This window comes from Litoribaculum gwangyangense, from assembly GCF_039543505.1.
GTDB classification, from domain to species: domain Bacteria; phylum Bacteroidota; class Bacteroidia; order Flavobacteriales; family Flavobacteriaceae; genus Litoribaculum; species Litoribaculum gwangyangense.
The window spans coordinates 173015-230685 of sequence record NZ_BAABJW010000001.1 but is presented as its reverse complement, the minus strand read 5'-3'; the positions used below and the strand labels follow the sequence as shown (position 1 = coordinate 230685).

Below are 57671 nucleotides of genomic sequence, written 5' to 3'. Positions count from 1 at the left end.
CAAAAGAACCAGTTATTGACGCCCCTGATATTAATCCTGATGATTTGCCTCCAATAGACGAGCCAGATGAAGAGGTAAATATTCCTGTAAATTTTATCCAAAATGTACCCATTTATCCTGGTTGTGAAAAAGAGAAAAACAATACGGACAGAAAAAAGTGCATGTCCGATAAAATTTCAAAACTCATCCAAAGAAAGTTTGATGGAAGTAATATCGCTTCAGAATATGGTTTATCCGGAAAACAAAAAATTGATGTACAATTCACTATTGATAAAACAGGAAAAGTGACTAGTGTAAAAACCAGAGCTCCACATCCTAAATTACAGGATGAAGCTAAGCGTGTTATTAATATGATTCCAGAAATGACACCTGGTAAGCAAAACAACAAAAATGTTGGGGTTATTTATACATTGCCTATTATATTTCAAGTACAGTAAAAGAATTATAATTTCAAACTTTTAAAACCGTTATCAATAGAGATAGCGGTTTTTTTAATGCCCATTATTAAAAATATACTATCTTTCAGTGTTAAATAAATTCCCATATAAAAATGAAGCAATTCATTGTAGCCCTACTACTTTTGATTCAATTTAAGACGTATTCCCAAGATGTTTTTTTAGCTGAAATGCCACCTGTTTTTCCAAACTGTGAAGGCGTTTCTTTGGATTCACTACAAACCTGTTTTGATAAACAGGTGTTTCAACACATTTACAATAATTTTAAAGTTCCAGAGGTTGCATTAAAAGAGAATTTTAAAGGCCAAGTTAGTGTCCTTTTTGAAGTGGACACACTTGGGCAGTTCAAGACTATTTATATTGATGCTATATACAATGAGTTAAAAGACGAGGCAAAACGCGTTTTTTCCAATTTCCCAAAGGTGAAACCTGCAACCTACAATGGCAGAAAAACCTTTAAGCAATATAGTGTCCCCATTAGAATTCCATTGTTAGATCCGAATGCTATTCAAAAAGAAGCGGAAAAAACAAAAGAAATACAAACCATAGAAAACGCAGTAAAAGGGGAATATGATGCGTTAAATAATAGTATAAGTGCCTATGAAGATAATAGGCTTTCAAGTCAGTTAAATATTCAGTTCACGCATAGCGATTATGCCAGATTTGATAGGAATTTGAACTTGGTAGGAACAAACAGTCATACCGCTTCAAAACCTTTCCTGTATGAAGATGTTTCAAACTACTATGATTTTAAGGCAGAAAAGGAAAAATTAAACAAGGAAACCGAAACTTGGGCAGGTAAAAAATTGTGGAACGAACATTTGGTGCAATTACAAAGTGATGATTATTGGTTTACCATAGACCCTATTTTCGATTTGCAAGTGGGAAAAGATACCGAAGCGGATTTTAGTTCAACTTATAATAACACTAGAGGATTTTTGGTTCAAGGTGGTTTGGGTAAAAAATTTAATTTTTACGCTTCGGTGTTTGAAAGTCAGGGGCGGTTTGCGCAATATGTAAACGATTATGGTGAAAGTTTAAGAGCCTTTGGTCCAGATCCAGCGATTATTCCTGGACGAGGTATAGCCAAAAGATTTAAGACAGATTCCTACGATTATCCAGTTGCAGAGGCCTATTTATCATACTCACCTGCAAAGTTTTTAAATATTCAATTTGGTCATGGTAAAAATTTTATCGGAGATGGATATCGTTCCTTGTTATTGAGCGATGTGGCGAGTCCGCACCCGTTTTTAAAATTGAACACCAAATTCTGGAAAATAAAATACACCAACACCTGGATGTGGTTAAAAGATGTAAGACCAGAAGTAACCCAAGATGGTGCGTTTTTAACCAAGTATATGGCAAACCATTATTTAAGTTGGAACGTATCTAAACGTTTTAACTTAGGTTTATTTGAATCGGTCATTTGGACAAATACTAACAATCGTGGGTTTGATGTCAATTATTTAAACCCCATTATTTTTTATCGGGCCATTGAATTTGAAACAGGTCAAGCATCGGGCAATGCGATTTTGGGAGCTTCGGGAAAATATAAGTTTTCTGATGATATAAATATGTATAGCCAATTTATTCTGGATGAGTTTTCTTTAAGTGATGTAAAAGCAGGTGAAAAAAGTTGGAAGAACAAGTTTGGTTATCAACTGGGAGTTAAATATTACAATGCATTTAAGGTTGATAATTTGTTATTGCAATTGGAGTATAACAGAATTCGTCCTTATACCTATTCACACAATACGATAGCTACTAACTATGGGCACAACAACCAACCTATGGCGCATTTATGGGGAGCTAATTTAAGTGAATTGATTCTAATTGGGCGCTACCGTTACAAACGTTGGTTTGCCGATGCGAAAGTCATTTTAGGAACTCGCGGACTTGATTTTAACGATGGCACCGATAATTTTAGTTATGGTGGCGATGTGTATAAAAATTACAACGATAGGCCTTTTGATGTTGGGGTTGAAGTTGGTCAGGGTATCCAAACCAATGTATTTAATGGCAATTTACAAGCTGGCTATTTAATAAATCCCGCATCTAACCTAAAGATTTTCACAGATATTACCGTTAGAAATTTTAATCCAGATGCGATAACAGCTAATACCTTTAAAAGCAACACCGTTTGGTTTAATTTTGGTTTAAGAACCGATTTGTTTAATTGGTATTTTGATTTTTAATTTCTAGGAGCACTAAAATCATTTTACTTGTAAAAACCATTGCTCAAGATGCAATTATAAAGTATCTTTGCACTCGCAAAACAAAGGCGAATAAGGTAAACACACATTGAGCAACGCAAAATCTTCATTAGCAATACCTTCGGTGATTTCAGATTTCAAAGAAATCACCAAAATGCGATTAGCATTAAGTGTGGTTTTTTCATCGCTTGCGGGCTATTTATTGGGTGTAGATGCGGTCGATTTTAAAACTTTAATTCTTTTAGCTTTTGGCGGCTATTTTATGGTAGGAGCATCCAATGCTTTCAATCAAATTATTGAAAAAGATTTAGACGCCTTAATGGATAGAACCAAAAATAGGCCTATTCCCGCAGGGCGTATGTCAGTCTCAACAGCATTTATTATTGCCTCTATATTTACGCTTTTAGGAATTATTATTTTATATACCATCAATAAGCAAACGGCTATGTTTGGTGCCATTTCCATATTTTTATATACCTGTGTTTACACACCTTTAAAAACTAAAACACCCTTGGCGGTTTTTGTTGGGGCCATTCCAGGAGCTATTCCATTCATGTTGGGTTGGGTGGCAGCTACCGATGATTTTGGTATTGAACCAGGTACTCTGTTTGCATTACAGTTCTTTTGGCAATTTCCTCACTTTTGGGCCATAGGTTGGTTTTTGTTTGATGATTACAAAAAAGGAGGATTTTATATGCTACCAACAGGAAAACAAGATAGAGGGACCGCTGTACAAACCATCATGTATACTATCTGGACAATAATTATTTCCATCATACCAGTTTTTGGTTTTACAGGAAGATTACAATTATCAATATTTGCTGCAATTATGGTGTTTGGTATTGGGTTGTGGATGTTGTATTATGCTATAAGATTGTTTAAGAAAATGACTGAAAATGCAGCCAAACAATTAATGTTGGTAAGTGTATCGTACATTACACTGGTTCAAATTGTTTACGTTATAGATAAATTTATCAGATAATCATGGATTTAACACAAGGTACATTAGAAGAAAAAAATGGTAGAGCCAAAAAAATGATGCTTTGGTTTGGTATCATCTCGCTTATTATGTCTTTTGCAGGGTGGACAAGTGCTTTTGTAGTAAGTAGCTCAAGACCCGATTGGTTAAAGGATTTTGTTTTACCAAATGCTTTTATAATTAGCACCTTAGTTATTATAATAAGCAGTTTTACATTTATTTTAGCAAAAAATTCTTTAAAAAGAGGGAATAACTCGTTAACTACTTTATGGTTACTTGCCACCTTAATTCTAGGATTGGTTTTTATTTTCAACCAATTTTCAGGCTTTCAACAAATCATAGATTTAGGTTATAATTTTACTGGACCAACTAGTAATGTGACCATGTCTTATATTTATTTAATAGCTATGGTGCATATTTTGCACGTTGTTGTTGGGTTAATTTGTTTAATAGTAGTAATTTATAATCATTTTAAACAAAAGTATAATCCAACTAAAATGCTTGGTTTTGAACTTGCAGTAACTTTTTGGCACTTCATAGATATACTATGGGTGTATCTCTTTTTGTTTTTATATTTTATTAGATAAATAAATTGATTATTTTTGTGCAACTTTATAAATAACAACCTTTATATATGAGTACAGTAGTAGCAGAAGGTAAAACTTGGGGTGGCGGAAACAAACCACTAAATGCTAGTTATGGTAAAATGATGATGTGGTTTTTCATCGTTTCAGATGCTTTAACATTCTCAGGGTTTTTAGCAGCCTACGGATTTTCAAGATTCAAATTTATTGATGCATGGCCAATTGCCGATGAGGTATTTACCCACGTACCTTTTTTACACGGGCAAGAACTTCCTATGATTTATGTGGCTTTCATGACATTTATCCTTATCATGTCTTCGGTCACCATGGTTTTGGCGGTAGATGCTGGCCATCACATGAACAAAGCCAAAGTAACCATTTACATGTTTTTAACCATCATAGGTGGTTTAATATTCGTTGGTTCACAAGCTTGGGAATGGGCAACCTTTATCAAAGGTGATTATGGTGCTATCCAAACAAAAGGCGGAAATATTTTACAATTTGTAAATACTGATGGAGAGCGTGTAGCTCTAAATGACTTTGTGGTTGCTGAACATAAAGAAAGAACAGCTCATAAGCGCAAAAACGGATTATGGTTTGTTAGTGAAGGGACACTACCAACCTACACCGTTGAGGAAGTAATTCATGGTTTGGAGTCTCATGAAAATGTTTTGGTAAGAACCCAATTACTTGATGAGCATGGTCATAAAACTGTGCTTTCAAGAGAAGAATCATTAAAGCAAGTTAAAACAAATGGGAAAGCGGTTGTTGAAGGTGCAAACCTGCGTGTAAACGAATATGGTTCGCCATTGTTTGCAGACTTCTTTTTCTTTATAACAGGATTCCACGGATTTCACGTATTTTCAGGAGTTGTTATCAATATCATCATTTTCTTTAATGTGATTTTAGGAACTTATGAAAGACGCAAGAGTTACGAAATGGTCGAAAAAGTTGGTTTATATTGGCACTTTGTAGATTTAGTTTGGGTATTTGTATTCACATTCTTCTACCTAGTTTAATTTTATTACATAAAAAATGGCACACGCACATAAATTAGAAATATTTAGAGGGTTAATAAAATTCAAATCAAACACCCAGAAAATTTGGGGTGTTTTAATCTTCTTAAGTATCGTTACCGCAATAGAGGTTGTTTTGGGTATTTATAAACCAGAATCTTTAATGACTAAGTTTTTAGGAATGAAAATTTTGAACTGGATTTTCATCATTTTAACCATTGTTAAAGCCTATTACATTACTTGGGATTTCATGCACATGCGCGACGAATTAAGCAGTTTAAAGCGCATGGTGGTATGGACTGCTGTATTTTTGATTATATATTTAATCTTTATATTGCTACAAGAAGGAGGCTATGTTTTTGAGGTTTATAAAGATGGATTTATCAAAAGAGATTTTTAATAATATTAAGTTAAATAGATACAATTAAGGCGGTTTTTAAACCGCCTTTTTTTATTTTTGCACTGTGAAAAATCACTCCCAATTACATGGATAAAAAGAAAGTTAGCAGATATGTTGTTTTAGGAATTTTATTCTTTCTTCCGGTAATATTTTTATTGTTTCTATATCCAGCCACTCACAATTACACGCCATTGGATATTGTAGGTGAAAATGTTTCAGATTTAGATGATTTCACTTCCCTTTCAGAAGAAAAAATTATTTTAAAGGATCACATAACAGTTTTAGGTTTTTTGGGACAAACCCCTCTAAAAAAAATTATAACAGCATCCAACTTAAAAGAATTGGTGTATGATAAATTCAAAGGGTTTAAAAAATTTCAAATAGTTATTGTAATGCCTAAAGGTACCGAGCAGGAAGTTGAAAAACTCAAAGCAGAAATCAGTTCCTACGAAGATTTAAGGTTTTGGCATTTTGTTTTTGGTGAACCTAATAGAATTCAAAATGTTTTCAATAGTTTAAAAAGCAACACAAAAATTAGTGAGGATTTATCCACTAATCATGTTTTTATCGTTGATAAAGATTTAAACCAACGAGGTCGTTTAGATGATAGAGAAGAAAGAGAGATTGAGAATAATAAACCATTGCATCGTTTATACACCTACGATTGTATTGAAGTAGCTGAGATTAAAAATAAAATGAGCGACGACTTGCGTGTGCTATTTACCGAATACCGCCAAAAGCGAAAAGGGGAATTTAACTCTGATACCCGAAGAGCCGACGATTTAAAACCTGAAAATAATGAATAAAAAAACTAATTATTCTTACATAGGCATTGCTTTCATTATTCTCGTTTTTGGAATTCTTTTCATTCCTAAAATTGTTGATAGGATTTCAAACGGCGATGTTATTCGAAACGAAAGTAGAAGCGATTATGCCAACGATAAAAAGGCAACAGTTTCAGATTTGGTTTTTATTGAAAACAATGGTGAAAACAGAAAAGTACCTAATTTTAGTTTTACCAATCAAGATGGGAATACCATCACAAACAACGATTATTTAGGGAAGGTTTACATAGTCGAATTCTTTTTTACAACCTGTCCGACTATATGCCCAAGGATGAATTTGAATTTAGTTCAAATTCAAGATACCTTTAAGAATTTTGAAAATTTTGGAGTTGCCTCTTTTACCATAAACCCAGAATATGATACGCCAGAAGTGCTTAAAGAATATGCTGAAAAATATGGGATAACAAACCCCAATTGGCATTTACTCACTGGAGATAAAAGAACTATTTATGATTTAGCGAACGCAGGTTTTTATATTTACGCTGCAGAAAACGAAGATGTTTTAGGAGGTTTTGAACATTCAGGAAACTTTGCATTAATAGACAAAAACGGATTTATACGCTCCAGAAAAGATGAATTTGGCAATCCAATTATTTATTATAAAGGGATTATAACCGAAGATGAAAAAGTAAACGACGAAGGGGAAACACAAGAAATAAGCATATTAAAAGAAGATATAGCAAAACTTTTAAAAGAATAAACCATTAATTTTCCCTTTTAAATTTAGGGTTAAATAGAATATGAATAACGAACAAAATATTTTAAACGAGAAAAAGTATAATAAGCTAATTGTAGCATTATCTATAGTAATTCCCATTGTAGTTGCAGTTCTGTTTGGAGTTAAAATTGATTTAGAGCTCCCTGTTTTTTTGCCCCCAATTTACGCTACCATAAATGCTATTACGGCATTGGTTTTAATACTTGCTGTTTTTCAAATTAAAAAAGGAAACAGAAAAGCCCATGAGCGGCTTATGAAATTGGCAATTCTACTCTCTGTATTGTTCTTGGTTATGTATGTACTGTATCATATGACAAGTGTCTCCACAAAATTTGGGGGCGAAGGGCCAATAAAATATTTGTACTATTTCATTTTATTAAGCCATATTCTATTGTCTATAGCAGTTATTCCCTTTGTTTTAATCACCTATGTTCGGGCCATAACCAATAATATAGAAAAACATAAAAAAATTGCAAAAATAACATTTCCTTTATGGCTTTATGTTGCAATAACTGGAGTAATTGTTTATATTATGATTTCGCCATATTACAGTTAGAAATGAAACGAAAAATAATCTTTTTTCTCCTTTATTTTCTCTTTTTTATACAGAGTAATGCCCAATGCGCTATGTGTCGGGCGGTTTTAGAAAGTGAAGAGGGGCAATCTGCTGCTGAAGGTATAAACGATGGTATCGTTTATTTAATGGCTATTCCTTACCTACTAATAGGTGGGTTAGGAATCTTTATGTACAGAAAATATAGTCACTTAAAAAAGTGATGTAACCATTAATTTATTTTGTAACATTCGTTTGTTATGTTAGTCTAATTGTAAGGCTTTTAGTCTTGCTAAAAAATATAAAAATGCTTAAAATAAATAAGCTTCATAAATCCTATCCGATAGGAGATTCCAGTTTGCATGTGTTGAAAGGCATTGACCTTTCAGTTGAAGAAGGAGAAATGGTAGCTATTATGGGGTCTTCAGGTTCGGGGAAATCTACATTACTTAATATAATTGGGATGTTGGATGAAGCCGATTCAGGTGATTATATTTTAGATGGGTTGCTTATTAAGAATTTAACTGAAAAAAAAGCAGCAGTTTATAGAAATAAATTTTTAGGGTTCATTTTTCAATCTTTTAATCTCATTAATTATAAAACAGCTCTTGAAAATGTGGCGCTTCCATTGTATTATCAAGGGATGAAACGTAAAGAAAGACAAGAATTAGCGTTATTTCATTTAGAAAAAGTTGGTTTAAGAGATTGGGCTAAACATTTACCTAAAGAACTTTCGGGAGGTCAAAACCAACGCGTTGCCATAGCAAGAGCTCTGGCAGCAAATCCAAAATTATTGTTAGCCGATGAGCCAACAGGAGCGTTAGATACCACTACATCCTACGAAATAATGGCTTTTATTCAGCAATTGAATGACGAAGGGAAAACTATTTTGATGGTAACACATGAGGAAGATATTGCCAATATGTGTAAGCGTATTGTAAGATTACGCGATGGAATCATCTTAGAAGATACCAAGATAAACCAAGTAAGGGCAGAACAATATGTTTGATTTAGACCTTTGGAGAGAGATATTCCAAAGTATTAATAAAAATAAAACAAGAGCATTGCTCTCTGGTTTTACCGTGGCATTTGCTATCATGTTGTTTACTATTCTTTTTGGTATCGCCAACGGTCTAGAGAACACATTTGAGAAGTTCTTTATTAGAACAGCCGAAAATGCGATTACTGTAAGATTCGGTACCACATCAAAGCCTTATAAAGGGCTTAAAATTGGAAGACAAGTAAGACCTTCAAATAAGGATTTAGATTATTTAGAAAAAGAATTTGGTGAGGATATACAATATATGTCGCCAAAAATATCAAGAAACTATCAAGTTAGTTACAAAAAACAAAAAGGAGGTTATACAGTTACTGGTGTGGCTCCAGACTATCAATATATTGAAAAAGCAGAGATTAAAAATGGTCGCTTTCTAAGCTTAAAAGATGTAAATAATAAGGAAAAAATTTGTGTTATTGGTCGTCTTGTTGAGGAAGACTTATACTTAAAAGAATCAGCAGTAGGCAAATATATTGATTTAGAAGGTGTTCAGTATAAGGTGGTAGGGGTTTACTCAGATGGAGGGGGAGATAGTCAAGAACGTGTTATATATTTACCATATACAACAATTCAAAGGCTTTATCTAGGAAAAGATGATATTGGAGATATTTCTTTAACCTATAACCCTAATTTAACTGTAGATCAAGCTTTAGCTTTGGTAGAGGAAATGACTATTAAATTGAAAAATAGATTTGATGTAGCGCCGAATGATCAACGCGGTGTAAGAATTGGCAATCAGGTTCTTACGGCAAAGAAAAGGCTTGATAATATATCGTCTGGTTTAGGGGCACTTATACCTATTATAGGCTTTGGTACACTAATCGCTGGTATTTTAGGGATAAGTAATATTATGATTTTTATTGTAAAAGAGCGCACTAAAGAAATAGGGATTCGAAAAGCATTAGGAGCATCACCTAAATCTATAGTTTCTATTATATTATTGGAATCTATTTTGATAACCACCATTACTGGATATTTGGGGCTATTGATTGGTGTTGGTATTTTAGAAAGTATAGGTTCAAGTTTAGAACGATATTTTATAACTGATCCCAGTGTTAGTTCCTCACTTTTATTTTCGGCTACCATAGTACTTATAATAGCTGGTACTATTGCTGGGTTTGTTCCAGCAAAAAAAGCATCAAAAATAAAGCCTATAATAGCTTTAAGAAATGGTTAAATGATAAAATTTTTATTTGAAAAAGATACCTGGCAAGAAGTGTTTGATAGCCTTAGCAAAAATAAGCTTAGGTCTATTTTAACTATGGTTGGAGTGTGGTGGGGTATACTCTTATTAATAGCTTTACTAGGCTCCGCTAAAGGTGTTGAAAATAATTTTAACGTACAATTCCAAAACTATGCTACAAACAGTTTATTTATTTTTACAGGAACAACCACTATTCCTTTTAAAGGCTATCAAGAGGGCAGACGGGTAAAACTTAACCTTAATGATGTTGAAAAAATTAAGGATAACGTGAAAGGGGTTGAGTATGTTTTGCCCAGCCTTCGAGGTCAAATAACATTAAGCAGGAAAACTTTATCGGGAAGTTTTGGTATAAATGGAGAATTTCCATTTCGAGATAAGTTGGCTAAAAAGAATCTTTTATGGGGACGTTACATTAACCAAAGTGATATTGACGAGCGTAAAAAAGTTGTAGTTATATCAGAGGATGTTTACAAGCAATTATTCGAAAAGGGGGAATATCCCATAGGTAAAATGATTAAAGGGGATAATGTAAATTTTACAGTTATTGGTGTATTTGAAGTAGTTAATTTAGGGGGGCCACCAATAGAAGTAGACACCCCTTTTACAACTTTCCAGCAAGTTTATAATCGAGGAAATGAAGTTGATGTTTTAACTATTACAGGAGCTCCAGATTTTGATATCAATCAATTGGATGCCGATGTTAAGTTATTACTAAAAAACATACACGAGATACACCCTGATGATAATAGAGCCATGAACGGTTTTAATCTGGGAGATCGTTTTGAGCAATTTACAGGATTTTTAACGGGTATGCAGTTTTTAACTTGGTTTGTGGGTATAGCAACCTTGATTGCTGGCGTATTTGCCATTGGAGGAATTTTACTAATCTCTGTAAAAGAACGTACTAAAGAAATTGGAATTAGGCGTGCTTTGGGAGCAACACCATACTTGGTTAAAAGGCAAATTATTGTAGAAGCTGTGGCAATTTCATTAATATCTGGTTTTTTAGGAATTATAAGTGGCGGATTCATATTAATATTAGTTAATAATTTTTTAGCACAAGGAGAGAGTGCTTTTATGAGAAATCCTTCAGTATCTATTGGTATGGTTTTTTTAGCCTTGCTCATAGTAATAATACTAGGCACCTTAATTGGTTTAATACCTGCATTTAAAGCAACCAGTATCAAGCCAATAGACGCATTAAGAGAAGAATAATTTAAATATATAAAATGAAAAAAAGTATTAGAATCGTTTTTATTATAGTAGCTATAATATTGTTTATATGGGTACTAATGTATTTTTATAAAGCCAACAACAGAGCTCCGGAATCATTTAGTACGGAAACTCCTTTTTATACGTCTATTAGCACCAAAATAGTCGCAACAGGAAGCCTTAATCCTGAAGAAGAAATTGAATTAAAACCTCAAATTTCAGGTATCGTAGATGCTATTTTGGTGGAAGAAGGCGACATCGTAGAAAAAGGGGATCTCATAGCCAAAATTAGAGTTGTACCGAATGAACAATCATTGGTAAGTGCTAATAGTAGATTGAATGCTGCCAGATTTTCATTTGAGAATGCTAATACACTCTACAAAAGGAATAAATTACTTTTTGATAAAGGGGTGATATCAAAACAAGATTTTGAAAACAGTGAGTTGTCATTTAATCAAGCCCAAGAGTCTCTGGCTCAAGCTCAAAATGATTATCAAATTATAAAAAAGGGATCAATTTCAGGGGGCAGTTCTGCAAATACTAATATTATTGCACAAATAGCTGGTACTGTTTTAGAAATTCCTATTCGAGTTGGTGATCAAGTAATCCAAAGTAACAACTTTAATGCTGGTACAACCATTGCTACCATTGCGAATATGGGAAATATGATTTTTGAGGGAACGGTTGATGAATCTGAGGTGGGTAAACTAAAGGAAGGCGAACCTATAGGAGTGGTTATTGGGGCCTTGGAAGAGAGAACCCTTCCTGCAAAATTAACATTTATTGCTCCTAAGGGAGTTTCTGATAATGCTGGGGCAGTTCAATTTACAATAAAAGCCGATGTGGAAGTTGAGTTAAATGCCAATATTAGAGCAGGTTACAGTGCTAATGCCGAAATTAATATTGCTAGTAAAGATAGCATTTTCAGTATTAAGGAATCACTAATCAGATTTGATAGGATTACTGAAAAGCCTTATGTTGAAATTCAGCAAGAAGATAATACTTTTAAAAGACAAGATATAAAATTAGGTTTATCGGATGGTATTAATGTCGAAATTATTGATGGTGTTAAAGAAGGCGATAAGATCAAAGTCTGGAATAAAGTATTAAAAGAAAATTAAGACAGTATGATTAATTCAAAGAGTGAACGGATGAAACAAAATCTTTTGCTAACATTACTTTTATTTTCAATTTTATCATTTTCACAACAAAAAAAATGGTCTCTACAAGAATGTGTTAACTATGCTTTAGATAACAATATTACGGTATCCCAATCAGAAAATAATATTTTATTAAACGAGCAGGATGTTATTGGGGCTAGAGGACAATTTCTACCCTCACTAAATGCAAACCTTGGCCATAGTTTAGGCATTGGTACCCAGAGGATAGATATTGGTAATACGCAAGTTGTTGTAGATAGAACTACAAATGTTACCAATTTAGGCTTAGGTGTTAACCAAACGATATTCAATGGATTTAGGTTAACAAATCTTTATAAACAATCACAATTAAATTTAGAGACTAGTAAACTGGAATTGGAACGTATTAAGGATGATATTTCCTTAAATGTTGTTAATGCCTACTTAAATGTCTTATTCAATAAAGAACGATTAGAAACAGCCATCGCTCAATTAGAATTTTCAAATAAACAATTGGAACAAGTACAGGAATTGGTAGATGCTGGTGTGCAACCCCAAGTGAATATTTATGATGCAGAGGCTACATTGAGTTTGGATGAGCAAAACGTTACGATTGCTGAAAACAACTTTAATTTGGCCTTGCTAAGTTTATCCCAGTTACTTCAATTGCCTTATGAAGGTTTTGATGTTGACATTATAGACGTTGGTACACCATCGGAAGCTCTTTTATACAATGACATCTCACCCATATTGGATTATGCTTTTCAAAACAGAAATGAGATCAAAGTTGCCCAAAAGAATATAGAAAACGCTGAGTTAAGAACAGAAATATCAAAATCAGGGTTCTTACCTACAGTAAATTTTAATTATGGTTTTGGTACTAATGCCTTTTTTACCAACATTACCGATTTGGAAGATTCATTTTTTAACCAATTTGATGATCAAAAATCCCATAGTTTTAGTTTAAATGTAGGAATCCCTATTTTTTCAAGATTCCAAAATAAGACAGCCGTTGCCAAATCTAGGATTCAAGAAGAAAACAGTAAACTCAATTTAGCCCAAGCAAAATTGGATTTAGAGTCTAACATACAACGTGCGTTTACCGATGCCCAAGCTGCTCTAAAAGGCTATGAGGCGGCAAAAAAATCGTTGGCATCTCAAGAATTAGCTTTTAATAATACCAAAGAACGTTTTGATATTGGAAATATGGCTTCTTTTGAATTAGAACAAGCGAGAGTTAGACTTATAAATGCAGAATCTTCATTAATAAATGCCAAGTATGATTTCGTATTTAAAACAAAAGTTTTAGATTTTTATATGGGTAAACCTTTAACAAACTAAATTGAGCATATTTACACTAAATATAGAAACTGCAACCACTAATTGCTCGGTATCATTGTCAAAAGATGGTAAAACCATTGCATTAAAGGAGGATAACGATAAAAATTACTCGCATGCCGAAAGACTGCATGTCTATATAGATGCTGTTTTAAATGAAGCAGGAGTATATTCAAAAGAATTAGATGCAATTTCTGTAAGTAAAGGCCCAGGTTCTTATACGGGTTTACGTATTGGGGTTTCGGCTGCTAAAGGACTTTGTTATGCTTTAAATAAACCTTTGATTTCCGTTTCTACTTTAAAAGCTTTGTCGCATCAAGTTGCATGTGAAGAAGGCGTTATTGTAGCAATGTTGGACGCTCGACGTTTAGAAGTATACTCAGCAATTTACGACTCAAATTGCAAACAAATACGAGACACCCAGGCACAAATTTTAGATGGTAACGCTTTTGCTGATTATTTAAATCAAGGTAAAGTGTATTTTATTGGAAATGGTGTTGAAAAAACAAAAACTATAATCAACCATCCAAATGCTATTTTTATTGAAGATAAGTTACCATCTGCCAATGAAATGAGCTTGTTGGCATATCAAAAATACAAAATAAGCGACTTTGAGGATGTCGCTTATTTTGAACCTTATTATTTAAAAGATTTTGTGGCTTTAAAACCAAAATCTTAGTCATTTTTACGTATATGAACTTGATGTGGGTATGGTATTTCAATCCCAGCTTCATCTAATGCTTCTTTAGTTTGTTCGGTCACATCAAAATAAACCGTCCAATAATCCGCGGTGTCGCACCACGGTCTTACAGCAAAATTTATAGAACTATCTGCCAACTCTAAAACGGTTACAGCAGGGGCAGGGTCTTTTAAAACTTTAGGGTGAGACGTTAAAACGGACAATAAAACCTCTTTTGTTTTCTTGATGTCAGAATCGTAACCCACTCCAAAAACCAAATCTACACGTCGGGTACCTTCTGTGGTGTAATTAACAATGTTTCCGTTGGAAAGTGAACCGTTTGGAATTATAATTTCTTTGTTTGAGAGTCCAGTTAACTTGGTTGTGAAAATCTCAATTTGTTTTACAGTACCCATTTCACCTTGAGCTTCAATTAAATCGCCAATTTTAAAAGGTTTAAAAATCATAATTAAAACACCACCTGCAAAATTACCCAAAGAGCCTTGTAATGCTAAACCAATGGCTAGACCTGCTGCGGCTATTATGGCTGCAAATGAAGTGGTTTCCACTCCAACAGTACCTAAAACAACAATAATTAAAATTATTTTTAAAACCCATTTAATTAAGTTTAATAAGAATTTTTGAAGACTTTCATCATAATTACCTTTAGTCATAACTTTTTTTATGCCTTTAAGTAATTTTTTAATAATCCATGAGCCAATAATCCATATAGCAATAGCAGCTATTACTTTAGGGCCAAAATCCATTATTAACGCATAACCTTTCTCAATCCATTTTTCTAAATCCATAATTATTTTTATTTGATATTATACTTAATATACAAAGTTAAAATTATTCTAAGGTTTTGAGGTAAACAAATAATTAAACTTCTACAACAAACAACAAATCAAAGCCACAATTGCAGGAATACTTTGAACATAAAATAATTTGATTTGTTTTGTAGAATAAGCCCCATAAATACCTGCAATAATTACACAAGCAAGAAAAAAAATTGCAACTTTGATATCATTCAGGATGATTGAAAATAGTAGTCCGGCGGCTAAAAAACCGTTATACAAGCCTTGGTTGGCGGCAAGTACTTTAGTTTCCTCAGCGAATTCTTTTGATTTTAATCCGAAGGTTTTTATTCCTTTTGGCATGGTCCATAAAAACATTTCCAAAACTAAAAAGTAGAAATGTTCTAAGGCTACAAGCAACAATAATAGTATAGTTATAAAAGTCATTCTTTCAAGAGTTTGATGGCATCTTTTGTATCGGTTAAGGGAAGTTTACAAGCTTGGTTTACACACACATAAATCAATGTATTATCAGGGACGAACCTGTTTTCCAATAAAGGCATGTTGTTTTCAACAGTGCTACCAGCTATCAGTCTATTGGGGATGTAAGTTTGGTTCAGCTCGGTTATCTTTTGTTTGGCATCTTTGCCAACTATAGCCACTTCATAATAAGGGTAAGTGTAATTTAGCATTAAATCAAACCAATTGGAGAAGCCCGAGGGGTATTTTTGCATTTCAGGTTTTACATTATTAAGCATGGTTACAGCTGTATTTCTAAAATGTTCATTATCAAAATAATGTGATAGTTTAAAGAGGTTTTTTGCCATAATAGAGTTACTAGCAGGAATCACATTATCACGATATTCAATACTCCTTGAAACCAAAGCGGGGTCATCATTGGAGGTAAAATAGAACATTTTACTATTTTCATCAAAGAAATGGTCTAGTGTATAATTGGCCCAATCTCTAGCTGATTTTAGCCAAATTTCATTTAAGGTGTTTTCATATAAAGCTATAAAAGCATCAATTGTAGAAGCATAATCTTCTAAATAACCATTAATAGAACTGATACCATTTTTATAATTATGAAATAAACCACCATCTTCTTTTAATTGATTATTTATGATGAAATTGGCATTTTTTTCAGCAGAATTTAAATAATCCAATTCACCAAAAACCCTGTAAGCGTCTACATAACCCTTTAACATAATAGCATTCCAAGAGGTTAGGGTTTTATCATCCAATCTTGGTTTCTCACGTTTGTTTCTGGCTTCAAGAAGTGTGTTTTTCCAATCCGCTTTTTTTTCTATTAATTGCTCTTTAGTAAGGTTGTATTTTTTTGTTAGGGTTTCATCATTATCTTTTCTAATAAGCACATAATTATCATTCTCCCAATGGCCATAACTATTCATATTATAGTAATCTGAAAATAACTCAAAATCGTGTTTCAATAGTGTTTTAAGTTCATCTTTAGTCCAAACATAAAAGGCACCTTCTTCAAGTTTACCTTCAGAATTTAAACTATCGGCATCAAGTGATGAATAAAAAGCGCCGTTTTGGGTAGTCATATCACGTTTAATATATTCCAAAGTTTCAGTAACCACATTTTTATACAACCCATTTTTTGTTAGGAGGTAAGCATCGGAATACAAACTTACCAATTGCCCATTATCATAAAGCATTTTTTCAAAGTGGGGAACGTGCCATTTGGCATCTACGGAATATCTTGAAAAGCCACCCCCAATTTGGTCAAACACGCCACCATAGGCCATTTTTGTAAGTGTTGTATTTACAAAGTTTAGCAATTCCTTATCATCAGTTTGATATGCATATCGCAATAAAAAATGATAGTTATTGGGCATCATAAACTTAGGGGCACGATTCATGCCTCCAAGATTTTTATCAAATTGATTAGACCAATTTTGAACAGCTATTTTAATGAAATTTTTCTCAAAAATAGGTTCATCACTGTTCAGTTCCACAACATCCAATGCTTTGATGCCTTGCTCCAATTTATCGGCATATTCATAAAGCTTTGATGGGCTTTCTTTATATAATTTAGAAATTTGTTCCAAGGCACTTATCCATTGTTCTTTTCTAAAATAGGTACCTCCCCAAATAGGTCTTCCGTCTGGTAATGCAATCACATTTAAAGGCCAACCACCATGACCAGTCATTAACTGAACGGCGTTCATATAAACTTGGTCTACATCTGGACGTTCTTCTCTATCAACTTTAATGTTAATGTAGTTATTGTTCATCACTTGTGCTACCAAACTATCTTCAAAACTTTCATGTTCCATAACATGGCACCAATGGCAAGCAGCATATCCAACACTGATAAGCATCAATTTATTTTCTGCTTTTACTTTGTTCAAGGTGTTTTCATTCCATGGATTCCAATCTACAGGATTATGGGCATGTTGCAATAAATAGGGGCTAGTTTCATTAATAAGTTCGTTAGTATATTGATGTTCCATAGGTTTTGAGTTCTGCCCTTTACAGCCAATTATTAAAATGCTAAAGAGAAATGTTACCAAGTGCTTCACATTCAAAGTTAGCGAAATTTAAGCACAAAAAAAGCACTCATAAGTAGAACGCTTTATTTATAATATTGGTTTTATATCGATTTTTAGCCATTAATGGCCTCAACCATATCTACTTTTCCAGGAAGCATTTGTTTTAGCATATTTTCTATACCACTTTTTAAAGTATAAGTAGATGATGGACAACCACTACAAGCACCTTGAAGAAGGACGCTTACGTTTTTATTACTAGCATCATATGATATAAACTGAATATTACCACCATCACTGGCTACGGCAGGTTTTACATATTCCTCCAGAATATTAATAATTTCTTTTGAGGTATCATCCAAACTTTCAAAGTGTGTATCTAATTGCTCCGTTGATTTTTGTAAACTCTCAGCGGCATTTGGTAATACAACCTCTTTGCCACTTTCAATGTAATTTCTAATGAATTCTCTAAGTTCTAGCGTAATATCTTGCCATTCAGCGATATCGTATTTTGTAATGGATACATAATTTTCATCCATAAAAACACTCTTAACAAATGGAAAATGAAACAACTCCGTAGCTAGTGGCGAAAGTTTTGAATCATCAATTGAAATAAACTCAAATAAAGTAGTCACTATTTTTTTATTGGCCACAAATTTCATCACAGATGGGTTAGGAGTACTCTCGGCGTATACGGTTACAGCTATTTTTTTGTTTGCTATTGCTGAATCTTCAATAATAACGCCACCATCATTTAAGTAGGCCTCAATTTGTTCGGCTACTTCATCCTGCACATCGTTCCATTCAACAATATTATAGCGTTCAACTGCAATAAAATTTCCAGAAATATAAACCTTTTTAACAAAAGGTAAATAAAACAACTGTTGCGCTAAAGGCGACGGTTTAGCATCATCAATGTTGTTGAATTCATAACTTTGATGTTGGGTTATAAATTGATTGATTTCAAATTTTACAATAGCGTTGTTTGTTGTTTCTTGCACAGAAACCTTGAAAGTGTTCATTTCAACTAATTTTTTGCAAAAATACTAAAAGAAACGCTTTCTTGTTCATATATTTGAGTTTTGTTGCCTGTTTTTAAAGGCTTTTAAGATAAAGTCATTCTTTTATCATTTAAGAGTAATTTTTTGGGAAAACAAAACGTTTTATTATACCAAATCTACTTTGTAATAAAGTTTATGAAATTGAAAAACATCATTTTAGCAGTTATTTTTGCGTTAGTATCCTATATGGGAACTTCTCAAGAGGGTTTACCAATATATACAGATTATCTTACCGATAATTATTACTTAATTCACCCATCCATGGCTGGTATTGCGAATTGTGCTAAAGTTAGATTAACAGCTCGTCAACAATGGTTTGGGCAAGATGATGCGCCTAAACTTTTAACTTTAAGTATGAATGGAAGACTTGGCGATTCCCCTTCTGCTATAGGAGGTATTTTGTATGCTGATAAAAATGGGTACCATTCCCAAAAAGGAGCTTACTTTACTTATGCGCATCACCTGATGTTTTCTAGAAGTGAGGTAGATTTGAATATGCTATCTTTCGGTTTAAGCGCGGGGTTTATTCAATACCAGTTGGACGAAACGACTTTTTTGTTTGATGGTGGAGATCCTGCAATTTCCGGTACGGTACAAAGTGCTACTAATTTTAATGTTGATTTTGGTTTTTCCTATCATTTTTTAGATTTTTATTTGCATGGTACAGTAAAAAATATGCTTAAAAATAATGGCGTCAATACAGGTATAGGTGCACAAAATGGCATAGCTGTAACGGATAATTTAAGACGTTATTTGTTTTCTGTAGGGAATGTATTTAGTAAATATGGGAGTGAATGGAGTTATGAGCCTTCTATCATGTTTCAATATAGAGATGGCACTAAGGAGGCCACCATAGATATTAATGCAAAGGTTTATAAACAAATGGAATTTGGGAAACTTTGGGGTGGTTTATCATACAGAAATAGTTTTGATGGGGCAGAATATTTTACTGGCACCAATACTGTTAGTAGTCAAAAGCTACAACAAATCACACCTATTTTAGGGGTGAATTATAATGAATTTATGTTTGCTTACAATTACACTTACCAAACGAATTCTATAGTATTCACAAACGGGGGTTTTCATCAATTAACTTTAGGTTATAACTTTAACTGTAGAAGAGAACGTTACGATTGTGAATGTCCTGCTGTTAACTAACCAAAAAAGTATTCTTTTAACATATTCTTAAACAGCTTTTAAAAGTATATTTTCAACGTACTTAAACTTTAAAGTATTTTGAAGAGCCTTTAAATAGTTCTAATTTTGTAATTGAATATAAATCTTATTTGGTTAATATCAAATAGGCAAAGGGCTAGGCAAGTGGCGTTTCCATGCTTATGGATAGGAAATTATTACGGATCTCAAATTCCCAATAGCTATCTTAATTTACATGAATCATCATAATCGACTGATGAAGGAATGAAGTAATTTTTTAATGTATGTTTCAAAATAAAAATTTAGTTAAATAATATTCAGATTCCTTAATTTTATAAGAAATGAAAACTAATAAATAAATTGCTAAACAAATCTATCTTAAAAAATGTCAATTATAAAACCAGTAAATGGAAAATCACCGAGTATCCCAGAAGATTGTTACATTGCCGAAAACGCCACCATTGTAGGTGAAGTGACCATGGGTAACCAATGTAGTGTTTGGTTTAATGCCGTTATTCGAGGGGATGTGCATTATATAAAAATGGGCAATAAAGTCAATGTACAGGACGGGGCTGTCATACATGCTACGTACCAAACCTCACCTACAAACATCGGAAATAATGTCTCAATAGGGCATAATGCCATTGTACACGGATGTACTATTCAAGATAATGTTTTGGTGGGTATGGGAAGTATTATCATGGACGATTGTGTGGTTGAGAGTAATAGTATTATTGCAGCAGGTGCCGTTGTTACGAAAAACACACGGGTGGAAGCAGGGAGCATTTACGCTGGCGTTCCTGCAAAAAAAGTAAAGGATATTAGCCAGGAGCTCATCTCGGGCGAAATAAATCGTATTGCCAATAATTATATTAAATATTCCAGTTGGTTTAAAGAGTAGCTTATCATCCTGAATTTGTTTCAGAATCTCATATTTGTATCAAGAAATTGGGTGTTACCATTTGGGTTGCGCTTTCCATTTTATCTTTTGCAGGAAAAAGGATATCATTCCAATCGCTAACGCAGACAGGTTCAGTCATAGCGAATAATCCGTGTCAATCTAATGTATTTTAGTTCCGAATCAAGCGTTTACGTCCTCATTCATTCTAATTATGACTAACAACTAAAAATCTTGATATCCGACATCAAATTTATCGCCTAAAAGTGACTTCATAACTTCTGGATTTCTGTTGGTAAAAAATTCATTTTTTGGATTTAAAAAGGAGGAGTTTAGCAAACCATGTTTTTCCAGAACCACTTTGGTTTGTTTTGCAACTGCTTCACCAGAATCTATAATTTTCACATGCTTAGGAAGTAATTCCAATAAAATGGGCATTAAATAGGGATAATGGGTACAGCCTAAAACCAAATAATCAATATTAGCATCCATCATTGGTTGTAAGTATTGTTTTAAAAGCGCAGTCATTTCATCAGAAAACAAGTAACCGCTTTCAATGAGTTCTACAATGCCATCGCCATGTTGTTCAACGACATTAATATTACTCGCAAACAAACCCGAAGTTTTAGAAAATAATGCACTGCTCAAGGTGCCTCTTGTAGCTAAAATACCCACTGCGCATGTTTTTGTTTGTAAAGCAGCTGGTTTTATGGCGGGTTCTATTCCAATAAAAGGAATATCGTAAGTATTTCTTAAGTAATCTATGGCATTGGTGGTAGCAGTATTACAAGCTACCACAATAAGTTTACAATTTTTATTCAGCAAAAACTCGGTATTTTTTATGCTTAAATTTATAATGGTTTTTTTCCCTTTTGGTCCATAAGGCGCATTAGCGCTATCGGCCAAATACAAGGTATTTTCATTTGGTAAAAGAGCATGTATTTCTCTCCAAATAGATGTGCCGCCAACACCAGAATCAAAAATACCAATAGGCTGTGTGCTCATAGTTTAACAAAAATAAAAAAGCTGCCTTACAAAGACAGCTTTAAATATATTTATTTCTAAATTTGAATTAGATGCCTAATTTCTTTTTTACGTCAGCTAAAATATCTTTACCTTCTGCAACAATTAAAGAAGCTCTATCAAAAACGTATTGGTAACCTTGCTCTTTTGCTACTTCATTTATGGCTTTCATAGCCGCTTCCTGAATAGGTTTAAATAATTCAGCTTCTTTTTCAGCTAAATCTTTTTGTGCATCTGATCTAAACTGCTGAATACGTTGTTGCTTTTCTTGTAATTCCAACCCTCTCTTTTGGTTCTCTTCATCGGTTTTGGTAGCGGCTTCAGCTTCGTATTGCTTTACTGTATTTTGATATTCAGTAATAGATGCTTGGATATCTGTTTGATACGTTTTTCCTAAAGTTTCAAGTTCAGTTTGTGCTGCTTTGGCTGCAGGCATGGCTGCAATTAATTCTTGAGTATTTATATGAGCAATTTTGCTTTGTGCTTGAGTAAAACTTAAAGTTCCAATGCATAATGCAGTTGCTAATAAAAGAGTTTTTAATTGTTTCATTTTTAAATAGTATTAATTGTGTTATAAATTTTTAATTGTTGTTCGTACTGTCTTTTGCCTTTTGGCGTTCTTCTAAAATCTTTCTCTTTTTTTCTTCTAGAGCTTTTTTTCTAGCTTCTCTTTCGGCTAATTTTTTTTGTCTGTTTTCTTCTATAAGTTGAGCTTGAGTTTTGGTCTCCCCAGCTTCTTTCGTTGTTGTGCTTTTTGATGCAGTGGAATCATTTTCTATTTTTCCAGATTCGGGCTGGCTTCTTGCATCCAATTTTTCTTGTCTGGCTTTTTCCCGTTCTTCCAATATTTTTTGACGTCTTTCTTCGGCGGCTTTTACTTTGGCTTCTCGAGCTGCTAATTTTTCCTGTCTAGCCTTTTCAATGGCACTTTCACGTTCAGCCTTCTTTTCTTCTAAGGCTTTTTCTCTAGCCTCCAATTCATAATTAATTTCTGGAATTAATTCTTCTTCCTCAGCAGCTTTTCGTTCAGCTTTAGATTCAGCTTGGGTACGCTTTGATGCTCGAGTTATGGTTCTTAGTATTTGCTCAGTTAAATCGAGTTGGTTAACCGAATATAGCATAATACCAGTGGTTGATTTATCAAGTATAATATCATAATTTCTTGCTTTTCCAATATCTTGAACAGCTGCAAATATTTGATCTTGAATGGGTTGCATCAACTGTTTTTTTTGTATGAATAAATCACCATTTGGACCAAAACGTTTTTGTTGATAATCTAATATTTCCTGTTCTTCAAAATTAATATCCTCTTCACGTTCGGCAATAAGTTCCTTTGTTAAAAGCGCTTTTTCATTACTTAAATCTTTTCTTTTTTGCTCAATTACAGCTAATTTTTCTTGAATTTCATTTTTCCATTTTTCGGCTTTGTCATTCAATTGTGCGGTAGCTTCTTGATATTCTGGAACATTCTCTAATATATATTCAGTATCTATATAAGCAATTCTAACACCACGCTGGGCAAATGTTGAAAGACTTATTGTAAAAACCAATGTCAGTAAAAAAAGAACGTTATTTTTCATCTGTTTAAATATTTTCTAATTTATCAAATTATAAATTCTAAAATGACAGGTGATTTTTTTCTGCCTTTTTGAATTGCGTCTTCAAAATTAACGAATTTTAATCTTAAAAATTTTAATTCTCATGCAAATCATTATACTCCTATTAGAAAATATCGTGCCAAAATAAATTTCTTATTAAAATTGTTGTCCAATAATGAAGTGGGTTTCCCAACCATTTTTAACTGTTTCTCCAGGTAACGGGTCAAAACCATGTCCAAAATCGATACCCAATAAGCCAAATGCTGGCATAAATATGCGAATACCTAAACCTGCAGAGCGCTTGATGTTAAATGGATTATAATCTCTAAATTTTTCATAGGATACCCCGCCTTCCATAAATCCTAAGGCATAAATTTTTGCCGACGCTTTTAATGTTATTGGATAACGAAGTTCAAGTGAAAACTTATTGTAAATACTTGATCCATCATTTGAAGCTCTACCTGTTGCCTCATCTAAATGGGTAAGAGATTGGTTAGGGTATCCACGTAATTGGATGACCTCTCTTCCATCTAGGGCAAAATTTCCTAAACCATCTCCACCAAGAAAAAATCGTTCAAAAGGAATAACACCACGAGCATTGTTGTAGGCACCTAAAAAGCCAAATTCGATTTTAGGTCTTAAAACCAAATCTTTAGCTAATTGTGTATACCATTCTCCAGAAAATTTCACTTTGTAGAATTCTAGCCATTTATAACGCTCTTGGTCTATTTCAGTTATTTCCCTGTTGGCTTCGATAAATTGCAAGTCACTTGTGCTTTCAGCATTTGCACGTCTTTGTAAAGCATCATCATAATCTTCAGATAATTTTTCATAATCCACACCATTAAACAAGGAATATGGTAGAGATAATTTTGCTGATACGGCAAAATTAGATCCTCCAGTTGGGTAAATAGGATCAACACTGGTGTTATTTCTACTTAAACCTACGGTGTATGATAGGTTATTTGAATATCCGTCGCCAAAAGTGAACAATCCTGTGTTATAGTTATTTAAATCATAACGTTGAAAGCTAATGGCCTGAGAAAGTGTAAAATAATCATCAGGCACCGATAGTCGTTTTGCTAAACCAAAAGTGATACCGGTAATATTAAAACTTCTACTTTTATCAGCATCTCTTGTTAAAGGATTGAACAAGAACTGTTTGGTATGAGACAGCGATGTTGAAAACTGCACAGGACGTTTACCACCCAACCAAGGTTCTGAAAATGAAAAACTGTAGGTCTGGAAAAATCTACTGGCTTGTAAGCGTAACGCTAGTTTTTGACCATCACCCATCGGTATTGGTTTATAGGCATCTTTTTTCAGGATATCCTTTATGGCGAAATTATTAAAAGATAAGCCTAATGTACCAATAAAACCACCGCCACCGTAGCCACCTTGAAGTTCAATTTGGCTAGATCCTGTTTCCTTAACTGAGTATTCCATATCGATGGTGCCTTCATTTGGGTTTGGGTTATTGAAATTTGGTGATATTTCTTGGGCATCAAAAAAGCCCATTTGGCCAAGTTCCCTCACTGTTCTAACAACATTGGCTTTACTATATAATTGTCCTGGACGAGTGCGTATTTCTCTGTAAACAACATGGTCATTGGTTTTATCATTTCCAACTACCGATACATTATTAAAATAAGCTGGTTTACCCTCTGAAATTCTTACTTCTATATCAATAATATTATTATCAGCGCTAACTTCTACTGGATTTATTTGGGAAAATAAATAACCATAATTTTGATACCAATTTGTGATATCATCTGCATCAGGTTTTGAGTTATCTGCAATACGCTTTTGTAATTCAACCCCATTATAAGTGTCTCCCTTTCTAATGCGCAAAACTCTGCTTAAAAACTCATTTGTGTAAACTGTATTACCAATAAATGTGATGTCACCAAAAGTGTATAATTCTCCTTCGTTCACATCGATGTTGATAGAAATGGTTTTATCATCATTCACAATGATACTGTCTTTTACTATTCTAGCATCTCGATATCCATTTTCCTTATATTTATCTACAACATGGCTCAAATCTGCTTGATATGCCGAGTCAATAAATTTTGAACGTTTTAAAAGGCGCAAACGGTTAATTTGTTTTGTGCTTTTCATAGCTTTTCTAAGCTTTTTGTCACTTAAAATATCATTGCCATTAAAAACGATGTCTTTTATTTTTACCTTTTCACCTTTATCAACATTGAGTACCATATTAACTCTTGCTGTTTCAATAGAATCTTTAACTTCAAGGGTGTTGATATAAATTTTGGTATTTAAAAAGCCTTCTTTTTTGTATTTTTTTTCAAGAAAGTTTTTTGTTGTAGTAAGGAGGTTTTCGGTTACTTTAACTCCTTTATTTAGTTTTGCTTCTTTTATAATACTTTCTTGTTTTCCTTTTTTTATACCATTAATTTTTAACTCGTTAAGTTGAGGTAAATCAGATAATCGAATTTCTAAATAGGCTGTGTCCCCCTCAATTTTAGTTATATAAACTTCTATGTCGCTAAATAACTTAGTGCCCCAAAGTTTTTTAATGGCATTAGCTATGTCTTCTCCAGGAATGGACATTTCTTTTCCTTTCCTTAAGCCAGAATAGGTAATAATAGTTTGTTCGCTAAAAGTGGAATTTCCCGCTACAGTGATATCTCCAAGGGTGTATTTTTTACCATCACTGTAATTTATTTCTTGTGCTTGTATGCTAAAGCTAATTATAACAAATAATATGGCTAAACAGTACTTTAAATATGTAGTTATCGGTAAAGTATTAACTAAGTTGCTCACTTGTTTTCCCAAATCGTCGTTCTCTTTTTTGATATTCAATAATAGCTTCATACAAATGTTGCTTGGTAAAATCGGGCCATAATATATTCGTAAAATATAATTCGGCATATGCGATTTGCCACAACAAAAAATTACTTATACGTTGCTCGCCACTGGTTCTAATAAGCAAATCCACGTCTGGTAAATTTTGCGTGTAAAGATGCTCATTTATAATTGATTCTTCAATATTTTCGGGCGAAATTATATTATTTTTAACTTTAATACTAATTTCTTTAACAGTGTTTATGATTTCTTCTCTAGAGCCATAGCTTAAGGCCAGAGTTAAAGTCATTCTAGTATTATTTTTAGTATTATTTATTACTTCAAATAGCTCCTTGTGTACTCTTTTTGGCAAAGATGTTAAATTACCGATGGCTGAAAGTTTAATGTTATTATCTTGAAGTGTGGCTATTTCTTTTTTTAATGAAGACACCAAAAGCTTCATAAGGGTTTGCACTTCTAACTTTGGCCGTTTCCAATTTTCAGTTGAAAAAGCGTAAAGGGTTAAATTTTCTATACCCAATTCTGCTGAAGCTTCTACAACTTCCCTTACTGCCTTTGTGCCATTTTCATGGCCAAATGCACGCATCATACCCTTTTGTTTTGCCCAACGACCATTTCCATCCATAATAATAGCGATGTGTTTGGGTAAAGATTTGATATGTATGCTGTCTTTTAAATCCATATTATTCTGGGCAGTAACAAGGGTTTTCTCCAAAAGTATAGGTTAGGGTAATGCCCGAAAACACATACCAATCGTTATTGTTTATATTTCCAAAGCGGAATTGTTGCCTAAATTCGGCATCAGGAATACTGCCATCAATTTCATCAGAGAATGTGTAGCGTGCTCCCACTTCAATTCCTAAAATCAAGCTTCCAATAAAATTAGTCTTAAAGCCAATTGCCATAGGAATACCATAAGCCCAACTAGAAGTGTTCTCAGATGTTTGTAAACCGTTTAAAAAATAATGATTATCGTGATTAGCAACACTAATTCCTGCAAATAAATAAGGGGTTCCTAGTTTTTCTCCGGAATGTAAGTCGAAATCCATAAAGGTAAATTCCAACCCAACGGACGCTTCTAAAATTTTACTTGAAAATTCATAACCTCTTTGAATACGCCTTGGATCATCAGAATTATTATCAATACCTTGCAATTCACTAAAAATTAAAGATGCTCTATAGGAATGTCTTTTACTTCTGTTCCATTTATAGATACCTCCAAAGGCTAATTGGTTAGGCGAAATAAAATTGGTTGCTCCCACGTCGCCTATAAAATTACTTCCACCAACAAAAACACCAATTTCATTAATTTGAGAGTGGCCTAAATTTATGGTTATAACGCTTATTATCAATATGATTAAATGCCTCATAAATATTCAAAAGTTTGCAAATATAATAAATATGATGAGTTCACAATAATATGAACCCAATAGTATGAGTTTAAAACAGAATTTCTTTTGAATTATTGTTTAATTACGCCTGTCTTCGCCCCAAAGTAGTTTTTTGCGTAAGGTATCCAAAAAGCTTTCTCCGAAAAGGTCAATCATTTTAATTTTAAAATTGGCCTTTTTTATTGTGATGATAGTACCATTATCCAGAGTGGCAATTCTAGAGTCTAATGATACCAAATGCTGTTCTTCGCGTCCATCGACTCTTAACCGAATTTCGGTTGAATCTGGAATAACCAAGGGGCGTGCACTTAAATTGTGCGGTGCAATGGGCGTTAAAACTAAACTATTGGCTCCAGGAGTGATTACAGGGCCGCCGCAGCTTAAGGAATAGCCCGTTGACCCCGTTGGTGTTGAAATAATTAAGCCGTCGCTCCAGTAGGATGTTAAATATTCACCATCCAAATAGGTTTCAACAGTAATCATAGATGTGGTATTTTTTCTGCTAACAGTAATTTCGTTCAAAGCAAAATTCATTTCAGTGATATCACTATTTTCTGGAGTGGTTTCTATCGAAAGTAAACTGCGTTTAGATATTTTATATTTTCCGTCTATGATATTTTGAATGGCTTGCTCAATGGCATCTACTTGTATGGTCGCCAAAAACCCGAGTCTACCAGTATTGATTCCTACAATAGGGATATCAATATCTTTAACAAATGTAATGGCTCTTAAAATAGTGCCATCACCTCCAACACTTATAAGTAAATCAAAAGAAGTGTCTAAAGTGTCAAATATTTTGAAGGATTCGAAATCCTTTATAATAGATGAGTTGTTCTTTATAAGATTATAGAATTCGGTTTCAATGTAAGCGTCTACATCTTTTTTAAGTAAGTAATTAAAGAGTGTCAGAACCGAAGCACTTGTAGTTTTATTATAAAATCGACCAAAAACAGCAACTCTCATAGCTTAAATGCTTAAATATCGTTTTAAATAATCCGAACGTTCTTTCAAACTTTCAATATAGCTATCTTCCTCGTGTCCTGATACAATATTATAACTATATCTCCGAAAGGTTTGTATGATTTCGTTAAGCCCGGTACTACTAATTTTCAAGGTTATTTGAACCAAATCACTATTCATTTTAGAAATAAAAGCTCCCAAAAGTTTACCGCCATTAGACTCCACTATTTGGCTCAATTCACTAAACGAATAATCATTAATGCCCTTTTCAACTACTAAAACACCTCCTGGTTCTGCAAAAAATGGTGAGTCTCCAAATAAGCTAATGATGTCATTGAGTTCATAATACCCTAGGTATTCGTTTCGCTCATTCAAAACAGGCATAATATTGGCAGAGTTAACTGCAAACGCTTCCAAAACATCGAGCATTAAAGTGTTGTCGCGCACAAAAAAATCTTCAATAGCATATTTGTATTCATCCAGTGTTTTGTCGCTTTCAAAACAATGCGCATCGGTTTCCGAAAAACTACCTAAATACGTATTATTGTCATCTTTAACAGGAATATGAGAAAAAGTTAACTGATTAAACAACTCTTGCAAGTCACTAATTTTGTTCTTGCTGTTCAATGGTTTTACATCGTTAATAATATATTCTGAAAGTTTCATTAAAGCCTTTTAAGATATGCAAATTAATCAAAAAAAAGCTATGTAAGCCTTTTCTAGTTTGTATTTTTGTGTTTTAAAATTTATGGAATGACTAAGTTAAGTGTTAATATTAACAAGATTGCAACATTAAGAAATTCTAGAGGAGGTGATGTGCCAAATGTAGTGCAGTTTGCTCAAGATGTCCAACGTTTTGGTGCAGAAGGGGTAACCATTCACCCTAGACCTGATGAACGTCATATTCGCTACCAGGATGCTCGCGATTTAAAACCACAGGTTTATACTGAGTATAATATAGAAGGGAATCCAATCGATTCCTTTATCAACTTAGTTTTAGAGGTAAAACCAACACAAGTAACCTTGGTTCCCGATGCTGTTGATGCCATTACCAGTAATGCTGGTTGGGATACCATAAAACACAAAGATTTTTTGATTGATGTGATTAAGGAATTTCAACAAAATGGGATAAGAACCTCCATTTTTGTGGATCCTGTTTTAAAACAAATTGAAGGTGCTAAAGCCACTGGAACTGATAGGATTGAGTTATACACCGAAGCCTTTGCTCATCAATTTAGTTTAGGAAATAAGGAAGCTGTAAAACCTTACTTTGAAAGTGCAGAGTTGGCAAATAATTTAGGGTTGGGAATCAATGCTGGTCATGACTTATCATTGGACAACATTAAGTTTTTTAAGGACAATGTTCCTAATTTGTTGGAAGTCTCCATAGGACATGCTTTAATTACAGAAAGTTTATACTTGGGAGTGGAAAATGTTATTCAGATGTATTTACAAAAACTGAAGTAATGCTTTTAAGTTCAAACATACTAGGCGAAGGAAAACCATTTGTTATTTTACATGGCTTTTTAGGCATGAGTGATAACTGGAAAACACTCGGCACACAATTTAGCGAAGTAGGTTTTCAGGTGCATTTAATTGACCAACGAAACCACGGGCGTAGTTTTTGGAGTAATACATTTAATTATGAGGTCCTTGCTGAAGACTTAAAAAATTATTGTGAAGAACATCAATTACTGGATGTTATCCTTTTGGGTCATTCTATGGGTGGAAAAACCGCTATGCTATTTGCCACAGAACATCCAGAAATGGTTTCAAAATTGCTGGTTGCCGACATTTCACCACGTTTTTATCCTGTACATCATGATGGTATTTTAAATGGCTTAAGTGCTTTAAATTTTGATAATATTAAAAGTAGGGGTGAAGCCGATGATGTTTTAAGTCATTATGTTAGCGATTTTGGCACACGCCAATTTTTGTTAAAAAACCTGTATTGGAAAGAAAAAGGCACCTTGGCACTTCGCATGAATTTAGAAGTGTTAAAAAATGAAGTGGCCGAAGTTGGTGAAGCATTACCAACTTATGCTGTTTTTGAAAAAGACACCTTGTTTTTACGAGGAGACCGATCAGAATATATTGGTATTGATGATGAAAATATTATAAAAAACCATTTTCCAAAGGCCAAAATAGAAACCATTTCCAATGCAGGCCATTGGTTACATGCCGAGAATCCAGATGAGTTTTTTGAAGCGGTTATGGATTTTGTTTCTTAGTTTTTGTACATTTAGTAAAATTCAAAAAACATGAAGCTCATAATCAAACTTTTATTAAACGCCGTCGCCGTATTTATTATATCCTATTTGTTAAGGAATAACGGAGTTACTTTAGATTCTTACATCACAGCAATAATAGTAGCTGTTGTTTTATCCGTATTGAATCTGTTTGTAAAACCTATTTTAGTAATTCTAACCTTACCTATAACTATTGTAACATTAGGTCTGTTTTTATTGATAATTAACGCTTTAATTATTTTGTTGGCTGATAAATTAATCGATGGTTTTTCGGTTAGTAGTATTTGGATTGCTGTGTTATTTAGTATTTTACTTTCGGTCCTACAATCGATACTTCATTCGCTTTTAAAAGAAGACAAAAAATAGCTTCAAAATCAAGCAATTAAAAACTTTGTTGGGATGCAAAAATGTACTATTTTTGCATCCCAATTTTGGTTTAAAAAGAATCGATTTTTAAAATGAATATTACAAGAGAAAACGTAGATGCATTAAATGCTGTCGTAAAAGTAGATATCGCTAAAGAAGATTATAGTGATAAAGTAGAGAAAATCTTAACAGATTATCGTAAAACAGCTAACATTCCTGGTTTTAGAAAAGGGCATGTACCAATGGGTATGGTTAAAAAGCAATACGGAAAAGCAGTGTTGGTAGATGAAGTAAACAAACTTTTACAAGATGCTTTAAATAAATATTTAACCGAAGAAAAGTTAGATGTATTGGGGCAACCCTTGCCTAAACCTCAAGATGAAATAAACTGGGATGCCGATGGTTTTTCCTTTGAATTTGAATTAGGTTTAGCTCCAGAATTTAATGTAGATTTAAAAAGCAAAAAGTCCATTACACAATATCATATAGTAGCCGATAAAAAAATGATTGATGAGCAAGTGGAGCGTATTCAAAAACAATACGGCAAACTGGTTTCTCAAAATGTGGTTGAAAAGGATAGTGAAATAAGAGGAACTTTCACTAACGAAGAAAAGGAAATAGACAACACGGTTGCTATTACTTTAGATAAGTTTAAAGGAAAATCTACCGAAAAACAATTTATTGGCGCCAAAGTTGGCGATGTTATCACCTTAAAAACTAAAGGGCTCTATGATGATGACCATGAATTAATGCATGCGTTAAAACTTGGTCATGATGACATACATGGCTTAGATATTGAAGTTAATTTTGAAATTAAAGAAATTAACAAACGGGAATTGGCCGATTTAGATCAAGAATTATTTGACAAACTTTTTGGAAAAGGAATTGTAACATCTGTTACTGAGTTGAAGAACAAAATAAAAGAAGACGCTGAAAAGCAATTCAAGCAGCAAGCCGATCAAAAATTATTAAATGATGTTACTGAATATTTGGTTGAAAATACCAAGTTTGATTTACCAGCACAATTTTTAACCAAATGGATGCAAACTGCTGGTGAAAAGGAAATGGATTTAGACCAAGCAAAAGAAGAATATCAAAAGTCTGAGAAAAGCTTACGCTATCAATTAATAGAAGGCAAGTTGATTGAAGAAAACGATATTAAGGTAACTATGGACGATATTAAAAACCATGCCAGGGATATGATTAAGGCTCAAATGGCACAGTTTGGTCAAATGAATCCTTCCGATAAAGAATTAGACGATATTGCGGCGCGCGTATTGTCAAATCAAGATGAAGCACGTAGGATTTCTGAGCAACTTATAAGTCAAAAATTACTAAATCTTTACAAAGAAAAAGCAAATCTTAAAGTAAAGGAATTAACTTATGAAAACTTTGTTAAAGAAGTTTATGGCGATAAGTAAATAAAGAATAAATGCTTATATTTAAGCGCTTAAATCGCTAGATTTAGGCGCTTTTTTATTGAAAAATTAATCTTAAACAAAATAGATTGACACAAAATACTAACAGTCAATGTGTTAATAAAAAATATAGAATCAATTATGGATTACGCAAAAGAATTTGAAAAATTCGCGATTAAAGATCAAGGGATAAGCAGTACTTATTACAACAAAATAATAAGTAGTATGTACCCAACTAATTTAACCCCAAATATTATTGAAGAGCGCCAAATGAACATTGCTATTTTTGATGTGTTTTCGCGCTTAATGATGGACAGAATTATTTTTTTAGGAACCGCTATAAACGATCAAGTGGCTAATATAATTCAAGCTCAATTATTGTTCTTAGAAAGTACCGATTCCTCAAAAGATATTCAAATTTATATTAATTCTCCAGGTGGTAGTGTTTACGCAGGTTTGGGTATTTATGATACCATGCAATTTATAAAGCCTGATGTAGCAACCATTTGCACAGGAATGGCAGCTTCCATGGGGGCTGTGTTATTGTGTGCTGGAAAAAAGGGAAAACGAAGTGGTCTTACGCATTCGAGAGTTATGATTCACCAACCTTTGGGTGGTGCTCAAGGTCAAGCGAGTGACATTGAAATTACCGCAAGAGAGATATTGATTTTGAAAGAAGAACTCTATAAAATCATTAGTAAGCATTCAGGCCAAGATTACGACAAAGTGTATGAGGATAGTGATAGAGATTACTGGATGAAAGCCGATAAAGCTAAGGAGTATGGCATGATTGACGAGATTTTAGCTCGTAATTAAATAAAAATTAGTAATTTTAAAGAATTGTTACAGAGGTAATTAAAGAAATTATCTCAAAAGACTGAATTTAGATTAATGGCAAAAGAAGAATTGGAATGTTCGTTTTGTGGTCGTAAAAAACCTGAAACTAACTTATTAATAGCAGGATTAGATGCTCATATATGTGATAGATGTATTGAGCAAGCCCACGGTATTGTACTTGAAGAATCCAAACAAAGTGATAGTAGTGATTTATCAGCCGAATTAAAACTTCGTAAACCTCAACAAATAAAAGCTTTTTTAGATGAGTATATCATAGGTCAAAATATGACCAAAAAGGTCATGTCTGTTGCGGTATATAATCATTACAAACGTTTGCTTCAACCAACCACAAAAGATGATATTGATATCCAAAAGAGTAATATCATCATGGTAGGCCAAACAGGTACAGGTAAAACTTTAATGGCAAAAACCATTGCAAAAATGCTTAATGTGCCTTTAGCTATTGTAGATGCTACCGTTTTAACGGAAGCAGGCTATGTTGGAGAAGATGTAGAAAGTATTTTAACCCGATTATTGCAAGCAGCCGATTATAATTTGGAGAAAGCTGAAAAGGGTATTGTGTTTATTGATGAAATTGATAAAATAGCTCGTAAGAGTGACAATCCTTCAATAACACGTGATGTGTCTGGAGAAGGTGTGCAACAAGCCCTGTTAAAATTATTGGAAGGAACGATTGTTAATGTACCACCCAAAGGAGGTAGAAAACACCCAGATCAAAAATTCATTGAAGTTAATACTGAAAATATTTTATTCATTGCAGGAGGTGCTTTTGATGGCATTGAACGTCATATTTCAAAGCGCCTAAATATGCAGGCTGTAGGTTACAGTGCATCCATTTCTGATAATGTAGTAGACCAAAACCACTTATTGCAATACATCATTCCAAAAGATTTAAAAGATTTTGGATTGATTCCAGAAATTATTGGAAGACTTCCAGTACTAACTTATATGGATCCTTTGGATGCTGATACCTTAAGAGCCATTCTTACAGAGCCTAAAAATGCCATTATAAAACAGTATAAGAAATTGTTTTCTATGGATGATATCGACTTTAGTATATCAGATGGTGCCTTAGATTTTATTGTAAATAAAGCCATTGAGTATAAACTTGGAGCAAGAGGCTTGCGTTCACTTTGTGAAGAAATTTTAACAGATGCCATGTTTGAACTCCCAAGTAGCGACGAGAAAAAATTAAATGTCACGAAGTCTTACGCAGAGGATAAATTAACCAAAACAACATTGAAGAAACTTAAAGCAGTTTCTTAAAAAAATTACGTTTTCATTATAAAAAAACCACGCTATTAGCGTGGTTTTTTATTTTTTATGGATTTTAATTAATAATGGACATTATGGAAAATTTTCATTTTATTACTAAAACTTTCCCAAAAGTATTATTAAACCTAATATTTGGCAATAGTATTATTTTCCTTTTAGATAATAAGACAAAATACTCGTTTAAAAACTTTTGGCTGAGCACTTCATCGGTTTTAAAACAGTTTGCCGATAATTTTTACTCTTCCAAAATCACAAACTCTACACGGCGGTTAGCTTGTAAATCCTCTTCAGAGCAATTATTTTTACAATCTATTAATGGTTTACTTTCACCATAGCCTTTGGATTGTAACCTATCTTTGCTAATACCATTTTTAATTAGGTATTTTACGGCAGATGCAGCACGTTTGTTAGATAGGTTTAAGTTATAAGAATCCTTGCCCTTATTATCAGTATGAGCATTAATTGCTAAAGTCATTTCAGGGTTGTCTTTAAGTACTTTTACAACTTTGTTTAGCGATATGGTTGATTCTTCTTTAACGGAATATTTATTAAAGTCAAAATAAATATTTTCTAAAACAATGCGCATTTCATCTTCAACTTTAGCAATTACAGGTTCTGTTGTTAGTAATTCTAAGTTTTTATTGTAAGTGGTTTTTACGCCTCTATTCGCTAAAAAATCTACTGATGCATCTTTAAATCCATCTTTATGAGTTGAAAGAATATAGTTTTCAAAAGGCACAACATTAAATTTGTAAGTAGCATCCTCACCGGTAGTTATTTTTGCAAGTTCCTCACCATCTTCGTCTTTTAAAATTACAACCGTGTTAGGAAGTTTTATTTTTGTCTCTAAGTCTAAAATTTTACCTTCTAAAGTTTGAATTACTTCATCGTTTACAGCTGTGTAAATATCATAACGTCCTTTACCGTTTGGTCTGTTGGAAGAAACATAACCTTTGTCTTTGGCAGCCAAAAAGTAAGCGATTTCATCATAAGATGTATTGATAGTGTTACCTAAATTTCTGGGAGTTTTGTACCCGTTTTTTGAAATTTTACTAACAAAAAGATCATAACCCCCTAAGTTTTCATGCCCTTTAGAAGAAAAATATAAGTATTTGTCATCCATTGATAATGATGGGTATTTATCATCTGAAGAGGTGTTAACAGAACTTCCTAAGTTCACAGGGGTACCTAAAGAGCCATCAGCATAAATATCAGAAACATATAAATCAAAACCACCAATAGCATCAGGAAAGTTAGCTGAAAAATATAATTTATCTCCTGCATGGTTTACATATGGCGTTTCGATAGAAACATGATCTTTATTAATACTCAAAAGTTCATTATTTATCCAATTACCGTGAGAGTTTTCTTCAAGTATACCTTTGTAAAGCTTAAATTCAAGAGAGTTTTCTGCCTTGCTTCTGGTGTAATAGACCGTTTTTTGATCAGGAGAAAATGTTAATTGGTCTTCACTATCATTGGTGTTAAGTATTCTACTGAACAACATAGGTGAACTTAAAGCACCATTTCTATCAATATCTAAACAAAACAATTCTTTAAAAGCTTCTCCAGTATTCCGATCAATTTTTGCAAATCCACCTATTTTTTTTGAAGATACCATAATAAGCTTATTTCTAAAAAAGCCAGAACCGATTTCTGAGAATTCAGAATTTACCCCAGCATCTAAAAGTTCAAAATCAAAGCCGTTGGCTTCTATTAAGGGCTTAGCAGAAGGTTTAAAAAATGTATTGGTTTTATTTTCAGAATAGTTTGAAGCTATCAAATTTGAAGGACCTTGACTAATAACAATATTAGACACAAGGAAAATGAAAAAACATAATTTCGTTTTCATTGAACTAGAGGGTTAGGATTAATTAGGCCTAAATATAAAGGTAGTTCTTAGATTATTAAAAATTTCCTAGACCAATAGCCATTTAATTCGTTAAGTATTTGTTTTAGAGCCGATTCTGATTAATCTAACTGTTGCGTATTTAATTGCATCAGTTCTTCCATATAATCTCTAGTATTGGAAAGTCTGGGGATTTTATGTTGCCCACCCAATTTGTTATTTTGTTTTAACCAATCGTAAAACAAGTTTTCGCGAGCTACGTTTATTTTTGGTTTATTAAGTGTGATATTATTATAGCGTTTTGCTTCATAATCAGAGTTTAAAGCCTTTAAAGCATTGTCAAATAATTCATTAAAATAATCAATGTCTTTCGGAGGAGTTTTAAACTCTATCAGCCACTCATGGGCACCTTTTTCTTTACCATCCATAAAAATAGGGGCTGCAGTAAAATCCTTTATTTCAGATTTCGTGCGTTTGCAAACTTTTTTTAAAGCTTCTTCAGCATTTTCAATTATTAGTTCTTCTCCAAAAACATTAATATGGTGTTTTGTTCTTCCCGAAATTTTTATTCTGTAAGGACTTAACGAGGTAAATCGAACTGTATCTCCAATTTTGTAGCGCCATAAACCAGCATTAGTGGTAATAATAATGGCATAATTGATACCTAATTTGACCTCACTTAATGGAATTGCTTTTTCTTCTGATGTAGCATAGACATTCATCGGGATAAACTCATAGAAAATCCCGTAATCAAGCATTAACAATAATTCATTGGAATTGTTTTGATCCTGAATGGCAAAAAATCCTTCAGAAGCATTATAGATTTCATAGTACTTAAAATTTTTTTTAGGTAAGATTTTTTTATACTGATCTTTATACGGAGTAAAACTCACACCTCCGTGAAAATAGACTTCAAGATTTGGCCAAATATCATGTAAATTATTTTTTCCGGTGGTTTCCAAAACATTATTAAGTAGCACTAACATCCATGATGGTACACCTGCTAAACTGGTAACATTTTCATTAATAGTTTCATCAACAATAGCTTGCATTTTATATTCCCAATCACTCATTAATGATACTTTATTGCTTGGGGTACTGCTAAATTCTGCCCAAAACGGCATATTGTCAATCAAAATAGCCGATAAATCGCCAAAAGCAGTACCGTTTTCTTTGTAGAGTTCTTTACTTCCTCCAAGACGTAAACTTTTACCTGTAAATAATTGAGAGTTTTCATTATTATTAAAGTACATACAAAGCAAATCTTTGCTTGCGGCGTAATGGCAATCTTCTAACGATTCTTGACTAACGGGTATGAACTTGCTTTTTGAACGCGTAGTACCACTAGATTTCGCAAACCATTTTATAGGTGTTGGCCAAAACAAATTGCTTTCTCCTTGACGAGAACGTTGGATAATATCTTGCCAACCGTCATAATTTTTAATGGGAATGCGTTCTGCAAAAGTTTGATAGTTTTTTATGGAAGCAAAATCGAATTCTTTACCTATTTCGGTATTTTTAGCCATATCAACAAGACTCAATAGCAATTCATTTTGTACTTCATTGGGATATTTTAAAAACAATTCTATTTGATGGAATCGTTTTTTCAAAAACCAAGAAGCAATGGAATTCACTATTGGTATTGGCATATTTAGTTTATCTTTAGGTTTTCTAAAAATAAGATTTTTTTTTATGAACTACCAAGGGGTTTTAACAAAAATGGAAACCGAGTTTTCCCAACCCATACAATACTATTTGGTTTTTGAAAATGATTTCATAAACATGAACCAATTGCTGGATAAAACCATCAGCATGCAATTTGTTCAATATCAATGTTTAAATTGCGGTTTGGACAAACCTATTTACAGACAAGGGTTTTGTAAAAGCTGTTTTTTTGATATTCCACAAGCAGCCGATTGGATTATGAGACCCGAGTTAAGTACAGCACATTTAGATAAAGAAGACCGCAATTTGGAATATGAAAAGAAAGTACAATTGCAACCCCATGTTGTGTATTTGGCCAACTCAAGCGATGTGAAGGTGGGGGTTACCAGAAAAAGCCAAATACCTACCAGATGGATAGACCAAGGTGCCCACGAAGCCATTGAAATAGTTGAAGTACCAAACAGATATTTAGCAGGCATAACCGAAGTAGCGTTAAAAGATCACGTAAGTGATAAAACCAATTGGCGCACGATGCTTAAAAACGATATTGTGGATGAAAATTTAGTGGAATGGCGTGAACGCTTAAAACCATATATTCCTGATGAAGCTAAAGAATATTTCATTGAAAACAATACTGAAACTAATTTAGAATTTCCCGTGCATCACTATCCAGAAAAACCTAAAAGTTTAAATATTTTAAAAGAACAAAGCTATACCGGAAAATTAGTAGGCATTAAAGGACAATATCTCATTTTTGATGATGATACCGTGTTTAATGTTCGAGCTAATGAAGGGTTGGTAGTGCAAATTAGTCTTTAAAACTTTAAACTATTTTTAACAACCATAGCAGGTTTTAAAATTCTGGAATTTAGTATCTTGTAAATAAAAAATGAAAATTCCAGTCATGTTTTATGTAGCATTTACCACAATTTTATTGGTAATGCTAACGATTATGGTTTCAATGGATATGCCTTTTAATTGGGTATTTTATGTGATGTGTTTGGGGCAACTTTTTGTTGCCATAATGGTTTACAAGGTTTTGAAAGACAATTATACAACAGATAAGACTTTTGATAACTTTTATGAGGATAAACCCATTAATTATAATGGTTAAAATAAAAAACCACTGAACTAGCTAGTACAATGGTTTAATATCTTTTACGATAAGAAGATTAAATATCCTCTTGGTCTCTTAAATTTTGAATATATTCTGCTTTTTGAATTTCACGACGCCTTTTAACTGAGGGCTTTGTAAAAAACTGATTGTCCCTTAAGTTTTGCATCACTTTAATATTTCGATGTTTTCGTTTGTAACGTTTTAATGCACGTTCTATATTTTCTCCTTCTTTAATAATAATTTTTAACATGTATATTTTTTAGTTATTTCATTTTCCTTTTAGGACTATCCTAAATAGGTTTTTAATACTTTGCTTTTTGATGTGTGCCTCAATCTTCTGATGCCTTTTTCCTTAATTTGTCTTACTCGTTCGCGCGTTAACCCAAAATAATCCCCAATTTCTTGTAGGCTCATAGGCTGTTTCTTACTAATGCCGTAATAATGCCGTAATACATCCGCTTCTTTTTCTGAAAGTGTATTCAATGCACGATTAACTTCAATATTTAAAGAATCTTGCATTAAATTAGCATCAGCACGCGGAGATTCATCCGATTGAACCACATCATATAAATTGGATGTTTCGCCTTCTTTAAATGGCGCATCCATAGACATATGACGTCCAGAAATTTTCATAGATTGTTTTACATCACTAACCGTTAAATCCAATCTTTTGGCTATTTCGTCAGCACTCGGGGCTCTTTCGTGTTCTTGTTCTAAAAACGAATAAGCTTTGTTTATTTTATTAATAGAGCCTATTTTGTTTAAAGGTAACCTAACGATTCTAGATTGTTCTGCTAAAGCTTGAAGAATGGCTTGTCTTATCCACCAAACGGCATAGGATATAAATTTAAAACCTCGAGTTTCATCAAATCTTTTGGCCGCTTTTACCAATCCAGCATTGCCTTCATTGATTAAATCGGGTAAGGTTAAACCTTGGTTTTGATATTGTTTTGAGACTGAAACTACAAAACGTAAGTTAGCAGTGGTGAGTTTATCTAAAGCTTTTTGGTCACCCTTTCTTATGCGTTGTGCCAATTCTACTTCTTCTTCGGCAGTTATTAATGGGATTTTACTAATGTCTTGTAGGTACTTATCTAGTGATTTAGATTCTCGATTGGTAACTTGTTTCGTAATTTTAAGTTGTCTCATATATTATATTGAAAGTTAAAAAAGTTATACTTTCTACAACATAATCGAAAAAACAAGAAAACCTAATTTTTGTCTATTTTTATTTAAAAAATAGGCCAATTTGGATAAAATTTAGCTTTTTTTTAAGATTTTTATTTGAATTTGAATGTTTTTTGAATTTTTAGTTCACAGAATCTTGTGTTTTTTTCTTTTTACCCAACAAGCCACCTAAAACGTTTTTAACGGCATCTTTAGTAGTATTTGTTTTGGTGGTATCGGTTGTTTTGTTGCCAATAATTCCTCCCAAAACTTCTTTCACCGAATTATCCTGTTCTTTTTTAATGGAATCCGTTTTGGTTTTGTTACCTCCAATTAAATCCCCCAACATACCTTTAACCTTATCTTTTCCTTGATTAAGCAGTTTTTGTTTTTCAATTTCTATAAGTTGTTTTGTTAAATTTGAAATACCGCTGGTTAAATCGGTTTTCACATTGGGGCTTGTAAATGTACCACCAATATTGGCTGTAACAGGGATGGTGATATTTTTAGCTTCTTCTGAATCAATTTTACCAATCAATCGGTTTACTTCACTACCCAAATACTTTGCTGGCACATTAAAAACAGCATTATATTCTAAAGTTTTATCAAACCCATGGGCACCAGAAACCGTTATAGAAATATCCTCATATTTTAAGTCGAAAGGCTTTACACTCACTTTACCATTTGCAAACTCTAATTTGGTTTTTAAGTCCTTTAAATTCAATTTATTAAAATCTATAAAACCTAAAGAGCCTTCAAGTTTGTTGAATAATTCACTTTGGTTAGCATTGATTTGAGTAGATAAAAGTTGGGCTAATGCGTTTCCGGAAACCGTGTTAAGCTTCGGTGAGAATTCATTATCTAAATCCCCTGAAAGATTTAGTGTTGTGTTTAACTTTCCTTGTAACAATTTGGCAACGGGCGCTAAGTTTTGAAGCAACTCCAAGTCTTTAAACGATTTTGCAATATCAAAACCATCGGCACCTAAATTTAAGTTAAAAGTGGGGGTCTCATTTTTTGTGGAAATGTCGCCTGAAACTGTTAAAGCACCGTCAAAAATACTCGATTTCATATTTTGAAGAGATGCTTGTTGATCTTTAATGTAAAGCTCACCAGTAACGTTTTTTAAATTCAAATTATCGTAAACTACCGTGTTGGCGTTGGCATTAATGGCACATTCTAGAAAGGCAGGTATTTTTAACGATTCTTTATTGGTAGTGGTTTTGTTTTCAACTGTTTTGTCATCCTCCTCAGTCATAAAATCACTAACCTTAAACAAGTTTGAATCCACATTAAACTCGCCTTTTAAGGTATTGTTGCTCAATAAAAAGCCCATAAAATTTTTAATGGTTCCTGTTACGTTGATGTCGCTATCGCCCGTTTTGGCTTTAAAATTATTTAAAGAAACAGTGCCGGGATTAAAAGTCATATTGGCTTGCGTAATATGAATGGGATTTACAATAGCTTCCGAAGAAAATACAAAATCAGTAATGCTCGCTGAACCATTATTTTTTATGCGCTCGTAAGCATTTGTTTCAATCGCTTCCATATCAAAAGCGGTGTTTAATTTCGCTTTTAATATACCTGTTAAGGCGTTTTCCAACTCTATTGGGTAGGCTTTAGTGATGTTTGCTAAATTTAAAACACCATCAATCTGGGCATTCACCAACATATTTTTTGTGATGTTTTTTAAAGTTGCCGAAGATTTAAAAACATCTTCATCAATTTTAAAATCGAGTCTGTTAATGGCAATGTAGGTATCATCCGTTTTACCAGTTGTGTTTTTAATTTCGGTATCAATATTTATGTTACTAACTCGTTTGGGTAAATCAGGATATTTAAAAGATGCGTTATTGGAAGTGATTCGGATATCTAGATTAGGTATGGTTTCATCTGTAGACATACCTTTGATAACACCTTTTACTTTAAAATCGCCCGTGGTTTGAACATTTTCTATATTTTTTGAATACTCCTTTGGAATAACCGCTAGGAAATTTTTAAAATCCGATTCTGGATTTTCAAAAGTAATGTCAATATCTTGTCCGTTTTCAAGTAATTGCACCGAACCTTGGAATTCCAAAGGTAAATCATTTATAAAGCCTTTATTTTCCTTGAATGTGTATATACTGTTATTCAAGTCCATGCCAATTAACGCGTCCAGTCTTACGGGATTATTGCTTAAATAGGTGGTGCTATCCATGGAAATACTAAGGTTAGCATCACTTTTGGTATCTAATTCAGAAGCTTCTGCTGAAAAAATACCATGGCCTGAATGGTTGAGTTCAGTAACATAAATAGCTATATTGGAAGCTTCATCAAGATAAGTTAAAGCACTTTTGTTGATACTGTAATCTTCGATATCAAAAGTAAAACCGCTGTTTTTATCTCCTTCTACTTGATTTTCGGTTTCCTTGGTGATGTCATAATTATTGTTTCCAAACTTATCGGTTTTTAGGGTTAAAAGGGCTTCATTAACTGTTATTGAATTTACCACAATAGGGTCCTCACTAGCTTTTTTCAATAATTCTTTAACCGACATAGTAAACGCCATATTTTTTACGGTAGCCAAAGTTTCGTCTTTAAAAGGCTCAAAATTCGTAATAACCAAATCGGTAACCTTCACATGTGCTTGCGGAAAACTTCTAATGAAACTTAAACTTACATCGCTAAACTCAACTTTAGCGTTGAGGTTTTGGTTAATAAAGCGCTTAACCATATCTTTTATTTGTCCTTGAAAAGCAAAGGGAATAGCTATGAGAAGTGCTATAATTATAAGTATGATAATGCTAACAATTTTTAAAGCTTTCTTCATATAGGGTGTTTTGATTTTAAAATAAACTCAATATAATATACGCAAAAATGCTACTAAAAGTTGAGTAGATATCTTATCATTTTGTTAAGATTTAAGCTTTACAATAAGTCAATCTCTTCATTTACCTTCAAATTGAAGCGTTTTTTGAATAGAAAAACACCTAAGTATAAAAATGGCGTATCTAAAATGGCAATAATCAATTTAAAAAGAAATCCACTTATCAATAACCCATTGAAGTTTTCCCATTTTATTATTCCGAACGAGCATAGTAGAAATACTATGGTAAAGGTATCAACAAACTGAGAAAACCAAGTAGAAAAATTATTGCGTAACCACAGGTGTTTTCCTTTGGTTAAGCGTTTCCAGAAATGATAAATTTGAATATCCACAAACTGCGCAAACAAATACGTAAGCATACTTGCAAAAACGGCAATCATGGAGTTTCCAAATACCTTGCGAAAAGTACTATCATCAACATACGACCAGGATGTTGCTGGTACACTGCCAGCCATAAATATGATTAAAAGCGAAAATAAAGAAGCAAAAATCCCAACTACCACCACATCATTGGCGCGTTTTTTACCATAAATTTCACTGATTAAATCGGTTATTAAAAAGGTAATAGGATATGGCAAAATACCCACCGAAATTTCAAAAAGCTTACTTCCAAAAACCTCGACATCTAGAGGATACCAATAAAAAAACTTTTGAAAAATAAGGTTTGAAACAACTAATGATGTAATGAATAAGGCTCCTAAAAGGATATATATACGTTGGCCGGCAAGTTTATCTTTTAATGTCATTTATAATTGTGAATATAAAGTTTTGTCAGTTCGAGTGATGCTACGCAGTAGCATTGTATCGAGAACTAGTTATTAAATTTCTTTTTTGCTAAGTTAGGAAGCTTATTATATTCATTGTTAATTAAAGCTTCTTTTTTGGCTTTTGACCATTTTTTAATCTGTTTTTCGGTACTTATTGCCAAATCTACGTTTGTAAATTCAGCAAAATAAACTAGTTTAATAGGTCTTCTTTTGTAAGTATAGCTATCGATATGTTTACCTGATTCATGCTCCATGATTCGTTTCTCTAAATTTGAAGTAATCCCAGTATAATAAGTATTATCGGCACATTTCAAAATGTAAACAAAATAAATTTTCATAATGTTAAAAATTTAAAACTTCTTGATACAATTCCTTCGGAATCACTCGAAGTGACAAGCGCCTTTTATGTCAGTTCGAGTATTTTACAAAACATTATATATCGATAACAAATTGTGAACAAATCGTTCAGTTAAATATAAAATATTAAAAATTGTTTTAGTTATTTTGCCAAGGCTTATGTACAAATCAACCACATATCACATTGCATTAGGCAGTAATAAAGGCGATAAATTTAAAAATTTACAAGCTGCTGTGGATGCCATTCATGAACGTATTGGAAATATTAAGTTAATTTCTAGAGTTTATAAATCGGCCGCATTGGGGTTTGAAGGAGACGATTTTTTAAACTGCTGTTTGGTTTTGGAAAGCGATTTAGAGCCCCAAAAAGTACTTAAAACGTTATTGAATATTGAAAAAGATTTAGGACGTGTACGAACCAAAAAAGACACCTATGAAGCCCGAACCATAGATTTGGATATCGTGTTTGCTGAAGAGCACATTGTAGATACCAAAACCTTACAATTACCACACCCCGAGATGCAAAAACGCAGGTTTGTATTGCAACCTTTAAATGATATAGCTTCTAAAATGAGGCATCCAAAACTCGATAAAGACGTATCGTTATTATTACAGGAATGTGAAGATTCATCCATTTTAGAACCTATTAATATTTGGCTTAAAAACCCGAGTAAAGCATTTAATTTCTCAAAGTACAATTACATGGCTATTGAAGGCAATATTGGTGCGGGAAAAACCAGTTTAGCAACCAAAATAGCGCACGATTTTAATGCAAAACTCATTTTGGAGCGCTTTCAGGACAATCCGTTCTTACCCAAGTTTTACGAGGATGCCTCACGTTACGCCTTTCCTTTGGAAATGTCTTTTCTGGCAGATAGATACCAACAAATAAGTGATGATTTATCGCAACTAGATTTGTTCAAGGATTTTATTGTGAGCGATTACGATGTGTTTAAATCGTTGATTTTTTCAAAAATCACCTTGCAGGAAGATGAGTTCAAACTCTACCGAAAGCTTTTCCATTTGATGCACAAAGATTTAAAAAAGCCCGATTTATACCTTTATTTATATCAAAATACCGAACGTTTGCAAGAGAACATCAAAAAACGAGGGCGCGATTACGAACAAAATATCGATAACGCCTATTTAGAAAAAATCAATGCAGGATATTTAGAGTTTTTAAAAACCCAAACGGACTTTAATGTAAAAATTATTGATATCTCTGAACGGGATTTTATAGATAATAGAACCGATTATTTATGGATTTTGGGTGAAATTTGTGAGGATTGATTTTGGGATTGCGCTTATCGGTTCGGCTATGAGTAGTTGCGTGGTTTAGCACTTAACTTTGCAAGTACACACCAAACTGAAAATCCGCGAGGATTTTCAGAAGTAGGCGAGAACAAGCAATTACTTATAGCCATTGTTAGCAAACGTTATTTTATTTTCATTATAAATTCTGAAATTCCCATTTTAAAAATTAATCAATCATTTATTTAGTATAATTTTTTTTGAAATCATCAAATTATTCATTGAGATTCTAACAAAGTATAAGCCATTCTGCAAGGTTGGATTAAGAGTAATAATTTTACTCTTTGCTAAGTTTAGATTTATAGACTGAACTACCTTTCCGTGTAAATTAATTATTTTTATGGACGATGAAGTTTGTGGAAAACTTGTAGATACTTCTATTTTACCACTTGTAATTGTTGGATATATTAATATTTTATTACTTATAGAATTCTCATTTATAGATAAATTTTCGCTAACTTTTTTCAGCACTACAGATTGTGTCCCAACGGCATATATTGAGTTTTCAATCATTTGAACTGAATATAATATATTATTAGTACCACTTGATTCAACTTCCCAATTAAGTCCTCCATCAGTTGTTTTTCGAATTGTACCTAAATGCCCCGTGACGTAACCGTTATTTTTATCGATAAAACTTACAGAATGTAAATCCCAACCTGTATTGCTATTCTGTGGTTGCCAATTGTTCCCACCATCGGTTGTTCGAGATAATCTACCTAATGGACCTATAATAATACCATTATCTACATCAGTAAAGTGAACAGCAGGAGATGGGTTATCGATATTTGTTTGCAATGACACCCAATTTTGACCTCCATCAGTAGATTTTCTAAGGCTATCGCTCCCAAGACTGCTATCAGTAGCGAGATAAATAATGTCAGAATCAATAATGTGAACATAATTTATATGTTTGTCAAAGCTTAAATTCGTAAGGTTCACCCAATTCGCTCCTCCATCATTAGTTTTTAATATTGTGCCATTCCGACCGACAGCAAACCCTAAATTTTGATTCAAAAACCTTACACACCTTAAGCTTTCATCTGTTCCTATTTCTTGGTCTATCCAGCTTAAACCTCCGTCTACAGTTTTTTTTAACATACCTTGACTTCCAGCAATAAAACCTGTATCTGCATCTGTAAAATGGACAGAGAAAATATAAGTAGGCGTAGTAAGTGATATATCATTCCACGTCTCACCATCTGTGGTTTTTAATATTTTACCATTTTCACCTGCAGCATAGCCAATATTTTCAGATACCATAGAAATTGACCTTAATCGATTTCCACCAGGCTCTTCGTGTTGAATATTCCATTCTTGTGCAAGGGCAGAAATACTAATTAAAATAAGAAGGATAAATAGTTTTGTTTTTTTCATAGTTATTTTTTTATAATGTTTGCTAACGTTTAGGATATGAATTCGTTTTAATGATTTATATCCACCGATAAGCGAAGTTATATTTTTAAAAATTAAGAATCAAACTAAATTGTAGGGTATTTTTGTCAAAAGGCTTAACTGAAAAACTTTTTACATGATGTACAAATTCGTTACAATTTGCCCTTTATGGTTTTCCAAAATATAGGTGTCCAAACATATGTTCTCCTTAATTTTTAAATTAAAAGGAGCTTGTAATAAATCGACACCACTATTTATTTTGGTTCTATTACCTTGTCCTGAGATAATATCTAAATTAGGTTTAAAAAGACCTTTTGGGATATGTTCTGTGAGGACAACATACTTAAAATCGATAAGCTTTTCGTTAATTTTTTGGATTTCAGCGTTAGATAAATGTTGTAATACTTGTCGCAGAATAACACAATCTGCTGCTGGTAGTTCGTCTTTTGTAATATCTAAACAGAAAAACTCTAAGTTATCTTTTTTGAATATTGTTTTGTTTCGTTCAATAAGGTTTTCAACAATATCCACAGCGATATATTTTTTAGTGTGTTTGGTAAGCTGTATTCCTATGTTGAAATCGCCACAGCCCAAATCGCAAACTACCAAGGGTGTTTCGTGAGATTTTAAAAAATCGGTTACCGATTCTAGATACGGATCAATAATTTTTGGATCGTGAGATCCTTCACCAGAGTAAAAGTCAAAGTCGTTTCCACCCCAAAGATGGTGGTTATATATTTGCTCCATAACGGCTTTGGTAGGCCAGGGTTTCTTTGGAGTTTTCATTGTTTTATTGTTTATCAAAGGTAGTAAATCCTTCAAATAGTCAATAAGATGTTTTCATTTCGCATCAAGTGCGGAATCCAATTATAACTACAACTTGGGTTTAGATTCCTGCCTTCGCAGGAATGACAAGATAGTAGACTTTTAACTTTTAGCTATTCACTTTTAACTTTGAAAAAATATCCCAAACCACCACGCCACAACTCACGGAAATATTCAAGGAGTGTTTCGTGCCGAATTGCGGAATTTCAATCACATAATCGCTGGTATTTACCACCTCTTGCGAAACGCCTTTTACTTCATTGCCAAAAACCAAAGCATATTTTGTATCTGGTTCAATTTTAAAATCATGCAACATGGTGGCATTTTCAGCTTGTTCGATGGAGCAGATTTTTACACCTTCTAACTTCAGTTTTTCAATAACATCTAAAGTCTTTTTAGTATATTCCCAATCAACCGTTTCGGTACTTCCCAAAGCAGTTTTATGAATATCTTTATGCGGAGGCGTTGCGGTGATGCCACATAGATAAATTTTTTCAATTAAAAATGCGTCACTGGTTCTAAAGACAGAACCAATATTATTCAAGCTTCTAATATTATCAAGCACAATAATGATGGGCGTTTTTGCTGCTTCTTTAAAAGCATCAACACTCAAACGATCCAGTTCGCTATTTTTTAGTTTACGCATGTTAAAATCTTGTAACTTTTGTAGATAACTTGTGTAGTTTCCATTTCAAAAACCCTTAAATTAATACTACATTAGCAATCCTACAATTTTGTCAAAAATAACATTTAAAAATCACTTTACCATTGGCTAAAAAAGTAAAAAAGGAAACCCCATTAATGAAACAATACAATGCCATTAAGGCAAAGTATCCAGATGCTTTGCTATTGTTTCGTGTGGGTGATTTTTACGAAACTTTTGGTGAAGATGCGGTGAGAGCTGCTGGTATTTTAGGAATTATTTTAACCAAACGAGGTGCTGGTAGCGAAAGTGAAACCGAGTTGGCAGGTTTTCCACATCACTCTTTAAACACTTATTTACCCAAGTTGGTAAAAGCTGGAGAGCGTGTTGCCATTTGCGACCAATTGGAAGATCCCAAACAAACCAAAACGATTGTAAAGCGAGGTGTTACCGAATTAGTAACTCCAGGGGTGGCTTTAAACGATGAGGTTCTGGTGTCTAAATCCAATAACTTTTTATGCTCGGTGTATTTTGATAAAAACTATATTGGGGTTTCATTTTTAGATATATCAACTGGGGAGTTTTTAACTTCACAAGGCAATGCCGAATATATTGATAAACTACTTCAAAATTTCAACCCCAGTGAGGTTTTGGTATCCAAACAAAAACGAAGTCTTTTTAAAGAAACTTTTGGTGATGATTTTCATACCTTTTATATGGAAGATTGGGTATACCAAACCGATTATGCCTATGAAACTCTTATAAAGCACTTTAATACAAAAACGCTTAAAGGCTTTGGTATTGAAGATTTGTATGAAGGCATTATTGCTTCAGGTTCTATACTTCATTATTTATGTGAGACGCAACATCATAAACTGCAACATATTACTTCTATTTCCAGAATTGCTGAAGATGAATATGTGTGGATGGATAGATTTACAATTAGAAATTTAGAGCTTTACAACTCAACAAATAATAACGCGGTTACCCTTTTAAACGTGATTGACAAAACCATTTCGCCTATGGGCGGACGCCTGTTAAAACGTTGGTTGGCTTTACCGCTTAAAAGTTTAGATAAAATAAAACAACGCCATGAGGTGGTGAGCTTTTTAGCTAAGGAAAACAACACCCTTCAAAAAATTCAAAATCACATCAAACATATAGGAGATTTAGAACGCTTAATTTCCAAAACGGCTACAGGTAAGGTAAATCCACGTGAAGTTATTCAGCTAAAAAACTCCTTGGAATCCATTGTCCCCATAAAATCTATAGCTTCAAATTGTGATAACGAATCGTTGAAAATTATTGGAGAGACTCTTCAAAGTTGTGAAGTGCTTCGAGAAAAAATCAAACAAACGTTGAATGAAGATGCACCGGTAAATGTATTGAAAGGAAACACGATTTCTGCTGGGTTTTCTCCAGAATTGGATGAGTTAAGAGGGTTGTCAAAATCAGGTAAGAATTACCTAGACCAAATGCTTGAAAGAGAAACCGAGCGCACGGGGATTACCTCATTGAAAATAGACTCTAACAACGTTTTTGGTTATTATATTGAAGTTAGAAATACTCATAAAGATAAGGTTCCAGTCGAATGGATTCGTAAACAAACTCTAGTGAGTGCCGAACGTTACATAACAGAAGAGCTAAAAGAATATGAAGCTAAAATTTTAGGTGCCGAGGAACGTATTTTGGCCATTGAGCAGCAGTTATTTGCGGATTTAGTGAGTTGGATGAATCAATTTATAAAAGCGGTTCAGCAAAATGCCTACTTAATTGGTCAGTTGGATTGTTTGTGCGGGTTTGCTCAACTGGCAAAAGATAATCATTACGTGTATCCAACTATGGATGATTCGTTTGATTTAGAAATTAAAGATGGTCGCCACCCTGTTATTGAGAAGCAATTACCTTTAGGTGAAGCCTATATAGCCAACGATGTCTTTTTAGATAGGATTTCACAACAAATCATCATGATTACCGGGCCTAATATGTCCGGTAAATCGGCAATTTTACGTCAAACGGCATTAATCGTTTTATTGGCTCAAATAGGAAGTTTTGTGCCTGCAGAATCTGCTCGGATTGGTCTGGTAGATAAGATATTTACTAGAGTAGGAGCTAGTGATAATATCTCAATGGGCGAATCCACTTTTATGGTTGAAATGAATGAAACGGCTTCTATTTTGAACAACATTTCCAACAGAAGTTTAGTATTACTAGATGAAATTGGTCGTGGAACTAGTACTTATGATGGAATTTCCATTGCTTGGGCTATTAGTGAATATTTACATGAGCACCCTGCAAAACCTAAAACACTTTTTGCTACCCATTATCATGAGCTAAATGAAATGACTGAAACGTTTGAGCGCATTAAAAACTATAACGTTTCAGTAAAAGAATTAAAAGATAATGTACTTTTTTTAAGAAAATTGGTTAAGGGTGGTAGTGCCCATAGTTTTGGTATTCATGTAGCTAAAATGGCCGGTATGCCGCAACAAGTGTTGCATCGCGCCAATAAAATACTGAAAAAGCTGGAACAATCACATTCCAGTGAGGAACTTACCGACAAGGTTAAATCCATGCAAAATGACATGCAGTTGAGTTTTTTTAATTTAGACGACCCACTACTTGAGAATATAAAAGACGAAATATTGCATATTGATATTGATACTCTTACTCCCGTTGAGGCGCTTATGAAATTGAATGAGATTAAGCGTATGTTAGTCAAGAAAAAACAAGCTTAAAATAAATTTTATTTATTTTATAAAAAGCCTTTGGTTTTAGTAGAAATATTTTAAATTTGCATCCGCAATCGAAGGATTGAGCGTTCATTATAAAAACTGCGAAAGTAGCTCAGGGGTAGAGCATCACCTTGCCAAGGTGAGGGTCGCGGGTTCAAATCCCGTCTTTCGCTCTGAAACTTTCTTAAAATACCAAAGTTGCTGAAGTGGTGGAATTGGTAGACACGTTGGACTTAAAATCCAATGAACATTAGTTCGTGCGGGTTCAAGTCCCGCCTTCAGTACTGTTTAAAACCGTAATTGATTTATTTATAAAGCTTTACGGTTTTTTTATTTCTCATTTGGTTTTACCATGATTAGCTATAACAAAAAGTTATATTCTTAAGTCTTTATTTTACTTATCATGTTTATGGCCTAGTTTAATACTTCTTACCTACGTTATGGTGTTTCTTGGTATCATGAAAACTTTAACAAAGAACTTATCTATTGAATAACAGTTGAGAAGGAAGGTATTTGGGAATGAAGTTTTTTATGGGTGCTATCAATATTTTTTAATTACAAAGGCTACCATCACTTTTAGTTATCTTAAGGAAGCTCTCAAGGTCTTTTATATACCCTATCTTTATTGGTCCTCCATTTTTTGGGGTTATAGTAACAAAAACGCACAGTACAGGTAATGCATTGCTTACTAAATTAAAAAGGCGTTCATATTCTTCGGAAGTTAGATAAACAGTGCCATTGGTGAAATCATTACAATTATTTGTGCTATGATATTTAACACTATACTCATCACATTCAATTATTTCCTCAACAATATTTTTAGCCAGTTGAACTTCATCACATCTTAAAAATAATAGAGTTAAAACAAAAATTAAGAGTATTTTTTTCAAAATTGGTTTAAATTACTTTTAGTATAGGCTATTTAATCCATGATTAGTTGAAACTTATTAAAATTAGCAGCATACCTCTCAAAACTTATTATGGGTATTAAGGTGTTTAACTACTTATTCTTAAGTATATACCATCTGTATCCGAAATTCAAAATCGCTTTTGATTGAAATGATAATGATGCATCGGAATTAAGTGGGTTAAATTCAATGGAGGTAATCCAATATCCTTTTTTCCCTTTTGTAAAACTAGATTGCAAGTACAGATTAAATGGGAATGGTCTTACTCCGACGATCACTTTAGTATTATTAAACTTTTTACCTATTCCCAATTTACCGGTAACAAGTGATGGAAGTGCAAATCCCGCTTCATATTCAAAAATTAAATTATTTTCATTGATATATGTTCCCCCCCAAAGAACTGAAGTTCCCGGAAAAATGAAATCATCTTCAGTCATATAAGCAACACCAAAATTCCATTCCACGAAAGAATTCTTTGATTTTTCCCTAGATATTTCTTGTGCGTCAATGTTATTAAAGAAAAAAAATGTTAAAAGAGAAATTAAAAGTAGTTTTTTCAAAATAGGTAGGTTTTAATTTCTTTCAATGTAGCCTATTTTTTGTAATTAAAGGTTTTTAAATATTAAAACTTTACGACTTACCTATCGGCTATAACATATTTAAATTTCTTAATTCAGTTATGGGGTTATGTTTAGCATATTAAATAACAACAAGAAAGAGCTCATATATTACATAAAGGTTGCATTCTTCTTTTTCTGAAATATTAATATCTAAAAATGTATGTATTGCCTTACTGCTTTCATAGGACCATTTTTAGGTTAGTATATTAGTTTCACACCAAACCGATTTCTACTAATATAAAAGGTTAGCTTGTACTAATTTAGGATTCAATCATTCGGAATGGACAGATTTTCAAAATACAGCTGATACATTGCCCTTTTGGAATTATAAGGTAAATTGCAATTTTGTCTTTCCCGACTAAGTAAGGGGTATAGATGTTTCGATGCAAGTAGGAGTACGTGAACGGGTTCTTTATGATTGATGAAAATATATTAATTTGTTAAATGCGTGCGTCATTAACGATGACAAAATTATTAAATCTAAAATACTCGTTTAATATCTCATAAGAATAAAATAAACCTTAAGAATCTCATTATAGGTTATACTAATTCCTTGAAATAAAGTTAAAATTTGGTAGGAAATAGGATATTGTGGTGCACAAAGCCCTATATTTTTAGATAGTGCTTTTTTTATTCAACACATTTTAATTTATCCATAAAAAATTCTTTATACTGAATGTTCAAGATACTTACGGAAGCTTTAGTACCTTTTAATACGATTGATTTTATTGGTGAATTTTTTAAAAGATCTATTTTAGATTCAGATAATATGGCCTTTAAACTAAAATAATCGCAATCTAGGCTTCCTGAATGATAAAATACAATTTCTTTATTGTTTTCAAGCGTAATTGAGACACTAGACCTTGTGCTGGGTACGTAACTTGCACAACCTAAATTTTCGGAATAATTGAAATGAATTTTAGAAATATTGCCTTGTCGTAATAGTTCAATATTCAGACTTTCATTAACAAAATATTTATCAGTAATTATAATTTGTTGCTTTTTAAAAATATCGTATTCATTTATTAAATAATGGCATGTGTTACGAAATTTTAATTCCTCTGATGATAGTTCAATGGCATTATTGGTATTCACCGCTTTTTCAATAGAGTCTTTTCTTCTTTGTTGGTTCATGAGCTCTACCTGTTTCCTTTCAGCTTCAAGGGCTTCTCGTTGTTTTTGCTGCTCAACTTTAAAGATGGAATCACGTTTTCTTTTTGCTATTTCCTGGGCCATCCTTTGTTTTTCTTCTTGAACGGCTTTTGCGATGGAGTCTTTTCTTCTCTGTTGGTTAGTGAGCTCTAGTTGTATTCTTTCAGCTTCAAGTGCTTCTTGTTTTTTTTGCTGCTCAACTTTAAAGATGGAATCACGTTTTCTTTTTGCTGTTTCCTGGGCCATCCGAAGCTTTTCCTCTTGAACGGCTTTTGCGATGGAGTCCTGCTTTCTCTTCAGGGTGATTTGTTCTTGTCTTTTTTTCTCGGCTTCCAAGATTTCTAACTGCTTTTGATCTTCAACTTTTTTAATGGAATCTTCTTTTGCATGAGCAATTTCTTCTATTCTTTTTTGTCTTTGTGCTCTTTCTTGAATGGCTTTTTGTCGTTGTTCTTCTTCATGGTCAAAATATAAATCCATCACACGTTCTGTAATAACCAAGAATTGATCTTTTACAAAACCTTCCCATTCTTTATACTTTATTTTATAAGTATACTTGCCTAAATAAGCGACTACGATACATTTTTCTCCTTCTTTAAACTGAGCTAATGGTTCTGATGAATCATTCATCGTTTTATACAAACTACCGCTTTGAATAAATTGAGTAGTTATATCTTCTTCCTGGGAAAAAGACATAAGATTTGTAATAAAAAACAGCAGAAAAAGAACTACTGCTTTGGAGGTTAAAAACATAATTTTTTGTGATAATCTATTGGGGTTTATCTAGCAAATTTAATAAAAAAAACCGCCATTGGCGGTTTTAAGTTTTCTGTATCAGTAAACGCTTGCTTGTTTACTTAATCAACTTTTTTTTCAACGGCTTCAGCAGCTTTTTTAACAGCATCACCAGTTGCTTTGGCCGCATCGTTTACTGCATCTTTGGTTGCTTTTGCAGCACTGTCAATGGCTTCTCCTGTAGCATCAAAAGCATCATCAATCGCTTTATCAGCTTCACTTAATGCATTATTTGTAGCCTCTTCGACTGCGTCAGAAGCTTTTTCAATTGCTTCTTCCGCAGAATCAGCTTTTTTTGTATCTCTACAAGATGCAAAACTTAAGCATAGAGCTAAGAATAAAAAAGTACTTAATAATTTTTTCATTAGTTTGTTTATTATTGTTAATTAAAAATATAAAGTTGATGTTGAATTTCTTTACTAAACAATTTATATACGAAGATAATTAACTATTTGGACGACAGCACCTTTATTATTTTTGATGTAACCACTATTTCTGTAACCTGCAGAAAATCTTTTCTCCTTATTGTGGATGAGTTCTTTTAAAATAGTATTAAACTCATTTTGATTTGAAATGGAAAACATGCCACCGTTATCAATCATGGTTTGTGCCTCTGGGAATTTTTGATGATGGCTTCCAATAATTATAGGAACTCCAAATACGGCGGGCTCTAAAGTGTTATGTAAGCCAGTTTTACCAATAGCTCCACCAACATAAGCGATGTCTGAATAACTATAAATTTTAGATAGAATACCAATGGTATCTATTATGAAAACTTGGGCACTCTCAAGATTTTTGGTGTCTTTTTCAGAAAACAAAATACTTTCAACAGTTAATTTCTCTTGAATGGTTTTTATCTGGGCTTTTTTAATATTGTGTGGAGCAATAATAAACTTCACATCTTTTGAAGCTTTCAAATTTATAAAATCAATAAGTAATGTTTCGTCTTCTGGCCACGTGCTTCCCGCAACGACACACAATTTATTAGATTTAAATGCTTCAACAAAACTTAAAGTATTATTCAAGCTTAATTGATTGGAAACACGATCAAACCTAGTATCGCCAGAAACGGTTACATGATTGTAATTTAAGGTTTGTAATAAGGTTTTGGAAGCTTCATTTTGGGTAAAAATGTGTTCAAAAGCGAATAAAGATTGCCTTAATGGTTTTCCATAGAATTTAAAATAGGTTTGATTTTTTCTGAAAACCGCTGAAATTAAAATGGCCCTCAAGTTTCTTTTTTTTAGTTCATTTAAAAAATGGGGCCAAATATCATATTTCACAAAAATGGTGAGTTCAGGATTTACAATATTTAAAAACTTTTTTGCATTTTTTTTTGTGTCTATTGGGAGGTAAACAATCGCATCGGCAATGGGTGCGTTTTTTCTAATTTCGTAACCCGATGGCGAAAAAAAGCTAAGTACTATTTTATGGGCTTTATAGTGTTTTTTCAGTTCTTCAAAAACCGGCAAACCTTGCTCGTATTCACCTAACGAAGCACAATGGAACCACAAGGTTTTATCGGTTTTCTCCAAACATTCTGTTAAGATTTTGAAAGTATTTTTTCTGCCAATAACTCCCTTTTTTAATTTGTCATTAAAAAGAGCGCCACATTTTAAAATAAAATGGGTAATATGGATTATTATGTTGTAAATTAAATTCAACGATTTTGTTTGTGCTAAAATACATCTCTTTATAATAAATTCATTGGTTAGCGTGTATGAATTTTGTAATTTCGTGAACTGCAACCCACAATGGGGATTCTTTAAAGATGGTCTTTATTTTTTGATAGACTACGTAATTTTTTATAGATGAAGAAAATTCAAATGGTAGACCTAAAAGGTCAGTATAGCGATATAAAACATATTGTCGACCCTTCTATTCAGGAAGTGATAGAAACCACCGCATTTATTAATGGCCCAAAAGTACACGAATTCCAAAAGCATTTAGAAGAGTATTTAGGTGTAAAACACGTGATTCCATGCGCTAATGGAACGGATGCGTTACAAATTGCCATGATGGGTTTAGGACTGAAGCCTGGAGATGAAGTTATTACTGCCGATTTTACTTTTGCTGCCACTGTTGAGGTAATTGCATTGTTGCAATTAACCCCAGTTTTAGTAGATGTTAATGAAGATGATTTTAACATCAACATTGAAGCTGTTAAAAAAGCAATTACCCCAAAAACGAAGGCTATAGTACCTGTGCATTTATTTGGGCAATGTGCGAATATGGAAGCTATTATGGACATAGCTAAAGCACACAATTTGTTTGTTATTGAAGATAATGCACAAGCCATAGGAGCCAACTATAGATACAAAAGCGGAAAAAAAGTTAAAGCAGGAACCATTGGCAATGTTGGAGCAACCTCGTTTTTTCCTTCTAAAAATTTAGGATGTTATGGAGATGGAGGTGCCATTTTTACAAATGATGATGATTTAGCACATACGATAAGGGGGATTGTGAACCACGGGATGTACGAACGTTATCATCATGATGTTGTTGGTGTAAATTCACGATTGGATAGTATTCAAGCTGCCGTTTTAGATGCCAAACTACCTTATTTAGATGCTTATAATAAATCTAGAAGAAACGCTGCTAGAAAATACAATGAAGCTTTTAAATCTGTCAAAAATATCCTGACACCAAAAACTGTAAACGGGTGTGACGGTATTTGCGATACTTGCGATTGCCATGTGTTTCATCAGTA

General features: G+C 33.1%; 55 protein-coding genes and 2 tRNA genes (2 of these 57 running past the window's edge). 30 read left to right on the top strand and 27 right to left on the bottom strand.

Annotation, left to right across the window (positions count from 1 at the left end):
* The 15 genes from ABD963_RS01015 to tsaB all read left to right on the top strand — a co-directional run.
* Positions 1–437, top strand: partial view of an energy transducer TonB gene (locus tag ABD963_RS01015; RefSeq protein WP_345275076.1) — the 3' portion only. Its footprint begins 349 nt before the window's first position; 437 of the gene's 786 nt are visible here — the last part of the coding sequence; its start codon lies off the left edge, out of view; its stop codon occupies positions 435–437.
* Positions 438–550: 113 nt separating this feature from the next.
* Positions 551–2650: an energy transducer TonB gene (locus ABD963_RS01010; RefSeq protein WP_345275075.1), complete on the top strand. Its 2100-nt coding sequence runs from the start codon at positions 551–553 to the stop codon at positions 2648–2650.
* A 106-nt stretch (positions 2651–2756) separates the two neighbouring features.
* Positions 2757–3650, top strand: a complete 894-nt coding sequence (cyoE, locus tag ABD963_RS01005; protein WP_345275074.1) for a heme o synthase — start codon at positions 2757–2759, stop codon at positions 3648–3650.
* A 2-nt stretch (positions 3651–3652) separates the two neighbouring features.
* Positions 3653–4234 carry a cytochrome c oxidase subunit 3 gene (locus ABD963_RS01000; RefSeq protein ID WP_345275073.1) on the top strand — a complete coding sequence of 194 codons (582 nt, stop codon included), beginning with the start codon at positions 3653–3655 and terminating at the stop codon, positions 4232–4234.
* Between the two features lie 47 nt (positions 4235–4281).
* Positions 4282–5250: a cytochrome c oxidase subunit 3 gene (locus ABD963_RS00995; RefSeq protein ID WP_345275072.1), complete on the top strand. Its 969-nt coding sequence runs from the start codon at positions 4282–4284 to the stop codon at positions 5248–5250.
* A gap of 16 nt (positions 5251–5266) precedes the next feature.
* Positions 5267–5647: a cytochrome C oxidase subunit IV family protein gene (locus ABD963_RS00990; protein WP_345275071.1), complete on the top strand. Its 381-nt coding sequence runs from the start codon at positions 5267–5269 to the stop codon at positions 5645–5647.
* A gap of 86 nt (positions 5648–5733) precedes the next feature.
* Complete coding sequence (locus ABD963_RS00985; RefSeq protein WP_345275070.1) at positions 5734–6453, top strand: hypothetical protein; 720 nt, start codon at positions 5734–5736, stop codon at positions 6451–6453.
* The gene (locus ABD963_RS00980) at positions 6446–7192 is read left to right on the top strand and encodes an SCO family protein (protein WP_345275069.1); all 747 of its coding nucleotides are present in this window, start codon (positions 6446–6448) and stop codon (positions 7190–7192) included. The genes ABD963_RS00985 and ABD963_RS00980 overlap by 8 nt, the downstream gene beginning before the upstream one ends.
* A 40-nt stretch (positions 7193–7232) precedes the next feature.
* Positions 7233–7766 (top strand): DUF420 domain-containing protein, encoded by a 534-nt coding sequence (locus ABD963_RS00975; RefSeq protein ID WP_345275068.1) that lies wholly within the window; start codon positions 7233–7235, stop codon positions 7764–7766.
* A gap of 304 nt (positions 7767–8070) precedes the next feature.
* A complete protein-coding gene (locus ABD963_RS00970; protein WP_345275067.1) occupies positions 8071–8772 on the top strand; it encodes an ABC transporter ATP-binding protein in 702 nt (233 codons plus the stop codon).
* Positions 8765–9997: an ABC transporter permease gene (locus tag ABD963_RS00965; RefSeq protein ID WP_345275066.1), complete on the top strand. Its 1233-nt coding sequence runs from the start codon at positions 8765–8767 to the stop codon at positions 9995–9997. Before ABD963_RS00970 ends, ABD963_RS00965 begins: the two co-directional genes overlap by 8 nt.
* Positions 9998–11239, top strand: coding sequence for an ABC transporter permease (locus ABD963_RS00960; RefSeq protein WP_345275065.1), 1242 nt, complete (start codon positions 9998–10000; stop codon positions 11237–11239). It abuts the gene before it with no gap.
* 14 nt (positions 11240–11253) lie between these two features.
* Positions 11254–12357 (top strand): efflux RND transporter periplasmic adaptor subunit, encoded by a 1104-nt coding sequence (locus ABD963_RS00955; RefSeq protein ID WP_345275064.1) that lies wholly within the window; start codon positions 11254–11256, stop codon positions 12355–12357.
* Positions 12358–12387: 30 nt separating this feature from the next.
* Positions 12388–13716 carry a TolC family protein gene (locus ABD963_RS00950; protein WP_345275063.1) on the top strand — a complete coding sequence of 443 codons (1329 nt, stop codon included), beginning with the start codon at positions 12388–12390 and terminating at the stop codon, positions 13714–13716.
* 1 nt (position 13717) lies between these two features.
* The gene (gene tsaB, locus ABD963_RS00945) at positions 13718–14392 is read left to right on the top strand and encodes a tRNA (adenosine(37)-N6)-threonylcarbamoyltransferase complex dimerization subunit type 1 TsaB (protein WP_425562779.1); all 675 of its coding nucleotides are present in this window, start codon (positions 13718–13720) and stop codon (positions 14390–14392) included.
* Here tsaB and ABD963_RS00940 read toward each other — a convergent pair.
* The 4 genes from ABD963_RS00940 to ABD963_RS00925 form a co-directional block, all read right to left on the bottom strand.
* On the bottom strand, positions 14389–15201 hold the full coding sequence (locus ABD963_RS00940) for a mechanosensitive ion channel family protein (protein WP_345275062.1): 813 nt from the start codon (positions 15199–15201) through the stop codon (positions 14389–14391). The genes tsaB and ABD963_RS00940 overlap by 4 nt on opposite strands.
* A gap of 81 nt (positions 15202–15282) precedes the next feature.
* On the bottom strand, positions 15283–15636 hold the full coding sequence (locus ABD963_RS00935; protein ID WP_345275061.1) for a DUF1304 domain-containing protein: 354 nt from the start codon (positions 15634–15636) through the stop codon (positions 15283–15285).
* Positions 15633–17669, bottom strand: coding sequence for a thioredoxin domain-containing protein (locus ABD963_RS00930; protein WP_345275060.1), 2037 nt, complete (start codon positions 17667–17669; stop codon positions 15633–15635). The genes ABD963_RS00935 and ABD963_RS00930 overlap by 4 nt, the downstream gene beginning before the upstream one ends.
* A 152-nt stretch (positions 17670–17821) precedes the next feature.
* Positions 17822–18727 carry a NifU family protein gene (locus tag ABD963_RS00925; RefSeq protein ID WP_345275059.1) on the bottom strand — a complete coding sequence of 302 codons (906 nt, stop codon included), beginning with the start codon at positions 18725–18727 and terminating at the stop codon, positions 17822–17824.
* Positions 18728–18901: 174 nt separating this feature from the next.
* On the opposite strand from ABD963_RS00925, the gene ABD963_RS00920 reads away from it, so the two are divergent.
* Positions 18902–19924: a PorP/SprF family type IX secretion system membrane protein gene (locus ABD963_RS00920; RefSeq protein WP_345275058.1), complete on the top strand. Its 1023-nt coding sequence runs from the start codon at positions 18902–18904 to the stop codon at positions 19922–19924.
* 382 nt (positions 19925–20306) lie between these two features.
* Positions 20307–20822: a gamma carbonic anhydrase family protein gene (locus tag ABD963_RS00915; RefSeq protein ID WP_345275057.1), complete on the top strand. Its 516-nt coding sequence runs from the start codon at positions 20307–20309 to the stop codon at positions 20820–20822.
* A 222-nt stretch (positions 20823–21044) separates the two neighbouring features.
* On the opposite strand, the gene murI is transcribed toward ABD963_RS00915, so the two are convergent.
* From murI to ABD963_RS00875, 8 genes are all read right to left on the bottom strand, one after another.
* A complete protein-coding gene (gene murI / locus ABD963_RS00910) occupies positions 21045–21824 on the bottom strand; it encodes a glutamate racemase (protein ID WP_345275056.1) in 780 nt (259 codons plus the stop codon).
* A gap of 67 nt (positions 21825–21891) precedes the next feature.
* The gene (locus ABD963_RS00905) at positions 21892–22392 is read right to left on the bottom strand and encodes an OmpH/Skp family outer membrane protein (RefSeq protein ID WP_345275055.1); all 501 of its coding nucleotides are present in this window, start codon (positions 22390–22392) and stop codon (positions 21892–21894) included.
* 31 nt (positions 22393–22423) lie between these two features.
* Entirely contained in the window at positions 22424–23422 is a 999-nt protein-coding gene (locus ABD963_RS00900; protein WP_345275054.1) for an OmpH family outer membrane protein, read from the bottom strand.
* 174 nt (positions 23423–23596) lie between these two features.
* The gene (bamA, locus tag ABD963_RS00895; RefSeq protein WP_345275053.1) at positions 23597–26278 is read right to left on the bottom strand and encodes an outer membrane protein assembly factor BamA; all 2682 of its coding nucleotides are present in this window, start codon (positions 26276–26278) and stop codon (positions 23597–23599) included.
* Positions 26211–26951: an undecaprenyl pyrophosphate synthase gene (uppS, locus tag ABD963_RS00890; RefSeq protein WP_345275927.1), complete on the bottom strand. Its 741-nt coding sequence runs from the start codon at positions 26949–26951 to the stop codon at positions 26211–26213. The genes bamA and uppS overlap by 68 nt, the downstream gene beginning before the upstream one ends.
* A 1-nt stretch (position 26952) precedes the next feature.
* Positions 26953–27639, bottom strand: a complete 687-nt coding sequence (gene porG, locus ABD963_RS00885) for a type IX secretion system protein PorG (RefSeq protein ID WP_345275052.1) — start codon at positions 27637–27639, stop codon at positions 26953–26955.
* Between the two features lie 99 nt (positions 27640–27738).
* Positions 27739–28623 (bottom strand): NAD kinase, encoded by an 885-nt coding sequence (locus tag ABD963_RS00880; RefSeq protein WP_345275051.1) that lies wholly within the window; start codon positions 28621–28623, stop codon positions 27739–27741.
* Positions 28624–28626: 3 nt separating this feature from the next.
* A complete protein-coding gene (locus ABD963_RS00875) occupies positions 28627–29286 on the bottom strand; it encodes a CBS domain-containing protein (RefSeq protein WP_345275050.1) in 660 nt (219 codons plus the stop codon).
* A gap of 87 nt (positions 29287–29373) precedes the next feature.
* Between ABD963_RS00875 and ABD963_RS00870 the strand changes: the two genes are divergently transcribed.
* The 6 genes from ABD963_RS00870 to clpX all read left to right on the top strand — a co-directional run bounded on the left by ABD963_RS00870 (position 29374) and on the right by clpX (position 34777).
* Entirely contained in the window at positions 29374–30087 is a 714-nt protein-coding gene (locus tag ABD963_RS00870; protein WP_345275049.1) for a pyridoxine 5'-phosphate synthase, read from the top strand.
* Positions 30087–30851: an alpha/beta fold hydrolase gene (locus tag ABD963_RS00865; protein ID WP_345275048.1), complete on the top strand. Its 765-nt coding sequence runs from the start codon at positions 30087–30089 to the stop codon at positions 30849–30851. Before ABD963_RS00870 ends, ABD963_RS00865 begins: the two co-directional genes overlap by 1 nt.
* 30 nt (positions 30852–30881) lie before the next feature.
* Positions 30882–31235, top strand: coding sequence for a phage holin family protein (locus tag ABD963_RS00860; RefSeq protein ID WP_345275047.1), 354 nt, complete (start codon positions 30882–30884; stop codon positions 31233–31235).
* A 92-nt stretch (positions 31236–31327) separates the two neighbouring features.
* Positions 31328–32656, top strand: coding sequence for a trigger factor (tig, locus tag ABD963_RS00855; RefSeq protein ID WP_345275046.1), 1329 nt, complete (start codon positions 31328–31330; stop codon positions 32654–32656).
* Between the two features lie 138 nt (positions 32657–32794).
* Positions 32795–33469 (top strand): ATP-dependent Clp endopeptidase proteolytic subunit ClpP, encoded by a 675-nt coding sequence (gene clpP, locus ABD963_RS00850; RefSeq protein ID WP_345275045.1) that lies wholly within the window; start codon positions 32795–32797, stop codon positions 33467–33469.
* Positions 33470–33544: 75 nt separating this feature from the next.
* The gene (gene clpX / locus ABD963_RS00845) at positions 33545–34777 is read left to right on the top strand and encodes an ATP-dependent Clp protease ATP-binding subunit ClpX (RefSeq protein WP_345275044.1); all 1233 of its coding nucleotides are present in this window, start codon (positions 33545–33547) and stop codon (positions 34775–34777) included.
* A 244-nt stretch (positions 34778–35021) separates the two neighbouring features.
* On the opposite strand, the gene ABD963_RS00840 is transcribed toward clpX, so the two are convergent.
* Complete coding sequence (locus ABD963_RS00840; RefSeq protein ID WP_345275043.1) at positions 35022–36638, bottom strand: OmpA family protein; 1617 nt, start codon at positions 36636–36638, stop codon at positions 35022–35024.
* Between the two features lie 119 nt (positions 36639–36757).
* Positions 36758–38284, bottom strand: coding sequence for a GH3 auxin-responsive promoter family protein (locus tag ABD963_RS00835; RefSeq protein ID WP_345275042.1), 1527 nt, complete (start codon positions 38282–38284; stop codon positions 36758–36760).
* 43 nt (positions 38285–38327) lie between these two features.
* Here ABD963_RS00835 and ABD963_RS00830 point away from each other — a divergent pair, with 43 nt between their 5' ends.
* Both ABD963_RS00830 and ABD963_RS00825 read left to right on the top strand, forming a co-directional pair.
* Positions 38328–39119 carry a DUF2797 domain-containing protein gene (locus tag ABD963_RS00830; RefSeq protein WP_345275926.1) on the top strand — a complete coding sequence of 264 codons (792 nt, stop codon included), beginning with the start codon at positions 38328–38330 and terminating at the stop codon, positions 39117–39119.
* Between the two features lie 70 nt (positions 39120–39189).
* Entirely contained in the window at positions 39190–39414 is a 225-nt protein-coding gene (locus tag ABD963_RS00825; RefSeq protein WP_345275041.1) for a hypothetical protein, read from the top strand.
* 58 nt (positions 39415–39472) lie between these two features.
* On the opposite strand, the gene rpsU is transcribed toward ABD963_RS00825, so the two are convergent.
* The 5 genes from rpsU to ABD963_RS00800 all read right to left on the bottom strand — a co-directional run bounded on the left by rpsU (position 39473) and on the right by ABD963_RS00800 (position 44558).
* On the bottom strand, positions 39473–39667 hold the full coding sequence (gene rpsU, locus ABD963_RS00820) for a 30S ribosomal protein S21 (protein WP_345275040.1): 195 nt from the start codon (positions 39665–39667) through the stop codon (positions 39473–39475).
* A 35-nt stretch (positions 39668–39702) separates the two neighbouring features.
* Complete coding sequence (locus ABD963_RS00815) at positions 39703–40566, bottom strand: sigma-70 family RNA polymerase sigma factor (RefSeq protein ID WP_345275039.1); 864 nt, start codon at positions 40564–40566, stop codon at positions 39703–39705.
* A gap of 160 nt (positions 40567–40726) precedes the next feature.
* Positions 40727–43396, bottom strand: coding sequence for an AsmA family protein (locus tag ABD963_RS00810; RefSeq protein WP_345275038.1), 2670 nt, complete (start codon positions 43394–43396; stop codon positions 40727–40729).
* A 98-nt stretch (positions 43397–43494) separates the two neighbouring features.
* Complete coding sequence (locus tag ABD963_RS00805) at positions 43495–44199, bottom strand: queuosine precursor transporter (protein WP_345275037.1); 705 nt, start codon at positions 44197–44199, stop codon at positions 43495–43497.
* A gap of 65 nt (positions 44200–44264) precedes the next feature.
* Entirely contained in the window at positions 44265–44558 is a 294-nt protein-coding gene (locus tag ABD963_RS00800) for a GIY-YIG nuclease family protein (RefSeq protein ID WP_345275036.1), read from the bottom strand.
* A gap of 178 nt (positions 44559–44736) precedes the next feature.
* On the opposite strand from ABD963_RS00800, the gene folK reads away from it, so the two are divergent.
* Positions 44737–45867: a 2-amino-4-hydroxy-6-hydroxymethyldihydropteridine diphosphokinase gene (gene folK, locus ABD963_RS00795; protein WP_345275035.1), complete on the top strand. Its 1131-nt coding sequence runs from the start codon at positions 44737–44739 to the stop codon at positions 45865–45867.
* Positions 45868–46065: 198 nt separating this feature from the next.
* Here the strand turns inward: folK and ABD963_RS00790 are convergent, their stop codons facing one another.
* The 3 genes from ABD963_RS00790 to ABD963_RS00780 form a co-directional block, all read right to left on the bottom strand.
* On the bottom strand, positions 46066–47151 hold the full coding sequence (locus tag ABD963_RS00790; protein WP_345275034.1) for a YCF48-related protein: 1086 nt from the start codon (positions 47149–47151) through the stop codon (positions 46066–46068).
* 264 nt (positions 47152–47415) lie between these two features.
* Positions 47416–48069 carry a class I SAM-dependent methyltransferase gene (locus ABD963_RS00785; RefSeq protein ID WP_345275033.1) on the bottom strand — a complete coding sequence of 218 codons (654 nt, stop codon included), beginning with the start codon at positions 48067–48069 and terminating at the stop codon, positions 47416–47418.
* 148 nt (positions 48070–48217) lie between these two features.
* Complete coding sequence (locus tag ABD963_RS00780; protein ID WP_345275032.1) at positions 48218–48754, bottom strand: RNA methyltransferase; 537 nt, start codon at positions 48752–48754, stop codon at positions 48218–48220.
* Positions 48755–48876: 122 nt separating this feature from the next.
* Between ABD963_RS00780 and mutS the strand changes: the two genes are divergently transcribed.
* The 3 genes from mutS (at position 48877) to ABD963_RS00765 (ending at position 51770) form a co-directional block, all read left to right on the top strand.
* Positions 48877–51489, top strand: a complete 2613-nt coding sequence (gene mutS / locus ABD963_RS00775; protein WP_345275031.1) for a DNA mismatch repair protein MutS — start codon at positions 48877–48879, stop codon at positions 51487–51489.
* A gap of 98 nt (positions 51490–51587) precedes the next feature.
* Positions 51588–51659: transfer RNA gene (locus ABD963_RS00770), tRNA-Gly, on the top strand.
* Positions 51660–51686: 27 nt separating this feature from the next.
* Positions 51687–51770: transfer RNA gene (locus ABD963_RS00765), tRNA-Leu, on the top strand.
* Positions 51771–52037: 267 nt separating this feature from the next.
* Here ABD963_RS00765 and ABD963_RS00760 read toward each other — a convergent pair.
* The 5 genes from ABD963_RS00760 to ABD963_RS00740 all read right to left on the bottom strand — a co-directional run bounded on the left by ABD963_RS00760 (position 52038) and on the right by ABD963_RS00740 (position 56625).
* Positions 52038–52376, bottom strand: a complete 339-nt coding sequence (locus ABD963_RS00760; RefSeq protein WP_345275030.1) for a hypothetical protein — start codon at positions 52374–52376, stop codon at positions 52038–52040.
* 110 nt (positions 52377–52486) lie between these two features.
* The gene (locus ABD963_RS00755) at positions 52487–52954 is read right to left on the bottom strand and encodes a hypothetical protein (protein WP_345275029.1); all 468 of its coding nucleotides are present in this window, start codon (positions 52952–52954) and stop codon (positions 52487–52489) included.
* A 690-nt stretch (positions 52955–53644) separates the two neighbouring features.
* Positions 53645–54919: a hypothetical protein gene (locus tag ABD963_RS00750; RefSeq protein WP_345275028.1), complete on the bottom strand. Its 1275-nt coding sequence runs from the start codon at positions 54917–54919 to the stop codon at positions 53645–53647.
* A gap of 104 nt (positions 54920–55023) precedes the next feature.
* Positions 55024–55326, bottom strand: a complete 303-nt coding sequence (locus tag ABD963_RS00745) for a hypothetical protein (RefSeq protein WP_345275027.1) — start codon at positions 55324–55326, stop codon at positions 55024–55026.
* Between the two features lie 63 nt (positions 55327–55389).
* Positions 55390–56625 carry a 3-deoxy-D-manno-octulosonic acid transferase gene (locus ABD963_RS00740; RefSeq protein WP_345275026.1) on the bottom strand — a complete coding sequence of 412 codons (1236 nt, stop codon included), beginning with the start codon at positions 56623–56625 and terminating at the stop codon, positions 55390–55392.
* A 147-nt stretch (positions 56626–56772) separates the two neighbouring features.
* Here ABD963_RS00740 and ABD963_RS00735 point away from each other — a divergent pair, with 147 nt between their 5' ends.
* A protein-coding gene (locus ABD963_RS00735) for a DegT/DnrJ/EryC1/StrS family aminotransferase (protein ID WP_345275025.1) crosses the window boundary here: on the top strand, positions 56773–57671 show its 5' portion. Its footprint extends 256 nt past the window's final position; the window shows 899 of its 1155 coding nt (coding positions 1–899); its start codon is at positions 56773–56775; its stop codon lies off the right edge, out of view.

What these genes read in the sequence shown, in the direction of transcription:
- ABD963_RS00925 (WP_345275059.1), bottom strand. Translation starts at nt 18,727, where the DNA reads ATGAACACTTTCAAGGTTTCTGTGCAAGAAACAACAAACAACGCTATT.
- porG (WP_345275052.1), bottom strand. Translation starts at nt 27,639, where the DNA reads ATGAGGCATTTAATCATATTGATAATAAGCGTTATAACCATAAATTTA.
- ABD963_RS00985 (WP_345275070.1), top strand. Translation starts at nt 5,734, where the DNA reads ATGGATAAAAAGAAAGTTAGCAGATATGTTGTTTTAGGAATTTTATTC.
- murI (WP_345275056.1), bottom strand. Translation starts at nt 21,824, where the DNA reads ATGAGCACACAGCCTATTGGTATTTTTGATTCTGGTGTTGGCGGCACA.
- ABD963_RS00995 (WP_345275072.1), top strand. Translation starts at nt 4,282, where the DNA reads ATGAGTACAGTAGTAGCAGAAGGTAAAACTTGGGGTGGCGGAAACAAA.
- ABD963_RS00865 (WP_345275048.1), top strand. Translation starts at nt 30,087, where the DNA reads ATGCTTTTAAGTTCAAACATACTAGGCGAAGGAAAACCATTTGTTATT.
- ABD963_RS00900 (WP_345275054.1), bottom strand. Translation starts at nt 23,422, where the DNA reads ATGAAAAATAACGTTCTTTTTTTACTGACATTGGTTTTTACAATAAGT.
- ABD963_RS00960 (WP_345275065.1), top strand. Translation starts at nt 9,998, where the DNA reads ATGATAAAATTTTTATTTGAAAAAGATACCTGGCAAGAAGTGTTTGAT.
- ABD963_RS01010 (WP_345275075.1), top strand. Translation starts at nt 551, where the DNA reads ATGAAGCAATTCATTGTAGCCCTACTACTTTTGATTCAATTTAAGACG.
- ABD963_RS00970 (WP_345275067.1), top strand. Translation starts at nt 8,071, where the DNA reads ATGCTTAAAATAAATAAGCTTCATAAATCCTATCCGATAGGAGATTCC.
- ABD963_RS00830 (WP_345275926.1), top strand. Translation starts at nt 38,328, where the DNA reads ATGAACTACCAAGGGGTTTTAACAAAAATGGAAACCGAGTTTTCCCAA.
- ABD963_RS00880 (WP_345275051.1), bottom strand. Translation starts at nt 28,623, where the DNA reads ATGAGAGTTGCTGTTTTTGGTCGATTTTATAATAAAACTACAAGTGCT.
- ABD963_RS00915 (WP_345275057.1), top strand. Translation starts at nt 20,307, where the DNA reads ATGTCAATTATAAAACCAGTAAATGGAAAATCACCGAGTATCCCAGAA.
- ABD963_RS00860 (WP_345275047.1), top strand. Translation starts at nt 30,882, where the DNA reads ATGAAGCTCATAATCAAACTTTTATTAAACGCCGTCGCCGTATTTATT.
- ABD963_RS00920 (WP_345275058.1), top strand. Translation starts at nt 18,902, where the DNA reads ATGAAATTGAAAAACATCATTTTAGCAGTTATTTTTGCGTTAGTATCC.
- ABD963_RS00905 (WP_345275055.1), bottom strand. Translation starts at nt 22,392, where the DNA reads ATGAAACAATTAAAAACTCTTTTATTAGCAACTGCATTATGCATTGGA.
- ABD963_RS00750 (WP_345275028.1), bottom strand. Translation starts at nt 54,919, where the DNA reads ATGTTTTTAACCTCCAAAGCAGTAGTTCTTTTTCTGCTGTTTTTTATT.
- ABD963_RS00785 (WP_345275033.1), bottom strand. Translation starts at nt 48,069, where the DNA reads ATGAAAACTCCAAAGAAACCCTGGCCTACCAAAGCCGTTATGGAGCAA.
- ABD963_RS00935 (WP_345275061.1), bottom strand. Translation starts at nt 15,636, where the DNA reads ATGACTTTTATAACTATACTATTATTGTTGCTTGTAGCCTTAGAACAT.
- ABD963_RS00805 (WP_345275037.1), bottom strand. Translation starts at nt 44,199, where the DNA reads ATGACATTAAAAGATAAACTTGCCGGCCAACGTATATATATCCTTTTA.
- ABD963_RS00930 (WP_345275060.1), bottom strand. Translation starts at nt 17,669, where the DNA reads ATGGAACATCAATATACTAACGAACTTATTAATGAAACTAGCCCCTAT.
- ABD963_RS00810 (WP_345275038.1), bottom strand. Translation starts at nt 43,396, where the DNA reads ATGAAGAAAGCTTTAAAAATTGTTAGCATTATCATACTTATAATTATA.
- tig (WP_345275046.1), top strand. Translation starts at nt 31,328, where the DNA reads ATGAATATTACAAGAGAAAACGTAGATGCATTAAATGCTGTCGTAAAA.
- ABD963_RS00780 (WP_345275032.1), bottom strand. Translation starts at nt 48,754, where the DNA reads ATGCGTAAACTAAAAAATAGCGAACTGGATCGTTTGAGTGTTGATGCT.
- uppS (WP_345275927.1), bottom strand. Translation starts at nt 26,951, where the DNA reads ATGGATTTAAAAGACAGCATACATATCAAATCTTTACCCAAACACATC.
- rpsU (WP_345275040.1), bottom strand. Translation starts at nt 39,667, where the DNA reads ATGTTAAAAATTATTATTAAAGAAGGAGAAAATATAGAACGTGCATTA.
- ABD963_RS00980 (WP_345275069.1), top strand. Translation starts at nt 6,446, where the DNA reads ATGAATAAAAAAACTAATTATTCTTACATAGGCATTGCTTTCATTATT.
- clpP (WP_345275045.1), top strand. Translation starts at nt 32,795, where the DNA reads ATGGATTACGCAAAAGAATTTGAAAAATTCGCGATTAAAGATCAAGGG.
- ABD963_RS00835 (WP_345275042.1), bottom strand. Translation starts at nt 38,284, where the DNA reads ATGCCAATACCAATAGTGAATTCCATTGCTTCTTGGTTTTTGAAAAAA.
- ABD963_RS00790 (WP_345275034.1), bottom strand. Translation starts at nt 47,151, where the DNA reads ATGGTATCTGAAAATATTGGCTATGCTGCAGGTGAAAATGGTAAAATA.
- folK (WP_345275035.1), top strand. Translation starts at nt 44,737, where the DNA reads ATGTACAAATCAACCACATATCACATTGCATTAGGCAGTAATAAAGGC.
- ABD963_RS00950 (WP_345275063.1), top strand. Translation starts at nt 12,388, where the DNA reads ATGAAACAAAATCTTTTGCTAACATTACTTTTATTTTCAATTTTATCA.
- ABD963_RS00840 (WP_345275043.1), bottom strand. Translation starts at nt 36,638, where the DNA reads ATGAAAACGAAATTATGTTTTTTCATTTTCCTTGTGTCTAATATTGTT.
- ABD963_RS00825 (WP_345275041.1), top strand. Translation starts at nt 39,190, where the DNA reads ATGAAAATTCCAGTCATGTTTTATGTAGCATTTACCACAATTTTATTG.
- clpX (WP_345275044.1), top strand. Translation starts at nt 33,545, where the DNA reads ATGGCAAAAGAAGAATTGGAATGTTCGTTTTGTGGTCGTAAAAAACCT.
- ABD963_RS00815 (WP_345275039.1), bottom strand. Translation starts at nt 40,566, where the DNA reads ATGAGACAACTTAAAATTACGAAACAAGTTACCAATCGAGAATCTAAA.
- ABD963_RS01000 (WP_345275073.1), top strand. Translation starts at nt 3,653, where the DNA reads ATGGATTTAACACAAGGTACATTAGAAGAAAAAAATGGTAGAGCCAAA.
- ABD963_RS00965 (WP_345275066.1), top strand. Translation starts at nt 8,765, where the DNA reads ATGTTTGATTTAGACCTTTGGAGAGAGATATTCCAAAGTATTAATAAA.
- bamA (WP_345275053.1), bottom strand. Translation starts at nt 26,278, where the DNA reads ATGAAGCTATTATTGAATATCAAAAAAGAGAACGACGATTTGGGAAAA.
- ABD963_RS00990 (WP_345275071.1), top strand. Translation starts at nt 5,267, where the DNA reads ATGGCACACGCACATAAATTAGAAATATTTAGAGGGTTAATAAAATTC.
- ABD963_RS00800 (WP_345275036.1), bottom strand. Translation starts at nt 44,558, where the DNA reads ATGAAAATTTATTTTGTTTACATTTTGAAATGTGCCGATAATACTTAT.
- ABD963_RS00745 (WP_345275027.1), bottom strand. Translation starts at nt 55,326, where the DNA reads ATGAAAAAATTATTAAGTACTTTTTTATTCTTAGCTCTATGCTTAAGT.
- ABD963_RS00870 (WP_345275049.1), top strand. Translation starts at nt 29,374, where the DNA reads ATGACTAAGTTAAGTGTTAATATTAACAAGATTGCAACATTAAGAAAT.
- ABD963_RS00975 (WP_345275068.1), top strand. Translation starts at nt 7,233, where the DNA reads ATGAATAACGAACAAAATATTTTAAACGAGAAAAAGTATAATAAGCTA.
- ABD963_RS00955 (WP_345275064.1), top strand. Translation starts at nt 11,254, where the DNA reads ATGAAAAAAAGTATTAGAATCGTTTTTATTATAGTAGCTATAATATTG.
- ABD963_RS00875 (WP_345275050.1), bottom strand. Translation starts at nt 29,286, where the DNA reads ATGAAACTTTCAGAATATATTATTAACGATGTAAAACCATTGAACAGC.
- ABD963_RS00940 (WP_345275062.1), bottom strand. Translation starts at nt 15,201, where the DNA reads ATGGATTTAGAAAAATGGATTGAGAAAGGTTATGCGTTAATAATGGAT.